At 71.8% G+C, this 49,273-nt stretch carries 43 protein-coding genes and 1 pseudogene; 26 read left to right on the top strand and 18 right to left on the bottom strand.

Annotation, left to right across the window (positions count from 1 at the left end; genetic code table 11):
• Positions 1-706: 706 nt before the first annotated feature.
• From C2L58_RS35210 to C2L58_RS35225, 4 genes are all read left to right on the top strand, one after another.
• Positions 707-1,096, top strand: a complete 390-nt coding sequence (locus tag C2L58_RS35210) for a hypothetical protein (protein ID WP_103341964.1) — start codon at positions 707-709, stop codon at positions 1,094-1,096.
• A 446-nt stretch (positions 1,097-1,542) separates the two neighbouring features.
• Entirely contained in the window at positions 1,543-2,124 is a 582-nt protein-coding gene (locus tag C2L58_RS35215) for a TetR/AcrR family transcriptional regulator (protein WP_103341965.1), read from the top strand.
• Positions 2,125-2,144: 20 nt separating this feature from the next.
• Positions 2,145-3,317 carry a Glu/Leu/Phe/Val dehydrogenase dimerization domain-containing protein gene (locus C2L58_RS35220; RefSeq protein ID WP_103341966.1) on the top strand — a complete coding sequence of 391 codons (1,173 nt, stop codon included), beginning with the start codon at positions 2,145-2,147 and terminating at the stop codon, positions 3,315-3,317.
• 43 nt (positions 3,318-3,360) lie between these two features.
• Positions 3,361-4,383: an LLM class flavin-dependent oxidoreductase gene (locus C2L58_RS35225; RefSeq protein ID WP_103341967.1), complete on the top strand. Its 1,023-nt coding sequence runs from the start codon at positions 3,361-3,363 to the stop codon at positions 4,381-4,383.
• Here C2L58_RS35225 and kstD read toward each other — a convergent pair.
• Both kstD and C2L58_RS35235 read right to left on the bottom strand, forming a co-directional pair.
• The gene (kstD, locus tag C2L58_RS35230; RefSeq protein WP_103341968.1) at positions 4,380-6,104 is read right to left on the bottom strand and encodes a 3-oxosteroid 1-dehydrogenase; all 1,725 of its coding nucleotides are present in this window, start codon (positions 6,102-6,104) and stop codon (positions 4,380-4,382) included. The two genes, C2L58_RS35225 and kstD, sit on opposite strands and share 4 nt — an antisense overlap.
• Before the next feature lie 142 nt (positions 6,105-6,246).
• Complete coding sequence (locus tag C2L58_RS35235; protein ID WP_103341969.1) at positions 6,247-7,437, bottom strand: cytochrome P450; 1,191 nt, start codon at positions 7,435-7,437, stop codon at positions 6,247-6,249.
• A gap of 204 nt (positions 7,438-7,641) precedes the next feature.
• Here C2L58_RS35235 and C2L58_RS35240 point away from each other — a divergent pair, with 204 nt between their 5' ends.
• Positions 7,642-8,343 carry an SDR family NAD(P)-dependent oxidoreductase gene (locus tag C2L58_RS35240; protein WP_233226118.1) on the top strand — a complete coding sequence of 234 codons (702 nt, stop codon included), beginning with the start codon at positions 7,642-7,644 and terminating at the stop codon, positions 8,341-8,343.
• Here C2L58_RS35240 and C2L58_RS35245 read toward each other — a convergent pair.
• Positions 8,340-9,620 (bottom strand): family 4 glycosyl hydrolase, encoded by a 1,281-nt coding sequence (locus C2L58_RS35245; RefSeq protein ID WP_103341971.1) that lies wholly within the window; start codon positions 9,618-9,620, stop codon positions 8,340-8,342. The two genes, C2L58_RS35240 and C2L58_RS35245, sit on opposite strands and share 4 nt — an antisense overlap.
• A gap of 220 nt (positions 9,621-9,840) precedes the next feature.
• Between C2L58_RS35245 and C2L58_RS35250 the strand changes: the two genes are divergently transcribed.
• On the top strand, positions 9,841-10,866 hold the full coding sequence (locus tag C2L58_RS35250) for a carbohydrate kinase family protein (RefSeq protein ID WP_103341972.1): 1,026 nt from the start codon (positions 9,841-9,843) through the stop codon (positions 10,864-10,866).
• Between the two features lie 33 nt (positions 10,867-10,899).
• On the opposite strand, the gene C2L58_RS35255 is transcribed toward C2L58_RS35250, so the two are convergent.
• The 6 genes from C2L58_RS35255 to C2L58_RS35280 form a co-directional block, all read right to left on the bottom strand.
• Positions 10,900-12,960, bottom strand: a complete 2,061-nt coding sequence (locus C2L58_RS35255; RefSeq protein ID WP_103341973.1) for a PQQ-dependent sugar dehydrogenase — start codon at positions 12,958-12,960, stop codon at positions 10,900-10,902.
• 121 nt (positions 12,961-13,081) lie between these two features.
• Positions 13,082-13,837: an SDR family NAD(P)-dependent oxidoreductase gene (locus C2L58_RS35260; RefSeq protein ID WP_103341974.1), complete on the bottom strand. Its 756-nt coding sequence runs from the start codon at positions 13,835-13,837 to the stop codon at positions 13,082-13,084.
• Positions 13,838-13,900: 63 nt separating this feature from the next.
• On the bottom strand, positions 13,901-14,728 hold the full coding sequence (locus C2L58_RS35265) for an SCO6745 family protein (protein ID WP_103341975.1): 828 nt from the start codon (positions 14,726-14,728) through the stop codon (positions 13,901-13,903).
• A 9-nt stretch (positions 14,729-14,737) separates the two neighbouring features.
• The gene (aspS, locus tag C2L58_RS35270; protein ID WP_199191614.1) at positions 14,738-15,952 is read right to left on the bottom strand and encodes an aspartate--tRNA(Asn) ligase; all 1,215 of its coding nucleotides are present in this window, start codon (positions 15,950-15,952) and stop codon (positions 14,738-14,740) included.
• A gap of 298 nt (positions 15,953-16,250) precedes the next feature.
• Positions 16,251-17,450: a cytochrome P450 gene (locus C2L58_RS35275; RefSeq protein WP_103341977.1), complete on the bottom strand. Its 1,200-nt coding sequence runs from the start codon at positions 17,448-17,450 to the stop codon at positions 16,251-16,253.
• A gap of 95 nt (positions 17,451-17,545) precedes the next feature.
• Complete coding sequence (locus C2L58_RS35280) at positions 17,546-18,274, bottom strand: SDR family oxidoreductase (protein ID WP_103341978.1); 729 nt, start codon at positions 18,272-18,274, stop codon at positions 17,546-17,548.
• A 269-nt stretch (positions 18,275-18,543) separates the two neighbouring features.
• On the opposite strand from C2L58_RS35280, the gene C2L58_RS35285 reads away from it, so the two are divergent.
• Positions 18,544-20,124 (top strand): discoidin domain-containing protein, encoded by a 1,581-nt coding sequence (locus C2L58_RS35285; RefSeq protein WP_103341979.1) that lies wholly within the window; start codon positions 18,544-18,546, stop codon positions 20,122-20,124.
• A 77-nt stretch (positions 20,125-20,201) separates the two neighbouring features.
• Entirely contained in the window at positions 20,202-20,825 is a 624-nt protein-coding gene (locus tag C2L58_RS35290; RefSeq protein WP_103341980.1) for an SAM-dependent methyltransferase, read from the top strand.
• Positions 20,826-20,882: 57 nt separating this feature from the next.
• Here C2L58_RS35290 and C2L58_RS35295 read toward each other — a convergent pair whose 3' ends face one another.
• A complete protein-coding gene (locus C2L58_RS35295; protein WP_103341981.1) occupies positions 20,883-21,899 on the bottom strand; it encodes a S1 family peptidase in 1,017 nt (338 codons plus the stop codon).
• Between the two features lie 152 nt (positions 21,900-22,051).
• The gene (locus tag C2L58_RS35300) at positions 22,052-22,348 is read right to left on the bottom strand and encodes a GNAT family N-acetyltransferase (protein ID WP_103341982.1); all 297 of its coding nucleotides are present in this window, start codon (positions 22,346-22,348) and stop codon (positions 22,052-22,054) included.
• A gap of 209 nt (positions 22,349-22,557) precedes the next feature.
• Here C2L58_RS35300 and C2L58_RS35305 point away from each other — a divergent pair, with 209 nt between their 5' ends.
• The 7 genes and pseudogenes from C2L58_RS35305 (at position 22,558) to C2L58_RS35330 (ending at position 29,472) form a co-directional block, all read left to right on the top strand.
• Positions 22,558-24,681, top strand: a complete 2,124-nt coding sequence (locus C2L58_RS35305; protein ID WP_199191615.1) for a terpene synthase family protein — start codon at positions 22,558-22,560, stop codon at positions 24,679-24,681.
• Positions 24,682-24,814: 133 nt separating this feature from the next.
• Positions 24,815-25,606 carry an MBL fold metallo-hydrolase gene (locus C2L58_RS35310; RefSeq protein ID WP_103341983.1) on the top strand — a complete coding sequence of 264 codons (792 nt, stop codon included), beginning with the start codon at positions 24,815-24,817 and terminating at the stop codon, positions 25,604-25,606.
• The gene (locus tag C2L58_RS35315; protein WP_103341984.1) at positions 25,603-26,199 is read left to right on the top strand and encodes a DedA family protein; all 597 of its coding nucleotides are present in this window, start codon (positions 25,603-25,605) and stop codon (positions 26,197-26,199) included. Before C2L58_RS35310 ends, C2L58_RS35315 begins: the two co-directional genes overlap by 4 nt.
• Positions 26,196-28,304, top strand: a complete 2,109-nt coding sequence (locus C2L58_RS35320) for a phage holin family protein (protein ID WP_103341985.1) — start codon at positions 26,196-26,198, stop codon at positions 28,302-28,304. The genes C2L58_RS35315 and C2L58_RS35320 overlap by 4 nt, the downstream gene beginning before the upstream one ends.
• Complete coding sequence (locus tag C2L58_RS35325) at positions 28,301-28,531, top strand: glutaredoxin domain-containing protein (RefSeq protein WP_103341986.1); 231 nt, start codon at positions 28,301-28,303, stop codon at positions 28,529-28,531. The genes C2L58_RS35320 and C2L58_RS35325 overlap by 4 nt, the downstream gene beginning before the upstream one ends.
• A pseudogene (locus C2L58_RS50040) lies at positions 28,528-28,731 on the top strand (putative acetyltransferase); the annotation flags it as partial. The gene C2L58_RS35325 and the pseudogene C2L58_RS50040, both read left to right, overlap by 4 nt.
• A complete protein-coding gene (locus C2L58_RS35330; RefSeq protein WP_103342006.1) occupies positions 28,720-29,472 on the top strand; it encodes a methyltransferase domain-containing protein in 753 nt (250 codons plus the stop codon). The pseudogene C2L58_RS50040 and the gene C2L58_RS35330, both read left to right, overlap by 12 nt.
• On the opposite strand, the gene C2L58_RS35335 is transcribed toward C2L58_RS35330, so the two are convergent.
• Entirely contained in the window at positions 29,450-30,250 is an 801-nt protein-coding gene (locus C2L58_RS35335) for a TetR/AcrR family transcriptional regulator (RefSeq protein ID WP_103341987.1), read from the bottom strand. The two genes, C2L58_RS35330 and C2L58_RS35335, sit on opposite strands and share 23 nt — an antisense overlap.
• 76 nt (positions 30,251-30,326) lie before the next feature.
• On the opposite strand from C2L58_RS35335, the gene C2L58_RS35340 reads away from it, so the two are divergent.
• Genes C2L58_RS35340 through C2L58_RS35350 form a run of 3 tightly spaced genes read left to right on the top strand, consistent with a single transcriptional unit; the run spans position 30,327 to position 34,272 of the window.
• Positions 30,327-32,600 (top strand): ATP-binding cassette domain-containing protein, encoded by a 2,274-nt coding sequence (locus tag C2L58_RS35340; RefSeq protein WP_103341988.1) that lies wholly within the window; start codon positions 30,327-30,329, stop codon positions 32,598-32,600.
• Complete coding sequence (locus C2L58_RS35345) at positions 32,597-33,415, top strand: siderophore-interacting protein (RefSeq protein ID WP_103341989.1); 819 nt, start codon at positions 32,597-32,599, stop codon at positions 33,413-33,415. Before C2L58_RS35340 ends, C2L58_RS35345 begins: the two co-directional genes overlap by 4 nt.
• Complete coding sequence (locus C2L58_RS35350; RefSeq protein WP_103341990.1) at positions 33,400-34,272, top strand: phosphotransferase family protein; 873 nt, start codon at positions 33,400-33,402, stop codon at positions 34,270-34,272. The genes C2L58_RS35345 and C2L58_RS35350 overlap by 16 nt, the downstream gene beginning before the upstream one ends.
• A 27-nt stretch (positions 34,273-34,299) precedes the next feature.
• On the opposite strand, the gene C2L58_RS35355 is transcribed toward C2L58_RS35350, so the two are convergent.
• Both C2L58_RS35355 and C2L58_RS35360 read right to left on the bottom strand, forming a co-directional pair.
• A complete protein-coding gene (locus tag C2L58_RS35355; protein WP_103341991.1) occupies positions 34,300-34,863 on the bottom strand; it encodes a TetR/AcrR family transcriptional regulator in 564 nt (187 codons plus the stop codon).
• Between the two features lie 121 nt (positions 34,864-34,984).
• A complete protein-coding gene (locus C2L58_RS35360) occupies positions 34,985-35,689 on the bottom strand; it encodes an SDR family oxidoreductase (RefSeq protein WP_103341992.1) in 705 nt (234 codons plus the stop codon).
• A gap of 101 nt (positions 35,690-35,790) precedes the next feature.
• On the opposite strand from C2L58_RS35360, the gene C2L58_RS35365 reads away from it, so the two are divergent.
• Entirely contained in the window at positions 35,791-36,282 is a 492-nt protein-coding gene (locus C2L58_RS35365) for a winged helix-turn-helix transcriptional regulator (RefSeq protein ID WP_103341993.1), read from the top strand.
• A gap of 73 nt (positions 36,283-36,355) precedes the next feature.
• Entirely contained in the window at positions 36,356-37,516 is a 1,161-nt protein-coding gene (locus tag C2L58_RS35370) for an AAA family ATPase (protein ID WP_103341994.1), read from the top strand.
• 6 nt (positions 37,517-37,522) lie between these two features.
• On the opposite strand, the gene C2L58_RS35375 is transcribed toward C2L58_RS35370, so the two are convergent.
• Positions 37,523-38,527: a LacI family DNA-binding transcriptional regulator gene (locus C2L58_RS35375; protein WP_103341995.1), complete on the bottom strand. Its 1,005-nt coding sequence runs from the start codon at positions 38,525-38,527 to the stop codon at positions 37,523-37,525.
• Positions 38,528-38,680: 153 nt separating this feature from the next.
• Between C2L58_RS35375 and C2L58_RS35380 the strand changes: the two genes are divergently transcribed.
• From C2L58_RS35380 to C2L58_RS35400, 5 genes are read left to right on the top strand one after another with little or no spacing between them, the layout of a single operon-like run.
• Positions 38,681-39,760 carry an ABC transporter substrate-binding protein gene (locus C2L58_RS35380; protein ID WP_103341996.1) on the top strand — a complete coding sequence of 360 codons (1,080 nt, stop codon included), beginning with the start codon at positions 38,681-38,683 and terminating at the stop codon, positions 39,758-39,760.
• Positions 39,757-41,328 (top strand): sugar ABC transporter ATP-binding protein, encoded by a 1,572-nt coding sequence (locus tag C2L58_RS35385; RefSeq protein WP_103341997.1) that lies wholly within the window; start codon positions 39,757-39,759, stop codon positions 41,326-41,328. The genes C2L58_RS35380 and C2L58_RS35385 overlap by 4 nt, the downstream gene beginning before the upstream one ends.
• The gene (locus C2L58_RS35390; protein WP_103341998.1) at positions 41,321-42,283 is read left to right on the top strand and encodes an ABC transporter permease; all 963 of its coding nucleotides are present in this window, start codon (positions 41,321-41,323) and stop codon (positions 42,281-42,283) included. Before C2L58_RS35385 ends, C2L58_RS35390 begins: the two co-directional genes overlap by 8 nt.
• Positions 42,280-43,254 (top strand): ABC transporter permease, encoded by a 975-nt coding sequence (locus tag C2L58_RS35395; RefSeq protein ID WP_103341999.1) that lies wholly within the window; start codon positions 42,280-42,282, stop codon positions 43,252-43,254. Before C2L58_RS35390 ends, C2L58_RS35395 begins: the two co-directional genes overlap by 4 nt.
• 29 nt (positions 43,255-43,283) lie before the next feature.
• Positions 43,284-45,779 carry a LamG-like jellyroll fold domain-containing protein gene (locus tag C2L58_RS35400; RefSeq protein ID WP_103342000.1) on the top strand — a complete coding sequence of 832 codons (2,496 nt, stop codon included), beginning with the start codon at positions 43,284-43,286 and terminating at the stop codon, positions 45,777-45,779.
• A 120-nt stretch (positions 45,780-45,899) separates the two neighbouring features.
• Here the strand turns inward: C2L58_RS35400 and C2L58_RS35405 are convergent, their stop codons facing one another.
• The 3 genes from C2L58_RS35405 to C2L58_RS35415 are packed head-to-tail and all read right to left on the bottom strand — an operon-like array spanning position 45,900 to position 48,410.
• Positions 45,900-46,547, bottom strand: a complete 648-nt coding sequence (locus tag C2L58_RS35405) for a TetR family transcriptional regulator (protein WP_103342001.1) — start codon at positions 46,545-46,547, stop codon at positions 45,900-45,902.
• A gap of 10 nt (positions 46,548-46,557) precedes the next feature.
• Complete coding sequence (locus tag C2L58_RS35410) at positions 46,558-46,986, bottom strand: PGPGW domain-containing protein (protein ID WP_103342002.1); 429 nt, start codon at positions 46,984-46,986, stop codon at positions 46,558-46,560.
• Positions 46,965-48,410, bottom strand: coding sequence for a serine hydrolase domain-containing protein (locus C2L58_RS35415; RefSeq protein ID WP_233226116.1), 1,446 nt, complete (start codon positions 48,408-48,410; stop codon positions 46,965-46,967). Before C2L58_RS35415 ends, C2L58_RS35410 begins: the two co-directional genes overlap by 22 nt.
• 154 nt (positions 48,411-48,564) lie before the next feature.
• On the opposite strand from C2L58_RS35415, the gene C2L58_RS35420 reads away from it, so the two are divergent.
• Entirely contained in the window at positions 48,565-49,164 is a 600-nt protein-coding gene (locus C2L58_RS35420; RefSeq protein WP_103342004.1) for a dihydrofolate reductase family protein, read from the top strand.
• The last annotated feature ends 109 nt before the right edge of the window (positions 49,165-49,273 follow it).

Below are 49,273 nucleotides of genomic sequence, written 5' to 3' on the forward strand. Positions count from 1 at the left end.
CTGGGGGCGCTAGTCATGCCGGGCCTGGCGACCACAGCTCCCTGGTCGGGAGCCACCAAAAAGGTAACGGGGGCGGGGGTCCGAGGGGGCCCGGGGGGCGGGGGCCGAGGTCCCGGGGGCCAGGGCCTCGGGGGGCGGAGGTCCCGGGGGCCGGGGCCCCGAGGGCGGAGGCGGGAGTGTCGGGAGCCGCGGTCGCGGCCCCGGCACTCCGGTACGCACGCCATCAGCTCCGTTCCAACCTCCAGTAGCGGGCGACTTCGGGCACCGAGCGGCAGGGTTGCCTTCCCGCACGATCACCGCAGGCCGCTCCACCGCCACGCCCCGCCCCTCTTGGCTCGCTGGCCCTCCCCCCAGCGAAACCGCACCCATCCACCTCTTGACCACAGCTCTCCCCACCCTTCGACCGCCCAGCAGCGGGGCGCTGCCCTGGCCTGTTGGCCAACTTGCCCCTTGGCCACTGCTCGCCCTTTGACCACTCGCCAGCTGAGCCCACCCCTGGTCTGCTTGCCAACTCGGCCCCCGGCCACTGCCCACCCGTTGCCGCCCATGAGCCGCCCCTCCTGCCCCGGCCACTCCCCCACAGCGCGGTCTCACCTTCCGGCCCTCCTGCCCTCGGCCCACATTCCTGCCGCCCTGGTCGGCTGTGCGTGTGTCGGGCGTCGCGGGACGGGGACCGGTCCCGGGCGAGACCCGCCACGCTGAGCACATGATGGAACCGGCTCCGCGGCGGCCTCCGGTCCTGATCGCCGCTCTGGTGGTGCTGCCGCTGGCGGCTTTCCTGTTCGGGATGACCGAGGGGGCCGTCGACGGGACAACAACAGGATGGACGTCGTTGGCCGTGCTGAGTTCGCTGCTGGCGATTCGCTTCAACGGGGCTCGGGTGACGTCGCTGATCATTCTCGCCCTGCAGACCCTCTTGTGGCTCCCGGGCGCTCTCAAGCACATGAACGACGCGGCAGCCACCCAGGCAGCGTCCTACGCCTTGATCGGCACAGCCCTGTTCCTGGCGGGCGCCGTCCTCGCCTGTCTGCCCGAGTCGACCCAGTACTACCGACAGGCCGCGCAGTGGCGATCCCGCAGAAAGAGTCTCCGCTGATCCACTCTGCGCTGCCGGCCACGCCCCCGCGTGGCGAGCCCCGACCGGACCGACCCGCCAACCCAGCGCGACCGATCACCCGCCCGCGCCCAGCCACTCACAACAGCCGCGCCCGCGCGCGCGGGCCGCCCCCTAAACCCGCCCGGCCGAGCACCACTTCAGCCCGGCCGCCGACCCCCGCGCGCGGTGAACCCCCACCGGACCGACCGCCAATCCGACCGTCACCGATCACCCGCCGCCTCCCCCGAACCTCGCGCCGCCGCCGAACGCCACCCCAGCCACCGCCCGCGCTCCAAGCGCCCGCCAACCCCACCGCCACCGATCACCGACCGAGCCCCGAGCCCCACCAAGCAACCCCCTCACCTGCGGTCCTGACTATCCGCACAGGCCGAGGACCCCACATTCGGCGCCTCCCGCCCGCCCATTCGCCTCGGTACGGTGGCCGCATGATGCGGAAGGCCGTGGCCGTTCGGCGGGAGGAGATCGTCCGGGCCGCTCTTGCCCAAATTCGCTCGCGGGGCATCGCCGGTGTGCGGGCGGCCGATGTCGCTCACTCGCTCGATGTCAGCACCGCGCTGATCTTCTACCACTTCGGGACCCTCGAGGCGCTCGTCATCGAAGCCTTCCGGCAAGCCGCCGAGGGGGAACTGACCAAGCTGGACGATGAGCTTGGCAAAAGTGGCCCCGCCGACAAGCGGCTTCGTGCCGTTCTCGCTCTGTACGGGCCCTCGCACCACGACAACTGGCAGCTGTGGATCGAAGCCGGTGCCGCGGCCATGCGGGATGCCGCCCTGCGGGCCGTGCTTCAACGCCTCGACCTGCGGTGGCGGGATGCCGTTGTCGCGCTGATCGCGGAAGGTGTCGGGGCCGGGACCTTCCGGTGCGCCGATCCGCACGGCGCCGCGTGGCGGCTGACCGCTCTTCTCGATGGGCTCGCGGTCCAGGTCGTCGCCCGGCAGGGCACCGTCACCGCCGGGGACTGTGACCGGTGGGTCGAGCAGGCGATGGCTTACGAGCTCGGATGTTGACCGGGGGATCAGGAGGGGCGATGACCGGAACAGCCTTGCTCGAAGTGGCCTGGACCGACCCCGTCACCGGGTGCCGCGGGTACCTGGTGATCGACCGGCTGGTGCGCGGCGTCGCCAGCGGCGGCCTGCGGATGCGCCGCGGCTGCTCGCTGTTCGAGGTCCGCGGCCTGGCCAGGGGCATGACGCTCAAGGAAGGCCTCAACTACGACCCCGACGGCCGGTACGTCCCCCTCGGCGGCGCCAAGGGCGGCATCGACTTCGACCCCTACGACGAGCGCGCCCGCGACGTCGTCGCCCGGTACCTGCACGCCATGCGGCCGCTCATCGAGCAGTACTGGACCATGGGCGAGGATCTGGGGCTGCGGCGGGACGTCATCGACGGCGTCATCGCCGAAATCGGCCTGCTGAGCCCGGTGCAGGCGATCTACCCGCTGCTCGAAGACCGCGACGCGGCGACCGCCCGGCTGGCGGAGGCCTTCCGGATCGAGGTCGGCGGGCTGGGGCTCGACGAACTCGTCGGCGGCCTCGGCGTCGCCCAAGCCACGCTCACCGGGCTCGAGATGCTCGGCCTCCACCACCGGCCGAACCGCGTCGTGGTGCAGGGCTTCGGCGCGATGGGCGGGGCCACCGCCCGCTTCCTCGCCGACGCCGGGCTGCGCGTGGTCGGCGTCTCGGACGTCCGCGGGGTCGTCGCCAACCCGGCCGGGCTCGACGTCGAAAACCTGCTCCGGCACCGCGACCGCTTCGGCGGCATCGACCGCGACAACCTCAAGCCCGGCGACGAGCTCCTGCCGCCGGAAGCGTGGCTGGACGTGCCGGCCGAGGTGCTGGTGCCCGCGGCGATCTCCTACTGCGTCGACGCCGACAACCAGGCCAAGATCGGCGCGCAGCTCATCGTCGAGGCCGCGAACCTGCCGGTCACCCCGGACGCCGAAGAGCTCCTCGACGCGCGCGGCATCCGGGTGGTGCCGGACTTCGTCGCCAACTCGGCGACCAACTCGTGGTGGTGGTGGACGCTGTTCGGCGACGTCGGCGCGGACGCCGAGGAAGCCTTCGGCAAGGTCCGCACCCGGATGCGCGCCCTGGTGACCAGCATGTTCGAGGTCGCCACCCTGGACGGCCTGAGCCTGCGCGCCGCCGCGCTGCAGCTGTCGGAGAAGAACCTCGAGGCCATCCAGGCCCGCTTCGGCTGAGACCGAGGGGAACGAATCCGCCCCACAAGTAGTTGAGCGTTGTATGAAACTCGGCATCTACAGCTTCGGCGACCGCGCGCCGGACCCGCGCACCGGCGAACAGCCCTCCGTCGCGCGGACGCTGGCCAACACCCTCGAGCGGATCAAGCTCGCCGACGAGCTGGGCCTCGGCTTCTACGGCCTCGGCGAGCACCACCTCGACCAGTACGCGATCTCCAGCCCGGGCACCGTGCTGGCCGCCGCCTCGAGCGTGACGAACCAGATCACCCTCAGCTCCGCCGTGACCGTGCTGAGCACCGAGGACCCGGTCCGCCTCTACCAGCAGTTCACCACGCTCGACCAGCTCAGCCACGGCCGCGCCGAGCTGCTCGCCGGGCGCGGGTCGTTCACCGAGTCGTTCCCGCTGTTCGGCAACGACCTCGGCGACTACGACGAGCTCTTCGAGGAGAAGCTCGCCCTGCTCCTGCACATCGACCGCGAAGACCCGCTGACCTGGTCCGGCAAGTTCCGCCCGCCGCTGGAGAACGCGCGGATCCTGCCCCGGCCGTACGGCGAGCACCTGCGCATCTCGGTCGGCACCGGCGGCAACCCCGAGTCGTCGATCCGCGCGGGGCTGCTCGGCCTGCCCGTGGTGTACGCGGTGATCGGCGGACAGCCGGAGCGCTTCGCCCCGCTCGTCGACCTCTACCGCCGCGCCGGGGAAGCGGGGGAACAACCGGACCTGCACGTCACCATGAGCGCGATCGGCTTCATCGCCGACAAGTCCCAGGACGCCAAGGAAACCTTCTACCCGTACTGGCTCGAGACGATGAAGTACGGCGCCCGCGCCCGCGGCTGGGCGGTCCCGACCCGCGCCGAGTACGACGAACACACCCGCGACGCGCAGGCGCTGTTCGTCGGCAGCCCCGAGGAGATCGCCGAGCGCCTGATCGCGGTCGGCAAGCTCACCGGCGCGGACCGGTACGCGATGCAGATGGACTGGTCCGGCGTCCCGCACGCCGACGTCATGCGGGCCATCGAGCTCCTCGGCACCGAGGTGCTCCCGCTGGTGGAAAAGGAGTTCTAGACGTCGTTCGCGGCGATGTAGCCGAACGTCATCGCGGGGCCGATGGTCGACCCCGCGCCGGCGTAGCTGTGGCCCATCACCGCCGCGCTCGCGTTGCCGGCCGCGTACAGGCCGGGGATCACCGAGCCGTCCGGGCGGAGCACCCGCGCCCGGGCGTCCGTGCGCATGCCGCCCTTCGTGCCGAGGTCGCCGGGCACGAGCCGCAGCGCGTAGTACGGCGCCGCCCACAGCGGCGCCAGGCAGGAGTTCGGCGACACCGCCGGATCCGTGTAGTAGTGGTCGTACGCGCTCGCGCCGCGGCGGAATTCGGGGTCGGTGCCGGACCGGGCGAAGCCGTTGAAGCGGTCCACAGTGGACTTCAACGCGGCGGACGGGACGCCGATCTTCGCGCCGAGGTCCTGGATCGTCGACGCCTTGAAGACCGCGCCGGCGGCGTACCAGGCGTCGGGGAACGGCAGCAGCGGCGCGATGTCGCGGAAGAGGTACCGGTTGCGGTAGTTCTGGTCGACGATGAGCCACGCCGGGATGTCCGGCGCCGCCGGGTTCTTGTCGTACATCGTGTGCACGACGTCGCTGTAGGGCGCGGCTTCGTTGACGAACCGCTGCCCGGCCTGGTTGACGATCAGCCCGCCGGGCAAGGTTCGTTCGGCCAGGCAGAAGTACGGGTCGCCGGGGGTCGGGATGGCCGGGCCCCACCAAGCGTCTTCCATCAGGTCGAGGGCGGCGCCGGCGCGCTGCCCGGCGCGGTGGCCGTCGCCGGTGTTCTCCTTCGCGCCGACCGTCCAGTCGGTGCCGATCGGCTGCCGCTGGTACTGCGCGCGCATCGCCGCGTTGTGCTCGAACCCGCCCGAGCCGACGATCACACCGCGCCGCGCCCGCACCAGCCCCTGCGGCGTCACCACGCCGGTGACCGCGCCGTTTTCGACGTTCAGGTCGACGAGCGGGGTGTTGAGCAGCACCGGGACGTTCGCCCGGAGCAGGCCGACGCGCAGGCCGGCGGCGAGCGACTGCCCCATGGTGAGCGGCTTCTGCCCGGCCAGCGCGGCGGCCGTGCCGCGGGCGAGGCATTCGGCGGCGACCGCGGCACCCTTGGCGTTCACCAGGGCCAGGTTCAGCCACTTGTAGTCCGCGCTGAAGACGACGAGCCCCGCCGGCGTGGCGAGGTAGGGCGGGTTCAGGTTCGCCAGCTCGGCCCCCAGCAGGCGCCCGTCGAACTGGTCCGGCTCGATCGACCGGCCGTTCGGCAGGCCGCCCGGGAGCTCCGGGTAGTAGTCGCTGTAGCCCTCCATGAACCGGAACCGCAGCGGGCTGTTCGCCAGGACGAAGTCGATCATCGCCGGGCCGTTGCGCAGGAACGCCTCCTGCCGCGCGGCCGGCACGTCCGGCCCGACGACGGCGGCGAGGTACTGCGCGGCCTTCGCGGGCGTGTCCGGCACCCCGGCGGCGAGCAGGACCCGGTTGTTCGGGATCCAGATGCCGGCGCCGGACCGGGCCGCGGAGCCGCCGAACGTCGGCGCCTTCTCGAGCACGACGACGCTCAGCCCGCGTTTGGCGGCGGTCAGCGCCGCGGTCATGCCCGCCGCACCGGAGCCGACCACGACGACGTCGTACTCGCCCACGGGTGCGGCCGCGGCGGGGTTCGCCAGCCCGGCGGTGACGGCGAGGCCCACCCCGGCGGCGCTGCCGCGGAGGAGCTGACGGCGGGTCAGGTCGGCATCCATGGCGTACTCCTCGCTCGCGGAACAGCGAGGGCCATGATCTCGGCCGCGACCCGAAACTGGAACAGGTTCTACACGACTGGAGCAGTCCCGGCCGGCCCGGCTCGGCCGGTGGCGCCAACCGGGCGCGGCATTCGGCGCAGGCTCAAGCCGTCCAGGTCACCGGCACCTCCTCGGGCCCGCGCACCGACAGCGGCGGCCGCCAGGTGATCGTCTCCGGAGGTACCGCCAGCTCCAAGCCGGGCAGCCGGTCCAGCAGCGCCCGCAAGGCGATCTCGCCCTCCAGCCGGGCCAGCGCCGCGCCCAGGCAGAAGTGGATCCCGTGCCCGAAGCCCAGCTGTGGTGCGTCCTTGCGGCGGATGTCGAACTGCGTCGCCATCGGGAACACGTTCTCGTCGCGGTTCGCGGCTCCGACGTGGGCCAGCACCGCCTCGCCGCGCCGCACCAGCACCCCGCCCAGCGACACGTCCTCCAGCGCCACCCGCAGCAGCGACGAGTCGACCGGGCCGTCGTAGCGCATGATCTCCTCGACCGCCCCCGGGGTCAGCGAAGGATCGGCGCGCAACGCCGCCAGCTGCTCCGGGTGCCGGCACAGCAGGACGACCCCGCACCCGATCAGGCTGACCGTCGTCTCGTGCCCGGCGAGCAGCAGCTGGGTGGCCAGGTCGATCAGCTCCGGCTCGGTGAGCCGGTCGCCGTCCTCGTCGCGGGCGTGCACGAGGGCACTCAGGAAGTCGTCCGCGGGGCGTGCGCGTTTCTCCGCCACCAGCGCGGCCATGTCCTCGGCGCCGTCGCGCCGCGCCCGCTCGACGTCGGCGGGGGCGTGCTGCATCGGCGTCACGATCACCCGCGACCACTGCCGGAACCGCTCGCGGCCGGCGAACGGGACGCCCAGCAGCTCGCACATGACGGCGGTCGGCAGCGGGAAGGCGAACGCCTCGACCAGGTCCGCCGGCGGGCCGTGCGCGATCATCGCCGCCAGGAGCCCGTCGGCGATCTCCTGGATCCGGGGCCGCAGCGCGGCGATCCGGCGGACGGTGAACGCCTGCGCCGACAACCGCCGCAGCCGCGTGTGGTCAGGCGGGTCCATGTTTAGGATGCTGTGCTCGCCGGTCGAGAAGTCGCCCGGCTCGATCAGGCACGGCGCGCCCGGGTACCGCAGGCCGCGGCTGAACCGCGGATCGGAGAAGACCGTGCGGACGTCGTCGTAGCGCGTCACCAGCCAGCCTTCGTGGCCGCTGGGGAACGCGATCCGGGACATCGGCGGGTGCCCGGCGTAGATCGCCCCCATCGGGACGGCGGGATGGTCCTTCTCGGCGGGGTAGGCAGCGGTCATGCGGCCGATGGTGAGCGCCGTTCCCGGCGTCCCGGAAGGCGGAGCAACCCGGAAAACCCGTCCGGACGCCGCAAATCGCCCGGACGGCCTCACCCAGGCGATGTCCTATGTGGACGCCGAGGCAGCAAGTTGACGGCACACTCAACCTGAGACTAAGTTGAGGACAGTCTCAATTTCTTCGAGAAGGAGGTTCCCTTGCCGAACGTGCTCGCCGTCCTGGGCGTCGGTCCCGGGCTCGGCCTGTCGGTCGCCCACCGCTTCGGCCGCGAAGGCTTCACGACGGCGCTGGTCTCCCGCACCGACACGCGGCACGCGGGCTACCGCGCGTCGCTGGCCGGGATCACCGCCCCCACCTACACGGCCGATGTCACCGACGAAGCCCAGCTCCGCGACGTGCTCGTGCGCATCACCGCCGACGCCGGCGAGATCGACACGGTGTACTTCGGGCCGGCGGACGCGACGTCCGGTGGGGGCATCACGCCGCTCACCGAGGCCGGCGGCGGCACCCTCCGCGTGGCGTTCGACGCCGTCGTGGTCCCGGCGGCGAACCTCGTCGAAGCGGTGTTGCCCGGCATGCTGGCGCGCGGTTCGGGGTCGCTGCTCTTCGCCGGCGGCCTGAGCGGCAAGTACCCGATGCCGATGCTCGGCAGTCTCGCCCCGGCGTCGGCGGCACTGCGGATGTACGTGCTCACGCTGCACGCGGCCCTGCGGGAGAAGGGCGTCCACGCCGGGATCCTGACCATCGGCGGCCTCATCGAGCGCGGTGACATCCACCGCATGTTCACCGCTCAGGACCCCGGCTTCACCGTGGGAACGCTCGATCCGGACGACATCGCCGACAAGGCGTGGGGGCTCTACACCGAGCGGGAAGCCGAAGCGGAGTTCAACGCGATGGCCGTGGCCTAAGCGAGGTAGGCGAGTTCCGGGTGCGCGGCGACGTAGGCGTCGAGCAGCCGCCGGGCGACCGGCACCGAGCCGACCAGCGGGTGCAGCGCGAACGCCCGCAGCGCCGCCGCCCGCGAACCCGTCGTCGCCGCCTCGATCGCCGCCCGCTCGACCGCCTTGACCGTCGTCACCAGGCCCAGCGCGTGGTCCGCCAGCGGCGCGGCGGCGAGCGGGCGGGCGCCGTCCGCGCCGACCGTGCACGGGACCTCGACGACCGCGTCACCCGGCACCCCCGGGAGCGCGGAACCGTTGCGGACGTTGAGGATCAGCGTCGTGCGCTCGCCGTGCGCGAGGGCGCGCATCAAGGCCAGCGCGACCTTCTCGTAGCCACCGCCCTCGAGGTCGTCACGCTCCCCCTCGCGCGTCTCGGCCATATACGTCGCTTCGCGTTCCAGGCGCGTGCGTTCCCACGACGCCAGCGAAGGTTCCGCGTAGAAACCGCGTTGCTGCTCGAGGAGGAACGCGCCGCGCGACTCCGAGCCGGCGGCCTCGCGGGCGAAGTAGTAATAGTGCAGGTATTCGTTGGGGACCGCGCCCAGCGTGCGCAGCCAGTCCGCACCGAAGAGCCTGCCCTCCTCGAACGACTCGCACGCGGCGGTGTCGGCGAGCAGCCCCGGCAGCACGTTCCGGCCGTCGACGCGGACCGAGCGGAGCCAGCCGAGGTGGTTGAGCCCCGCGTAGTCGAACTTCGCCGACGCCGCGTCGATGCCGAGGGCCCGGGCGACGCGGCGGCACAACCCGGCCGGGGAGTCGCAGATGCCGATCACCCGGCCGCCGAGGTGCGCGGCCATCGCTTCGGTGACCATCCCGGCGGGGTTGGTGAAGTTGATGACCCACGCGCGCGGCGCCAGCTCGCCGATCAGCCGCGCGAGGGCGACCGCGACCGGGACCGTCCGCAGCCCGTAGGCGATCCCGCCCGCGCCGGCCGTTTCCTGCCCCAGCACGCCTTCCGCGTGCGCGATCTGCTCGTCCAGCCGCCGGCCGCGCAGGCCGCCGACGCGGATGGCCGAGAACACGATGTCCACATCGGACACCGCGGCGGCGAGGTCGGTGGTCGTGCGCACCCGCGGCGCGTTCGCCGCGCCGGCGGCCTGCTCGGCCAGGACCCGTTCGATCGCCGCGAGGCGACCGGCGTCGACGTCGTGCAGGACGAGCTCGGTGACCTCGCCACCGGCCAGCAGCGCGCCGTGCACGAGCGGCACGCGGAACCCGCCGCCGCCGAGGATCGCCAGCTTCATCGAGGAGCGCTTTGCTCGATCCGGAGACCCACCACGTTTTCAGGGGGTCCGGGTGGCGGAGCCCCCGGCCCGGAGCGAAGCTCCGAGTCACAGCCATGCCGCATCCGGCGACCATAGCAGCCGGGAGCACGCAATCCGCGGCTCGACCGGCCGAGCTCTTGCGGATCTCGCGCCGCTGACGCAGGCTCGGGCCACCGTTGCCTGATCAGTGGAGGCGCCCGTGCCGGCCGAGCCCGCCCCCGAAGTCGATGTCTTCCTGTCCGGCCTGCTGTTCTTCGACCTCGTCTTCACCGGGCTCGAACACCCGCCGGCGCCGGGCACCGAGGTGTGGACGGGCGGCATGGGCTCGGGGCCGGGCGGGATCGCGAACTTCGCCGTCGCGCTGAGCCGCCTCGGCCTGCGCACGTCGCTGGCGGCGGCGTTCGGCACCGACGTCTACGGGCGCTACTGCTGGGACGTGCTGACCCGGCAGGAGCGCATCGACCTGTCGCGGTCGCGGCGGTTCCCGGAGTGGCACTCGCCGGTGACGGTCTCGCTGGCCTACGCGGGCGACCGCGCGATGGTCACCCACGGCCACCCGCCGCCCGTCCCGGTCGCGGAACTCGCCGGTTCGCCGCCGCCGAGCCTGGCGACGGTGGCGCACATCGGCCTCGACACGGCCGAGTGGGTCCACACCGCGCACCAGTCGGGCAGCCTCGTGTTCGCCGACGTCGGCTGGGACCCGTCCGAAGCCTGGTCGCCGGCGTTGCTGGAGCAGCTGGCGTGCTGCCACGCCTTCCTGCCGAACGAAATCGAGGCGATGCGCTACACCCGCACGGACACCCCCGAAGCGGCGCTGGCCCGGCTGGCGGACCTGGTTCCGATCGCGGTGATCACCCGCGGCGGCGAGGGCGTGCTGGCGGTGGACGGGACGACCGGCGAGACGGCGGCGGTCCCGGCGCTCCCGGTCGACGTGCTGGACGCCACGGGCGCGGGTGACGTGTTCGGCGCCGGTTTCGTGGCCGCGACGCTGACGGGCTGGCCCCTGGTGGAGCGCCTCCGGTTCGCCTGCCTGACGGCGAGCCTGTCGGTGCAGCACTTCGGCGGCGCGCTGGCGGCGCCGGGCTGGCACGAGATCGCCCAGTGGCACGCGCGGACCCGCAGCCCGGACTACGCGTTCCTGGACGAAGTGCTGCCGTCGGAGACGGTGGCGGGGATCCGCCGCGGCCCGGTGACCCTCGGCTTCGGCGACGACGGCTGGCGCTGACCGGGGGCGGGCAGGCCCCCGGTCAGCGCGCCCTCACCCCACCGACACCCGCAGGATCTTGTTGTGACTGTTGTGCGGGGTGCTGTCCTTGTCACCGTCCACACTGGTCGCCAGCCACATCTGCCCGTCCGGGGCGGGCTCGACCGTGCGGAGCCGGCCGTACGTGCCGTTGAAGAACGTCTGGAAGTTCGTCAGCGAGCTGCCGCTGATCACCGCGCGGTAGAGCCGCTGCCCCTTCTGGCACGCGACGTACAGCGCGTCACGGATGATCGTGATGCCGCTGCACGAGCCCTGCCCCACCGGGTACGTCTTCTTCGGCGCGATGAACCCGTCGCACGAACCCGACGTCCCCTCGCAGGAGGGCCAGCCGTAGTTGCCGCCCTTCACGATCAGGTTCGTCTCGTCCATGATGCTGTTGCCGAACTCCTGCTCCCACAGCCGGCCCTGGGAGTCGAACGCCAGGCCCTGGACGTTCCGGTGCCCGTAGCTCCACACCGCGTTGTGGAACGGGTTGTCCGCCGGGATCGAACCGTCCGGGCTGATCCGCAGCACCTTTCCGTTGAGACTGCTGGTGTTCGGGGCGTTGCTGCTGTTCTGCGCGTCACCCGTGCCCGCGAACAGGTACCGGCCGTCGGGGCTGAACCGCAGCCGGCCGCCGTTGTGGAACTTGTTGCGCGCGATGCCCGTCAGCAGGACCTGCTCGGTGCTCGTGGTCAGCGAGTCGCCGGCCGGGTCGTACTTGATCCGGACGATCCGGTTGTCGCTCGGCGAAGTGTGCATGATGTAGAGCCAGTGGTCGGAAGCGAACGACGCCGGGTTGATCTCCAGCCCGGTCAGGCCGCCTTCGCCGTCGGTGCTCTGCACGTTGGGCACGGTCCCGATCGTCTTCTTCGCGCCGGTCTTCGGGTTCAGGTGGACGATCGCGTGCGCGTCACGCTGGTTGTAGAGGATCGTGCCGTCCGGCAGGGTCACCAGCCCCCACACGACGTCGTCGTCCGTGCCGACCTGCGTGGCGCCGCAGACCCCCTGCGACGGCGTGCAGGTCGAGCCGCCGGTGGTGGTGACGTCCAGGACCGGCGTGCTGGGGTCGCTGAGGTTGCCGTTCGCGTCGAAGGCCCGGACCTGCAGGTGGTACGCGGTGTTCGGGGTCAGCCCGCCGAGCGTGGTGCTCGTCGTGTCCGACGTGCCGATCTGCGTGCCGCCGTCGTAGATCCGGTAGCCGGCGACACCCACTTCGTCGGTCGACGCCGTCCACGCCAGGCCGATCGACGTGCTGTTGACCGCGGTGGTGTGCAGGTTCGACGGCGCCGACGGCGGCGTGTGGTCGTCGGACGGCGGCGTCTTCACGATCAGGGTGCCGCTGGCCTGCGAGACGTTCCCGGCCGCGTCCCGCGCGTTGACGTAGAAGCCGTAGCTGACGTTCGGGGCGAGGTTGCCGCAGGTCGCCGTCAGCGCGCCGGTCGTGCTCGCGCAGAGCTGGCCGTCGCGGTAGACGTCATAGCCCGTGACGCCGACATCGTCGGTCGCCGCGGTCCAGGAGATGGTCGCGCTGGTGGGCGTGACCCCGGTGAGCGTCGGCGTGCCGGGCGGTGACGGCGGCCGGACGTCGCCCCCAGAGCCGTAGACGCCGAATTCCTGCAGCGAGTAGCCCTTCGACGCGTCGGTGCGGCACCGTTTCGTGCCGTACACCCGGACGTACCGGCCGGTGCCGTCGAGGGCGGTCAGGTCTTCGACGCCGCCCTTGCCCGCGGTCGTCGCGTAGATCTTGGTCCACGTGACGTGGTCGGCGGACGTGTCGATTTCGTAGGCCGTGGCGCAGGAAGCGTCCCACTGCAGCCGGACGCGGCTGACGTGCACCGCCGCGCCGAGGTCGACGTAAATCCACTGTGGATCGACGCCGGCCGCGCTGGCCCAGCGGGTCGCCGAGTCGCCGTCGACCGCGTTGGCCGCCGGGCAGCACCCGCCCGACGACGACGCCGTCACGGGTTTTCCCTGCGACAGCAACGGGTCGGCGGCCTGCGCCGGCCCCGCCGTGAGCATCGTGCCGGCGACGAGCGCCAGGGCGATCGCCCCCGCCCGAATCCGTCTGTTCATCCCGTCCTCCATGGCTGATGACGACGGCGGAGGTCGGAAAAACCCTACGAGCGCGGCGACCCGGTGGTCAACTGGCGTCCCGGTCAACGGGCAGCAGCCGGCCGGGCCGGTGGCCCTCGCCCTAGTCGGCCAAGGCGCCGCAGCTGACGTTCACCGTCGCCGCCGTCATCGAGGCCGCCCGGTCCGAGGCCACGAACGCCGCCACCGCACCCACGTCGGCCAAGGTCGCCGCGCGGCCGAGCATCGTCTTGCCCGCGATGTTCTCCGCCAGCTCCGACCTGCCCGGGAAGTCCGCCGGGAGGGTCTCCGGGATGCCGCCCGTCCGGAGCGTCACCGTGCGGATCCCGTGCGGGCCCAGCTCGGCCGCGAGCTGGCGGCGCATCGCCTCGACCGCGTGGAACGCCACCTGCAGCCCGCCGACCGCGAACTCGCGCACCGGGTCGGCCGCGCCCCCGAAGAACAAGACCACCCCGGACCGCCGCGCGATCATGTGCCGGGCCGCCGCGCGGGCGGTCAGGAACTGGGTGCGCACGGCCGTCACCACCGGGCGTTCGTAGTCGGCGAGCGCCATGTCCACCAGCGGCGTGCCCTGGACGTCGCCGTGGCCGATCAAGTTGACCGAGACGTCGATGCCACCCTCGGCGGCGACCGCGGCGGCGTGCTCGTCCACCGCTCGCTCGTCGAGGGCGTCGACCTCCGCCGTCCCGGCCTCGCCGCCGGCCGCCCGGATGGCGCCGGCCACCTCGTCGAGGCGGGCCCGGGTCCGGCCGGCGAGGAACACCCGCGCGCCTTCCCCGGCGAACGCGGTGGCGACGGCCGTGCCGATCCGCCCCGCGGCGCCGTAGATGATCGCGTTCTTGCCGGCGAGCGATGTCATGGAGTCCTCCGAGGTCCGGGTGCGTTCACCGGTGCGTCGAACGGCCACGCCCGGAATCGACGCTCAAGGACGCGCGGCACCCATCGGGTTCGGCACCGGGACGACGCCGCTGTCGAACACCGCCCGGGCCAGGGGCACCGCCAGCTCCAGCAGCCGCTCGACGTCGGTGCCCAGGGCCGTCACCGGGGCCGCCGCCAGGCGATCCGTGTCCTCCTCGATCCCGTGGCGCAGCTCGCGGCCCGCGGCGGTCAGGTGGCCGTGCGCGTCGAGGATTCCGCGGGTGCGCAACCGGTCCACCGCCGCGTCCCACTGCGCGTCCGACCAGCCGCGGTGGGGCTGGACGTCCGCGCGGCCGAGCACTCCGTCACCGATGTGGGTGAGCGTCGTCTCCAAGCCGCTCAGCCCGGCGTGGACCGCGGCCAGGACGTGGCCGTCGCCGCGGTGCTCGCGCAGGATCGTCGTCGCCAGCCACAGGCTCGACAGCGGGTCCGCCGGCTTCGGCACCGCCGCCCACGCCGCCGCGAGCGGGCGGCCGCCGAACTCGCACGCGTCCGCCGCCCGCCACAGGAGGGCGCTCAGCTCCGAGACGTCGGCCGTGACCGGCCGCAACGCCGTCCCCACCGCCTCGAGCCGGGAGCCGAGGACGGCCGCGGGCGAGGCGAACGACCACGCGTCGGGCACCGCCCGGGCCACCATCTCCGGCGCGAAGCCGAACAGCACCGCCGCCGCCGGCCCGGGGCCGATCGGGCCCAGGTGCGCCAGCCGCCCCGCGAAGTAGCCCATCCAGTAGCCGCGCAGGCCGGCCGCCTTCGCCGCTTCGGCCGTCTCGGGCGCGAAGTAGACGACGGCGTGCAACGGTTCCACGGCCGCCCAGAGACGACGAGCTGTCACGGGCCCTCCTCACGGGGTCAGCCGGTGCAGGTCGCGCGGGAACAGCGTGACCTCCCGGACGTTCGCGGCGCCGAGCAGCCGCGCCGTCCAGCGTTCCAGACCGATCGCGAAGCCGCCGTGGGGTGGCATGCCGTGCGCGAACGCCTGCAGGTAGTCGGCATACTCCGGCGCGGCGTCGCCCAGGACCGCGAGGTAGTCGGCGTGCCGGTGCAGGCGCTGGCCGCCGGTCACCAGCTCCACCCCGCGGAAGAGCAGGTCGAAGCTGTTCGAGTAGCCGGGCCGCGCCGCGTCGGGGTGCGTGTAGAACGGCCGTTTCGCCATCGGGTAACCGGTCACGAAGAGGAAGTCCGACCCGTGCTCGCGCCGCGCCCACTCCGACAGCGCCCGCTCGTGGGCCGGGGCGAGGTCGCGCTCACCCGTGTCCGCTTCCAGCAGTTCCAGCGCCGCGGCGAAGGGGATCTCCGGGATCTCCCCGGGCACCGTGACCAGCGCCGGGTCCGCCATCCCGGCCAGGACTTCGCGGAGCACGGCCATGACGTCGTGGTGGTCCCGGATGAACCCCAGCTCGACGTCGAGGCTGGTGTACTGCGCGAGGTGCCGGGCGGTGTCGTGCGGCTCGGCGCGGAAGACCGGGCCGACCTCGTAGACGCGTTCGAACACGCCGACCAGTGCCTGCTTGAAGAACTGCGGCGACTGCGCGAGGTAGGCGGGCCGGCCGAAGTAGTCGATGCCGAAGACGTTCGCGCCGGACTCGGTCGCCGACGCCACGATCTTGGGCGTGTGCACCTCGGTGAAGCCCAGGCTGTCCAAAGTGGACCGGAAGCCGCGCACGGCGGCCGCGGCCACCGCGAAGCGCTCCTTCAACGCGGGGTGCCGCAGCGCCACCGGCGCGTGGTCGAGGATCGCCGGCAGCGACGCGGTGACGGCGGGCCGGTAGAGGTCGAACGGCGGCGGCACCGCTTCGGCCAGCGTTTCCACGACCGGCTCGGTCAGCTCGACACCGCCGGGTGCGCGCGGGCTGGCCGACACGGTGGCGTGCACCTCGACGACGGTTTCCTCCGGCGGCGCGGCACCGCGCAGCACGACTTGCGCGAGCCCGGAGCGGTCCCGGACCACGACGAACGTGACGGACTTCAGGCGCCGCCGGCGGTGCACCCAGCCGGCGACCCGGACGCGGGCGCCGACGTACCGGGGCAGGTCGGCGGCCAGAACACGAGAACTCATCACCCTCCCAACAAGATCCCTCGGGAGTGCGGGCGACTAGGGGAATCGCGGTGCCACCGCACTTTCACCGCCGGCGAGGCGGCCTCTTCGCGGCCCGGTGACGGGGGCCGGCCGGCGGGGCATGGGGCGCGGACGCCGTTCCTCCCCGCACTCCGGAGGGTCTTCGCCACCGGGCACGGGACCGCCTTCCCAGCTACCGGCGGCTCTCTTGACCCGTGCGCTCCCGGGACTACTCGGCTCCATCAGCGCGTTGCCGGCCACGGTAGCCACCCGGCCGCGAAGACGCCTCCGATTTTTCTCAGCCCCAGGCGACCGGCAGCTCCCGGACGCCGTACACCAGCGTGTTGTGCTTGTACCCCAGTTCGTCCCGCGGCACGGCCAGCCGCAGATCGGGCACCCGGCGGAACAACCCGGTCAGCGCCTCCTGCAGCTCCACCCGGGCCAACTGCTGCCCGACACACTGGTGGGCCCCGAACCCGAACGCCACGTGCGTCCGCGGCGACTCACGAGCGAAGTCCAGCTCGTCCGCGCCCGGGAACACCGACTCGTCGCGGTTGGCCGAGTTCAGCGCGGCCACGAGCCACTCGCCCGCCCGGACCGGCTGCGACCCGACCTGGACGTCCGAAGTCGCGTACCGGAGCACACCCCACTGCACCACCGAGAGGTACCGCAGCAGCTCTTCGACCGCCCGCTCCGGCGCGGCGAGCGCCGCCTCCCGCTGTCCGGGGTGGTCCAGCAGCACCAGCGTGCTCAACGCGATCATGTTGGCCGTCGTCTCGTGGCCGGCCACCAGCAGGCTCAGCCCGAGCACGACCAGCTCTTCCATCGTCAGCGGGTCGTCGGCGCCGGCGACCGAAAGCCTGCTGAACAGGTCGTCCTGCGGATTCCGCTGCTTTTCGGTGAACAACGCGGCCAGATAACCCGAAAGCGCGTCGTACGCTTCCTCGCCTTCCTCGCGCGTCGCGTCCGTGCTGACCAGCGTCGTGCTCTGCCGCTGGAACTGCGACCGGTCGGCGTACGGGACGCCGAGCAGCTCGCAGATCACCAGCGACGGGATCGGCAACGCGAAGTCCCGCACCAGATCGGCCGGCGCGCCCTGCGCGAGCATCGCGTCGAGGTGGCTCTCCACCAGCTGCCGGACGTAACCGCGCAACGCCTCCACGCGCCGCACGGTGAACTCCGCGATCACCTTCTTCCGCAGCCGCGAATGCGTGGCGCCGTCGAGCTGGATGATCGAGCCCGGGTGGACCTCTTCGTCGAGGTCGGCGTTCGGGTTCACGTGCACCGATGACGCGCCGCGCGAGCTCATCGTGCGGTCGGCGAGCACGGCGCGGACGTCGGCGTAGCGCGTCACCAGCCAGGCGTCCATGCCCGCCGGGCACCGCACCTTCGACGTGGGCGCGGTTTCCCGGCGGGCGGCGTAGCTGCCGGGCGGGTCGAACGGGCAGCCGGCCGGCCGGGTCGTCGGGAGGGCCGGGGTTGCGGGTGCGACCGTCACGGCGGATCCCCTCTCTCTTCCGGTGGTCTTCCCTTCCACCATGGAGAGGACCGCGGCCGCCGTGGGGCGGGCGCCCCACTTGCGACCCGGATGGCCTAGCGAGCGCCGTACGCGCCGCCGTTCACGTGCACGACCTGGCCGGTGAGGTGGGCGGCTTCCGGCGCCGCCAGGAACCGCACGGTGTCCGCGATTTCCTCCGGACGGCCGGCACGCTGGTTGAAGGCGACGGAGATCCGGGAGCTCAGCCATTCGTCGGTCAGCGTGCCGTGGAAGAACTCCGTGTCGAGGATGACACCCGGCGCGACGACGTTGGCCGTTCCGCCGGCGCCCAGCTGCCGCGCGAGATCGGTGTTCCACGCCTCGATCGCCGCCTTCGCCGCGCCGTACGAGCCCGAGCCCTGCTTCGCCGCGATCGAGCCGAGAGTCACGACACGCACGTTGTCCGCGAAGCGCGGCTTCAGGGCCGCGGTGACGAGCACGGCGGAGAGCACGTTGGCCTCGAAGTTCGCCTGCCACGCGTCGGCGAGGCCCTTCAGGTCGCCGGCCGCGGGCGCCTCCCGGACCCGGTCGGTGTTGCCGCCGGCGTTGTTGACCAGGACGTCCACCCGCTCGGGCAGCTCCGCCAGCGCGGCCTGCACGGCCGCCGGATCGCTCGCGTCGAAGGCCACCGCCCGCGCGCCGATCTTCTCCGCCGCCGCTTCGAGGACGTCCTTGCGCCGCCCGGTGACCGTCACCCGCTCGCCCGCCGCCGCGAACCGCGCGGCGATCGCCAGCCCGATGCCGGTGCCGCCGCCGGTGACCACGATTTCCCGCTGTTCGCTCATGGCGCCATCTTCGCCGAGGAAACCGCTTCCCCACCGGATTTTCCCGGCGAGCGGGACACGAAACCCGGTTCGTTAGGAAAGTTTACGAATAGGTCTTGACGCGCCCGCGAACCCCGGCGAACCTGGACGCACGCCGCGGTTGCCAATTCGGCCAGAAGCAGGCCCCCTCGGGCGGCACGTAACCGTTGCCGCGAAGGCATTCGGCCGTGGCTGCGGCCGGATTGGCAACGATCGACACAGCATCTTCCGCCCAGCCCTCCGGAGGCAGCATGACCCGGCGCGCGCTCGTGCTCGTCGTGACCCTGTTCCTCGCCTTGACCGCCGCGCTGACCGGCGCTCCCGCGGCGAGCGCGGCCACGACCCAGCCGACGTTCCTCACCTTCTACGGCTGGTGGGACAACACCCCGCCCGGCGGGGACATCGCCTACCCGCAGATCCACTCCACCGCGGGCGGCAAAGGCACGTACGCCGACCCGATCACCTTCGCCACCAGCAGCGACGAACTCAAGCCCGGCACCAAGGTCTGGGTGCCGCGGGTGAAGAAGTACTTCGTCATGGAGGACGGCTGCGACGAGTGTTCCGACGACTGGAACAGCCACGGCCCGAACGGCGGCCCCGGCCTGCGCCACATCGACCTCTGGCTCGGCGGCAAGGGCGGCAGCGCCTTCGACGCGATCGACTGCGAGGACGCGCTCACGCACTACAACCCCGACAACACGCCGGTCATGGAACCGGTCGTCGTCGACCCGCCCTCGAACGAGGCTTATGACGCCACGCCGATCTTCGACACGAGCACCGGTGAGTGCTGGGGCGGCGCGCAGCCGAACACCACGGTCGGGCAGTACCGCAACACCTCCACCGGGACCTGCCTGGCCGCCCCGGGCAGCGGCACCACGCTGAAGGTGGCCGCCTGCACTTCAGGCGCCGAGCAGCGGTTCACCTTCCACGGCGCCTTCTTCGTCATCAACGACAAGTGCGCGGGCATCTCCGGCAGCTCGATCGTGCTGCAGACCTGCACCGGCGGCCCGGCCCAGCAGTGGTCGATCAACCCGGACGGCACCATCTCGGACATCCAGACGAGCAAGAAGTGCTTCCGCGCCTCGGGCACCACGCTGACCGCGGGCAGCTGCTCCGGCACCGCGGCCCGCTGGACGTTCACCGCGGCCGGGAACACCGCGGGCCTGAGCGTGACGCCGTCGTCGGTGACGGTCGCGCCGGGCGCCTCGGCGACGGCCACCGTGACCTCCACCGACGCCGTCACGCTCTCCGCGAGCGGCGCTCCCGCGGGCGTGACCGTGTCCTTCTCGCCGGAGTCGGTGCCGGCGAACGGGTCCTCGACGGTCACCGTCGCCGCGGCAACGAGCGCATCCCCCGGTTCGGCGACGATCACCATCACCGGCGGCACCAAGACGGCCTCGCTGGGTGTCACGGTGACCGGCACCGGCGGCCCGGAAACGCTGCTGTCGCAGGGCAAGGCCGCGACGGCGTCCTCGACCGAATCGTCGTCGTACCCGGCGGGCGCGGCCGTGGACGGCAACCTGACGAGCACGCGGTGGGCGTCCAAGGAGGGGAGCAACGCGGAGTGGCTGCGCGTCGACCTCGGCGCGGCGAAGTCCGTCACGCACGTCAAGCTGACCTGGGAAGCCGCGTACGGGAAGGCGTACAGCATCCAGACGTCGGCCGACGGCACCACCTGGACGACGATCTACAGCACCACGACCGGCAACGGCGGCACGGACGACCTCACCGGCCTGGCCGGCACCGGCCGGTACGTGCGGATGAACGGCGTCACGCGTGGGACGTCGTACGGCTACTCGCTGTACGAAATGCAGGTGTACGGCACGGCCTGAGTTGCCGGATCGGCAACGAGGTTTGCCTTCTTGGGGACGTCGTCCGCATGCTGGGCGGACGTCCTTGAGGAGGAACCATGCCCCACGACCACCCGATGACCGTCGACGCGATGCTCAAGCAGGACTTCTGGGAAGCGATGTACCAGCGTGACGAGCACCGCATCTGGAGCGGGAACGTCAACGTCAACCTCCGCACCGAGGTCGAGGGCCTGAAACCCGGGCACGCCCTCGACCTCGGCAGCGGCGAAGGCGGCGACGCGATCTGGCTGGCCGAGCGGGGCTGGACGGTCGACGGCGTCGACATCTCGACCACCGCGCTCGCCCGCGCGGCGGAGGCCGGCGCCGAGGCGGGCGTGACGGTGAACTGGCTGCACCGCAACATCCTCGAGTGGCGGCCGGAAGCGCAGTACGACCTGGTCTCGGCGCAGTACATGCACCTCCCGCCGGACCTGCGCCGCGACGTCTTCACGGCGGCCGCGGCGGCGATCCGGCCCGGCGGTTCGCTGCTGGTCGTCGGCCACTCGCCGAAGGCCATGCGGGAGTTCGACGGCCAGAAGCCGCCGGAGGAGCTGTACTTCGAGCCCGAGGAGATCACCGGTTATCTCGGTGACCCGTGGCAGTGGGTGGTCGAGACGTGCGAGACGCGCGGCGAAGGCCACCACACCGACGCCGTCTACCGCGCGCGGCGGCTCGAAGCGTGACGGAACGAGGGCCCGCTCACCTCCCCCGACGGAAAGTGAGCGGGCCCTCGCCCTGGCTCAGGCGAGCTGGAGGCCGTAGGCCTGCAGCTCGAGGGTGAGCGGGTAGAAGTAGCTGGTCACGGTGTCGCCGCCGGACAGCGTGCCCAGGCCCGTGGAGCCGTCGTAGGCCGGGCCACCGGAGTCGCCGTGGTCAGTGTGCGCGGTGGTGCCGAACTCGTGGTTGAGCACGCCGACGTCGAAGTTGACCGACTCGTCGACCGAGGTCACTTCACCGCTGCCGCCGCCGGTGGTCGAGCCCTGCTTCTGCATCTGCTCGCCGACGGTCGGGGTGGCCGCACCGGTGATCTGCTGGCCGGTGTTGATCCGGCCGGGCCCGGTGCCGTTCGGGCGGGTCAGCAGGCCGGAGTCGGCGCCGGGGCAGTCGCTTTCGACGACCTGCGCGCCCGAGACGTCGCCGCCGGCCCAGGTGCCGCCGAGGTTGGTGCAGTGGCCCGCGGTGAGCAGGAACGGCGAGCCGCCGCGCGTCACGTTGAAGCCGAGGGAGCAGCGGCCCTGGCTGTTCTGGATCGCGTCGCCGTCGGCGATGTACAGAGACAGCTTGCCGGTGCGGTGCTCGACGCGGACGCTGTCGCCGTACTTGGCGGCGGCCGCGGCGACCTTGTCCGCGGTCTCCTTGCTGGCCGCGTCGTAGACCTTCACCACGACCTGGTTGGTCTTCGTGTCGATGCCCCAGGCGGTCTGCGGCACGTTCTTCACCGCGTCCAGCTGGTTCTTGACACCCGTGAGCGCGGCGAAGGTGTGCTTGACCTTCTTCGCCGTGAAGCCGGCAGCCCGCACCTGCTGCACCGCCGCGTCGTCGACGACGTTCACGACAGCCTGGCCGTTTTCGAGGTAGACGCCGCCCGAAGCGGCACCCAGCGCGTCCGCCACCTGGGTGGCGCCGGTGATCGCCCGCGCCTGCAATCCGGCGAAGGCCAGCGGGGACGCGGTGGCCGCCGAGGCGCAAACGCCGCTGGTCAGCGCGGCGGCCGACAAGACGGCGAGGGTCTTGAGGGCGGTCTTCCGGGGAGTCATCAACTTCCTCCAGGGTTGCCGTTCGAAGCCTGTGCCGACACTTTCGTTGCCAGGCAACCAACGCACTACCGACGAAGGTTGGTTAATAACCAAGGGAACCGGACATACCGCTCAGATCACCCGGACGGCCCAACGTTCGTAGCGCTTCCGGCCTACTCGCGCGGCCAGCGGACGTGGTCCTCGTAACCCGGGTTCTTCTTCAGGTACCCGGCGATGAACGGGCAGACCGGCACGATGGTCCGGCCCTGGGCGACGACGTCGTCGAGCGCCCCGGCGGCCAGCACCTTGCCCAGGCCCTGGCCGGAGAACGCGTCGTCGATCTCGGTGTGGGTGAACACCGTGAGGTCGCCGCGGCGGTCGTACTGCGCGATCCCCGCCAGCTTCTCGCCCACCCACAGCTCGTAGCGGTCTTCGTCCGGGTTGTCGACCACCCGGGTTTCGTCGGTCATCTGCTCTCCTCGTTCGCCGGAGACACCGGAGACACCATCGTGCGACGGCCCGCCACCGCGTGCCGATCAGGCCGGAACGCCGCTGGGCCGGCCGGGGGACGCGCTCGGCCCGTTCGTGTGCTTCCCGGCTGTTCCCCTTGGCGGACACCGCGGCCGGCTGGTTGCCTCGCGGTGTGCCTGAACAGCCGTTCGTCCTCCCCGAGTTCTACATGCCCTACCCGGCGCGCCTGAACCCGCACCTGGATCGCGCGCGCGAGCACAGCAAGGCCTGGGCGCGCGAGCTCGACATGATCGACGTGCCGCAGCACGGCACGGTGATCTGGACCGAGCGGGACCTCGACTCCCACGACTACGCGCTGCTCTGCGCGTACACCCACCCCGACGCCGGCGCCGAAGAGCTCGACCTGATCACCGACTGGTACGTCTGGGTGTTCTACTTCGACGACCACTTCCTCGAGCTCTACAAGCGCACCGGTGACATCGGCAGCGCACGCGCCTACCTCGACCGGCTCGAACAGTTCATGCCGGTCGACGGGGAAATCACCGCGACCCCGGAAAACCCGGTCGAGCGCGGCCTCACCGACCTGTGGAACCGGACGGTCCCGCACCGGTCGGCCGGCTGGCGGCGCCGGTTCGCCGAGAGCACGAAGGCGCTGCTCGACGAGTCGCTCTGGGAACTGGCCAACATCAACGAGGGCCGGCTCGCCAACCCGATCGAGTACGTCGAGATGCGGCGGAAGGTCGGCGGCGCGCCGTGGTCGGCGAACCTGGTCGAGCACTCGGTGCACGCCGAGGTGCCGGCCGCGATCGCCGCGTCCCGGCCGATGGAAGTCCTGCGCGACTGCTTCGCCGACAGCGTCCACCTGCGCAACGACCTGTTCTCCTACCAGCGCGAAGTGCAGGACGAGGGCGAGCTGTCCAACGGCGTGCTGGTGTTCGAGAAGTTCCTCGGGCTGGGCACCCAGGAGGCGGCCGACGCGGTCAACGACCTGATCACCTCCCGGCTGCACCAGTTCGAGCACACCGCGCTCACCGAGGTGCCCGCGCTGCTCGACGACCACTGCGTCGACCCGGCCGCGCGCGCGGCGACGTTCGCCTACGTCAAGGGCCTGCAGGACTGGCAGTCCGGCGGGCACGAATGGCACCTGCGGTCCAGCCGGTACATGAACGAAGGCGCCCTGGCCGGCCGCGGCGGCCCGGACCTCGGCACGTCCGCGGCCCGCATCTTCGCGTCGGTGCTCGCCACCGCACCGCAACGGCAGCGGGCGTACGGCTCGACGCCGTTCCGCGCGGCCGGCGTCCCGCGGCCGTCGCTCGACCTGCCGCTGCCGCCGCGGTTCAGCCCGCACCTGGCTGCCTGCCGGGTCCGCAACGTCGACTGGGCGCGGCGCACGGGCTTCCTCGACGGCGTGGTGTGGGACGAGCGGAAGCTGCGGGCCGCCGACCTGCCGCTGTGCGCGGCGGGCATCCACCCGGACGCGACGGCCGGCGCCCTCGACGTCACGAGCGACTGGCTGACCTGGCGCACCTACGCCGACGACTACTACCCCCTGGTGTTCGGCGCGACTCGCGACCTCGCGGGCGCGAAGGCGGCCAACTTCCGCTTGCCGGCCTTCATGCCGGCGGCCGGCGCGCCGATGCCGGCGCCGACGACACCGCTGGAGGCGGGCTTGGCCGATCTCTGGCCGCGGACCCCGGCGGAGAGCCGGCCCGCTGTGCGCCGGGCGGTCGAGTCGATGACGTCGAGCTGGCTCTGGGAGCTGGCGAACCAGGCCCAGAACCGCATCCCGGACCCGATCGACTACGTCGAGATGCGGCGCCGGACGTTCGGCGCGGACCTCACGATGAGCCTCTCGCGTGACAGCGCGATGCCGCCGGCGCTGCACCGGACGCGCCCGGTGCAGACGCTCGAGCACGCGGCGGCGGACGTGGCCGGCCTGGCCAACGACCTGTACTCCTACCGCAAGGAGATCCAGTACGAAGGCGAGCTGCACAACGCGGTGCTGGTGGTGCGCAACTTCCTGGACTGCCCGGAGGAGCGCGCGGTCGAGGTGGTGACCGACCTGATCCACGCCCGCTTGGCGGAGTTCGACCACGCGGCGGCGACCGAGCTGCCGGCCCTGTACCGCGACGACACCACCGAGGAGACGCTGCTCGGGTTCGTCCAGGAGCTGCGCGACTGGATGGCCGGGATCGTGCACTGGCACCAGAACTCGGCCCGCTACACGGAGCCGGAGCTGGGCTACCACCCGGCAACGGTCCCGGTCTTCAGCGGCCCGACCGGCATCGGCACCTCCGCACTGCGCATCTCGTCCCTGCTTCCGACCCCCTGAGTACGCAAACCGACCCTCCAGGCACGCGAGCCGACCCTCCGAGTACGCGAGCCGACCCTCCGGGGTCACTGGACGGCGTTGCCCTGACCACTCCGCCGGGCGTCCGGCGGCGGCGAAGGTGATACTCGGGGACGTGAGCGGCTTCAGCCTGCGATTCCTCGGCCATTCGACCGTCCGCGTCGAACTCGGTGGCCGGGTCGTGCTGACCGATCCGGTGCTCACCGCGCGCGTCGGCGGGCTGGTCCGGGTCGTGCCCGTGCCGGCGCCCGAAAGCTACGCCGGCGTCGACCTCGTCCTGCTGTCCCACCTCCACGGCGACCACCTGCACCTGCCGTCCCTGCGGCTGCTCGGCCGAGAGACCCGGATCGTCGTCCCCCGCGGCGCCGGGACGTGGTTGCGCAAGAAGGGCTTCGAGCGCGTCGAGGAGATCGCGCCCGGGGAGACGCTCACCGACGGCGGCCTGACCGTCACCGCCACCGAAGCCGTCCATTCCGGACACCGGTGGGGCCCGCGGCTGACCCACGGGCCGCAGAGTCCCGCGCTCGGGCACCTCCTGGAAAGCGACGGCAAGAAGATCTACGTCGCCGGCGACACCGACCTCTTCGACGGCATGCGCGGCCTCGGCCCGGTCGACGTCGCCCTGATGCCCGTCTGGGGCTGGGGCCCGAACCTCGGCCCCGGCCACCTCGATCCGGCCCGCGCCGCGCGGGCCGCCGGGCTCGTCGGGGCCCGGGCCGCCGTCCCGGTGCACTGGGGCACGCTCGCCCTCCCCGGCCTGCGGCGCACCGCCCGGATGCGGCGGCTGCTGGCCGATCCGCCGCGGGTGTTCGCCGCCGAGGTGAAGGCCGCCGGCGGAACCGCCGACGTCCTGTTCACCGAGCCCGGCGCCGACATCGCCCTGCCCTCGCCGAAGGACCGCGCGTGAACTGGACCGACCCGGCCGCCATCGGCTACCCCGCGGTGTTCGGCGGCGTGCTGCTCGGCTCGATCATCCCGATCGTGCCCACCGGCGCGGTCGTCGGCGCCGCGGCCGCCGTCGCGATGACGACCGGCCACCTGTCCCTGCCGCTGGTGATCGTCCTCGCCACCCTCGGCGCCTACCTCGGCGACGTCGTGACGTTCGGGATCCCGCGCCTGGGCAGCGAAGCCGCGTTCCGCTGGATCAGCCGCCGCCAGCCCGCCGAACGGCTCGAGAAGGCCCGCGAGCAGTTCGCCCGCCGCGGCTGGCAGCTCGTGGTGATCGGCCGGCTCGTCCCGGCCGGCCGCATCCCGGTGCTGCTCGCCGCGGCCGCGCTGGGCTACCCGTGGCGGCGCCTGCTGCCCGCCGCGCTCGGCGCGTGCGTGCTCTGGGCGAGCGCGTACGCGGTGCTCGGCATCGTGAGCGGGGGCATCTTCGACTCACCCGTCGTCGCGACGCTGCTGGCGACGGTGCTCGTCCTGCTGGTCACCGTGCTGGCCAACCTGGTCGCCCGGTGGCGGCGCAAGGCCCAGGCGGGCAAGACCAAGGAGCCGGTGTGACGTCGGCCGCGCCGAAGGGCCGGCTGCTGCGCGGCGGCCGGCCCGTGGCCCGCGCGGTCGGCGTGTGGATCGCGGTGACCGGCGCGCTGCGCCTGCTCGACGTGCTCCTGCCCGGGTTCCGGATGACGCACTGGTGGCAGCCGGCGGTCTGCGCGCTGCTGTTCGGCCTGCTCGCCGCCGTGGTCTGGCCGCTGGTCATGCGGATCGCCTACCCGCTGGCGTTCCTCACCTTCGGCGTCTTCGGGTTCCTGCTGCTCGGGGCCGGGACCCTGGCCGTGTTCCGGACCGTGCCCGGCGTCGAGGTCGCCGGGTTCCGGACCGCGGTGATCGTCACGCTCGGCATGGCCGCCGTCGGCGCGCTCATCTCGAGCTTGCTCGCCGTCGACGAGGACGAGATCTTCTTCCGCCGCGCCGCCCGGCGCCGCCGTCGGCACACCCCCGCCGCCGGGGCCGCGGACCAGCCGCCCGGGGTGCTGTTCCTGCAGATCGACGGCCTCGGGTACGACACCGTCCGCCGCGCGATCCGCGACGGTGACATGCCGACGTTCGCCGCGTGGCTCGCCGAGGACAGCCACGCGTTCACCCGGTGGCACACCGACTGGAGCTCGCAGACCGGGGCGAGCGTCTGCGGCATCCTGCACGGCTCCAACCACGACATCCTCGGCTTCCGCTGGTACGAAAAGGACCGCGACCACGTGATGGCGTGCGCGCACCCGGCCGACGCGGCCGAGATCGAGCGGCGGCACTCCGACGGGCGCGGCCTCCTGTCCGGCGACGGCGCGAGCCGCGGCAACCTGTTCTCCGGCGACGCCGCCCACGTCAGCCTCACGATGAGCTCGATCCCGGTGCTGGTCCCGAAAAAGCTGCTGCGCCGGCACCGGGATCGGCTCGGCGCGGGCTATTACGCCTACTTCGCGAACCCGGTCAACGCGCTGCGCACGTTCGCCGTCGCGCTCGTCGACGTCTTCCGCGAAATCAGCGCGTCGGTGCGCCAGCGCCGCGCCGGCGTGGTGCCGCGGATCCCGCGCGGCGGCTGGTACCCGCTGGCCCGGCCGGGCACGACGGTGATCGCGCGGGACATCGTCGTCTCCGCGATCCTCGGCGACATGCTCGCCGGGCGGCCGGTCGTGTACGCGGACTTCCTCGGCTACGACGAGGTCGCGCACCACTCCGGCATCGAGCGGTTCGACACGCTGTCGGTGCTGCGCTCGATCGACCAGCAGATCGCGCGGCTGCACCGGGCGAGCCGGCTGGCGCCGCGCCGCTACCACGTCGTGGCGCTGTCGGATCACGGCCAAACCCAGGGCCAGGCGTTCTCGCAGCGGTTCGGCGAGACGATCGAGGCGTACGTCGGCCGGCTGTGCGGGGGTTCGCCGTCAACGGCGTCTTCGGGGAAGCGGCGGCAGGCCGAGAGCTGGCAGATCAACGCGGCCCTGGCCGAGGCGACGACGAGCGGCGGCCTGATCGCACGCCGGCTGCGCGCCCGGGTGGAGGACGCGGAGTGCGCCGAGGACCGCCCGCGCACGACGTCGGGCTCGCCGGGCGCGGTCACCCGGGTGGCGCCCGGCGTGGTGGTGGTCGTGTCCGGGCACCTCGCGATGGTGTCGTTCACCGAGCACGAAGGCCGCGTCGAGCTGGAGACGATCGAGCGGGAGTTCCCGGACCTGCTGCCGACCCTGGTGGACCACGCCGGCGTCGGCTTCCTGCTGGTGCGCAGCCGCGAGTTCGGCCCGGTGGTCCTGGGCCGCGACGGCCTGCACCGGCTGGGGACGGGGGTCGTCGTCGGCGAGGATCCACTGCCGCCGTACGGCCCGCACGCGGCGGACCTGATCCGCCGGGTGGACACGTTCCCGCACTGTGCGGACGTGATGATCAACAGCCGCTACGACCCGGATTCGGACCAGGCGTCCCCGTTCGAGACGCACGTGGGCTCGCACGGCGGCCTCGGCGGCCCGCAGCAGCGCGGGTTCGTGGTGCACCCGCGTGAGCTGCGGTTCCCGGGCGAGGTCGTCGGGGCGGAGGCCCTGCACCGGGTGTTCCGCGGCTGGCTGGCAGAGTTGGGGCACGTCCCGGTGGAAAACCCGGTCAGGGAGGTAGTTTCGTGAAGCTGACGGTCTACGGCGCGAGCTGGTGCCCGGACGTGAAGCGCAGCCGCGCGCTGCTCGACCGCGAAGGCGTCGAATACTCCTATGTGGACGTCGAGGCGGACGCCGGCGCCGAGCGCCGCGTCCGCGAGCTGCAGGACGGCGCCCGCCGCATCCCGACGATCGTCTGGGAAGACGGTTCGTTCCTGGTCGAGCCGTCGGACGAGGAGCTGAGCGGCCGGCTGTGAAACTGCTTCGAGAACTGCCGCTGGGTACGCGGGTCGTGGTGCGCTACCGGATCGAGGGTGGGCTCACCGACGCGCTCGGGAACCTGGTGGCGCGCGACGAGAACACGTGCACGGTGGAAACCCGGCGAGGTCCGGTGGTGGTGAACTTGGCCGCGGTCACGCTCGCCAAGCCGGTGCCACCGCCACCGGTGCGGAAATCGCGGTTCGACGCGCTGGTCGCGGAGGCGGAAGCGGAATCCGTCGACGGCTGGGACTTCTCCTGGCTCGACGGCCGCGCCACCGAGGAGCGTCCGTCCTGGGGTTACCAGCGGCTGCTGGGCTCACGGCTCGCCCAGGTCGAAGCCGCACTCGACGTGGAAACCGGCGGCGGCGAAGTCATCGACGGCTGCCCGCACCTCCCGCCGCTGACGGCCGCGACCGAGTCGTGGCCGCCGAACGTGGCTCGTGCATCGGCCCGCCTTCGCCCGCGCGGGGTGGTCGTCGTGGCCACCGAGGGCCTCCCGTTCGGCGACAACGTGTTCGACCTCGTCTCCAGCCGCCACCCGGTGCGGACGAACTGGCCCGAAATCGCCCGCGTCCTGCGCCCCGGCGGGAGCTACTTCTCCCAGCAGGTCGGCCCGGCGAGCGTGTTCGAGCTGGTGGAGTTCTTCCTCGGCCCGCAGCCTGAGGAAGCGCGCAACAGTCGCCACCCCGACCGGGCGGTGCAGGAAGCCGAGGCGGCGGGCCTCGAGGTGGTCGACGTGCGCTCGGAGTCGCTGCGTACGGAGTTCCTCGACATCGGCGCGGTGGTGTACTTCCTGCGCAAGGTGATCTGGATGGTCCCCGGGTTCACGGTGGAGCAGTACCGGGACAAGCTGCGGGAGCTGCACGAGAGGATCGAGCGCGACGGCCCGTTCGTCGCCCACACGGCCCGGTTCCTCATCGAGGCCCGGAAGCCTTGACGATCGCCGCCTCGACGCCGTCCAGCAGCAGCTCCAGGCCCGCCTCGAACGACAGCCGCGCCTCCCGCTCGAGATAAGGCTCCTCCGACCCCGCAGCCTCGTACTCGCCCGCCTCCCCCAACCGAGCCACCGTCGGGAACCGGGCCGGAAGGTCCGGCGCCAGCTCCCCCAGCAACGCCGACCGCGCGTACCACCAGTCCTCTTCGGACTGTCCCGTCTCGCGGGCCGCCTGCCGCGATTCCGCCGCCGCCTGCACCGAGCCGCGCACGATGTTGAACAACGCCGCCACCACCCAGCGGACCCGGGACAGCGGCAGCCCGGTCGACGCCAGAACGGACAGCAGCGTCTCCTGCACGTGGAACTCCCCTGGCCCCAGCACCGGGCGCGCCGGCGAGACCTGCAGCAGCCACGGGTGCCGCAGGTGCAGGTCCCACAGCGCGTCGGCCAGCGAAAAAGCCGCCGCGCGCCACCCCGAAGTCACCGGGAACGACGACGGCAATTCCCCCAGGGTCCGGTCGTACATCAGGTCGACCAGCTCGGTCTTGCCCGGCACGTACGTGTACAGCGCCATCGCCGTGCGGCCGAGGCGCTCGCCGACCGCGCGCATCGACAGCGCCGCCATGCCCTCGGCGTCCGCGATGTCGATCGCCGCCGCGACGATCGCCTCGACCGACAGGCCCGGCTTGGGCCCCGGGCCCGTGCGCGGCGCCACCACGCGCGGCCCCCACAGCAGTTCCATGGACCGGCGGGCGTCGCCCTGACCCGCGAAGACGACCACCTTGCCGACTCCTTACACCATAAAGTATTGTACGATCGGTAATCACTTTACAGCCTAAACTATCGAGAAGGACGGTATGACCTCACCCAGGCGGGCCGCCGACACCCACGACGTGATCGAGGTCCGGGGAGCCCGGGAGAACAACCTGACCGGCATCGACCTGGACATCCCGAAGCGCCGGCTCACGGTGTTCACCGGCGTCTCCGGCTCCGGCAAGTCGTCCCTGGTCTTCGGCACCATCGCGGCCGAGTCCCAGCGGCTGATCAACGAGACCTACAGCGCCTTCCTCCAGTCCTTCATGCCGAGCCTGTCCCGCCCGGACGTCGACCTGCTGGAGAACCTGAGCGCGGCCATCGTCGTCGACCAGGAGCGGATGGGCGCCAACTCGCGCTCCACGGTCGGCACCGCGACCGACGCCTACGCGATGCTGCGGATCGCCTTCTCGCGGCTCGGCGAACCGCACGTCGGCACGTCCGGCGCGTTCAGCTTCAACCTGCCCGAGGGCATGTGCCCGGCCTGCGAGGGCCTCGGCCGGGTGTCCGACCTCGACGTCCACGCCCTGCTCGACTTCGACCGCTCACTGCACGACGGCGCGATCCAGGTGCCCGGCTTCACGCCGGACAACTGGTACGTGCAGACCTACCTCTCGTGCGGCTTCTTCGACCCGGACACGCCGATCCGCGACTTCACGCCGCAGCAGCTCGACGACCTGCTGCACAAGGGCCCGTGCAAGGTGAAGGTCGGCAAGACCAACATCACCTACGAGGGCCTCGCGGTGAAGGTCCGGCGGCTCTACCTGCAGAAGGACACCGAGTCGCTGCAACCGCGGCTGCGCGCGTTCATCGAGAAGGCCGCCACGTTCAAGACCTGCGGCGAGTGCGGCGGCGCCCGGCTCAACCAGGCCGCGCTGTCGGCGAAGATCGAGGGCCGGAACATCGCCGACTGCGCCGCGATGCAGATCAGCGACCTCGCCGAGTTCGTCCGGAGCCTCGACGCGCCGTCGATCCGGCCGCTGCTGGGCAACCTGCGCGACACCCTCGACTCGCTCGTCGAGATCGGCCTCGGCTACCTCTCGCTCGACCGCGAATCCGCGACGCTCTCGGGCGGCGAGGCCCAGCGCGTGAAGATGGTGCGCCACCTCGGGTCCAGCCTCACCGACGTCACCTACGTCTTCGACGAGCCGACCGTCGGGCTGCACCCGCACGACATCGAGCGGATGAACAACCTGCTGCTCTGCCTGCGGGACAAGGGGAACACGATCCTGGTCGTCGAGCACAAGCCGGAGACGATCCGGATCGCCGACCACGTCGTCGACCTCGGTCCCGGCGCGGGCACCGCGGGCGGGCGGCTCTGCTACACCGGGAGCGTCGACGGCCTGCGCGCGTCCGGCACGCTCACCGGCCGCCACCTCGACCACCGCGTCACGCTCCGCTCGGAGGTGCGAAAGCCTTCGAGTCACCTGCGTATCACCGGGGCGAAGCTGCACAACCTGCGTGACGTCAGCGTCGACGTCCCGCTCGGCGTGCTGACCGTGGTCACCGGCGTGGCCGGGTCCGGGAAGTCGTCGCTGATCCACGGCTCCCTGGCGAACCACGACGGCGTCGTCGTGGTCGACCAGTCGGCGATCCGCGGGTCCCGCCGGTCCAACCCGGCGACCTACACCGGCCTGCTCGACCCGATCCGGACAGCGTTCGCCAAGGCCAACGGCGTCAAGGCGAGCCTGTTCAGCGCCAACTCCGAGGGCGCCTGCCCGCGCTGCAAGGGCCTCGGCGTGATCTACACGGACCTGGCGATGATGGCCGGGGTCGCGTCGGTTTGCGAAGAGTGCGAGGGCAAGCGGTTCACGCCCAAGGTGCTCACGTTCGAGCTGCGCGGCAAGAACATCAGCGAGGTCCTGGCGATGTCCGTCGCCGAAGCACGGGAGTTCTTCGCCACGGGCAACGCGCGGACGGTCCTCGACCGGCTCGCCGACGTCGGCCTCGGCTACCTGACGCTCGGGCAGCCGCTGACCACGCTTTCCGGCGGCGAGCGGCAGCGGCTCAAGCTGGCGATCCGGATGGCGGAGAAGGGCTCGACGTACATCCTCGACGAGCCGACGACCGGGCTGCACCTCGCCGACGTCGACCAGCTGCTGGCGTTGCTCGACCGGATCGTCGACGCGGGCAACACGGTGATCGTCATCGAGCACCACCAGGCCGTGATGGCCCACGCCGACTGGCTGATCGACCTCGGCCCCGGCGCCGGCCACGACGGCGGCCGCGTCGTCTTCGAAGGCACGCCGGCCGCGCTCGTGGCCGACGCTTCCACCCTCACCGCCCGCCACCTGCGCGAATACCTGGGGAAGCCGTGAAGCCGACCGGTCTGCTCGAGGTGACGGCGGTGCGGCCGGTGACCCCGCGCACCGTGCGCGTCACGTTCACCGGCCCCGGGTTGGACGCACTGGAGCCGTGGCCGGACCAGCAGCTCAAGCTCCTGTTCCCGCCACCGGGCCGCCCGGTGCGGCTGCCGCCGGCCGGCGACAACGTCATGCGCTGGTACCAGGCGTACCTGGCGATCCCTTCCGAGGAACGCCCGGTGATGCGCAGCTACACGGTGCGCTCGCGGGATCGCGACACGATCGACGTGGACTTCGTGCTGCACTCCGGCTCGGCCGGACCGGCCACGGCGTGGGCGCGCCGAGCCGCGCCGGGCGACGTCCTCGGCCGCTACGGCCCGGACGCGGCCTACCGCCGCCCACTGTCCACAGCGGACACCCTGCTGTGCGCGGGCGACGAGACGGCGATCCCCGCCATCGCGACCATTCTGTCCGAAGTGGACAACGCGGTGGTGTTCGTCGAGGTCGCGGACGCGGCCGAGGAGCAGCCGCTGCCCGGCGAGGTGCACTGGCTGCACCGGGACGGCGCCGGGCACGGCCGCAAGCTGGTCGAGGCGGTTCGCGAGGCGGCGTTGCCGGAGGGTTCGGTGGCGGCGTGGCTGGCCGGGGAGGCTTCGACGGTCCGTGCGCTGCGCCGCCACCTCGTGGGCGAGCGCGGCTGGGCCAGGAACGTCATCGAGTTCACCGGCTACTGGCGGCGCAGCCTGACCCAGGACGACGCCCCGACCCCGGAGGACCTGGCCGACGCGGCGGAAAAGCTGGCAGACTCGGCCGGGTGGAAGGGGAACTGACGGCATCGGGCCTCGACCCGGCTTCGGTCGTGGCGGCCGAGGAGATCGGCGGCGGAACGTACAACCGGGCGGTCCGGGTGCGGCTCACGGACGGGCGCCGGCTGGTCCTCAAGATCGCGCCGGCGGCCCCCGGCCTGACCTACGAACACGACCTGCTCGCGACGGAAGCGGAGTACTACCGCCGGGTGCCGGGTCCGGTGCCGTCGGTGGTGGGCGCCGGGCCGGGGTTCCTGCTGATGACGGAGGTGCCGGGCGTCCCGTGGTCCCAGGTGGCCGGCACCGGCCCGCACCTGCGCACCGAGCTGGGCGCGATCGTGGCCGGCCTGCACGAAGTGACCGGCGACGGCTTCGGCTACCCCCAGGACCCGCTGCACCCGACGTGGCCGGCGGCGTTCGCGGCGATGGTGGACGCGGTCCTCGCGGACGCCGTCCGGTACGGCGTGCGCCTCCCCCGCCCGGCGGCGGAGATCGCCCACCTGGTCCGCCGCCACGAGCCGCTGCTGGAGCTGGTCACGACCCCGGTGCTGGTCCACTTCGACCTGTGGAAGGGCAACATCCTGCTCGACGGCGACCGGGTGTCGGGCATCATCGACGCGGAACGCGCGTTCTGGGGCGACCCGGTGGCGGAATTCGTGTCACTGACGTTGTTCCACGACCTGGACGCCCCCCTGCTGGCGGGGTACGGCACGACCAGCTTCGACGCCCCGGCCCGCCGCCGGCTGACGGTGTACCGCGTCTACCTGGGCTTGATCATGCTGGTGGAGATGGTGCCGCGGAAGGACACGAACGCGGACCGGGAGCGGTTCGTCTCGGCCTGGCTGGCGGAGAACCTGGACGCGGCCCAGCGGGCGTTGTGATGACGTCGCGCGCACGGCCACCGGCCGTCACGCGAACACCAGCGACACCAGCTCGTCCACGAACGGCTCCACCAGCTCCGCCCCCGTCCGGTGGAGCACGCTGTGGAACAACGCCACCCGCCCGTGCGCGCCCACGAACACCACCGCCGCCGCGCGGCCTGGTGTTACCCGTAGTGGGTGACCTGCCTCGATGCAGCGCTCGAAGCCCGCGGCCAGCCGGTCGATCACGTCCAGCAGCGGGCCTTCCGCGCGGGCGTCGGGGTCCGGCCGGGAGGCTCCGTTGGCCAGCATCAGGCGGTAATGGCCCGGATTCTCCATGGCGAACGCGCAGTAGGCGTGAATCTGGGCGCGGACCCGGCCGACGACGTCGGTTTCGCCGATTGACTCCTCCGCCGCGCGCATCGAATCCCGCAGCCGGGCGTATTCGTGGTCGAGCAATCCGCGGACCAATTCCGCTCGGTCGGAGAAATGCTGGTAGATGCTCGCCGGGGCGATGCCGACGGCACGGGCGACGCCGCGGATCGTCAGCCCGTCCTCGCCGCCGAGCTCGGCGAGCAACCGGCCGGCCGCGGCCAGGATCTCGCCGCGCAACCGTTCGCCTTCGCCCCAGCGGTTTCTCGTTCGGCCTATTCCGGCTTCGACGTGTTCCGGCACCCGCCTATTCATACGCCCGCGGCGGGGACCACCGTATTCCGGGGTCGGAAAAACGCCTTCAGGAAACCAGTGCGGGGTACAGCCCGGCGAGATCGCCGGAGAGCCCGGCCCGCACGTTCCGGCTGACGTCGTCGGCGAGCACCTCGAAGCGGCCTTCCTCGACGCCGTCCAAGGCGAGGCCCGCCACGACCGCCGGGTCGATCTTCGGGCCGTCGACGTTCTTGGCCATGTCGGTGTCCATGTACCCGACGTGCAGCGCCGTCACCTGCGTCTTCTGGGCCGCCAGTTCCAGGCGCAGCGCGTTGGTCAGCGACCAGGCCGCGGACTTCGCCGCGGAGTACGCCGCCACCTGCGGTGCGGTGAACCAGGAAAGCACCGACAGCACGTTGAGCACCGCGCCGCCGCCGTTGCGCTCGAGGACCGGCGCGAACTCGCGCGTCACGGCCAGCGTGCCGAAGTAGTGCGTGTCCATCTCCAGCCGGATGTCCTCGATGGACCCGCCCAGCAGGGACGACCCGGTCGACGAGCCGGCGTTGTTTACCAGCAGCGTGACGTCGCCCGCCAGCGCGGCGGCTTCCCGGATGGACTCCGGGTCGGTCACATCGAGGCGAAGCGGGATCACACCCGGCAGGTCGACCGACTCCGGATTCCGAGCGGCGGCGTACACCTTGGCCGCGCCACGCTCGAGCAGCGCCGCCGCGAACCGGCGCCCGAGTCCCCGGTTGGCTCCGGTGACCAGCGCCACCGCACCCGTGATGTCCATGACGAACTCCTCTCGCACCTGGCTTGCTCATTGCAAGCTAGCTGAGTCCGACGGTACGGGGTAAACTTGCTCCCAGCAAGTCAGGTCGAAGGGATCACACGATGAGCCGTCGCATCACCTGGGCGGACGCCGCCTGCCCGATCGCGCGCGCCGCCGACGTCCTCGGCGAGCCCTGGACGTTGCTGATCCTGCGCAACGCCACCGCGGGCACCACCCGGTTCGAGGACTTCCGCGCCCAGCTCGGCATCGCCGACAACGTGCTGACCACCCGGCTGGCCAAGCTCGTCGACCGCGGCCTGCTCACGAAGCTCCCCTACCGCGACGGTGGCCGCACCCGCCACGAGTACCGCCTCACCCAGGCCGGCTCGGACGCGCTGCCGGTCCTGCACGCCCTCGGCGCCTGGGGTGACGCCCACGCGCCGTCGGAGCACCCACCCGGCCCGATGACGCTGATCCACGCCCGCTGCGGGCAGCCCACCCGGCCGGGCGCGAAGTGCGACGCCTGCGGGAAACCCGTGACCAGGGGCGACCTGGCCTGGCGCGGATCCTCGCTCGGCGAGGACGAGATCCCCTTGGCCGATCCGGTCGGTTGAGCCGATTCGATCACGCATGACGCCCCGCTGATCACGAGTGATGCCCGTCGGCACTTCGGCTAGGTTCGGGGGCATGCTCACCACGCTGGCCGTCGAGAACTACCGCTCGCTGCGTGACCTGGTGCTGCCGCTGTCCGGCCTGACCGTCGTCACCGGGCCGAACGGCAGCGGCAAGTCGAGCCTGTACCGGGCGCTGCGGCTCCTGGCCGACGCGTCGCGCAACGGCGCCGTGGCGGCGCTGGCCCGCGAGGGCGGGCTGCCGTCGACGCTGTGGGCCGGCCCGGAGAACGGCGTGCGACGAGGGACCACGCGGGTCGAGGGCAAGGTGCACACCAAGGCCGTCGGGCTGCGGCTCGGCTTCGCGGGCGACGAGTTCGGTTACGCCCTCGACCTGGGGTTGCCGGTGCCGGGCAAGCGGACGTTGTTCAACCTCGACCCGGAGTTCAAGCGGGAAGCGGTCTGGTCGGGGCCGTACCTGCGGCCGTCGGCGTTGCTGGCGGACCGGGCGGGCCCGTCGGTGCGCACGCGCGTCGCGTCCGGGGCCTGGGGCGACGACCGGTTCAAGATCCGGCTCACGGACAGCATGCTGAGCGAGTTCTCGGACCCGCGGGCCTGCCCGGAACTGGTGGTGCTGCGGGAACGCATCCGGTCGTGGCGCTTCTACGACCACTTCCGCGCGGACGCCGACGCCCCGGCACGCCAGTCCCGCATCGGCACCCGCACGCCGGTGCTGTCCCACGACGGCGCCGACCTCGCGGCGGCCCTGCAGACGATCATCGAGGTGGGCCGCGAAGCGGACCTCGCGGAAGTGCTCGACGCGGCCTTCCCGGGCTCGACCGTGGAAGTGCGGCGCTCCGAGGACGGCCTGCTGTCGGTCGAGTTCCGCCAGCACGGGTTGCTGCGTGCGTTGTCGGCGGCGGAGCTGTCGGACGGAACGCTGCGGTTCCTCCTGTGGGTGGCGGCCCTGCTGACCCCGCGCCCGCCGGAGCTGCTGGTGCTGAACGAGCCCGAGACGAGCCTCCACCCGGACCTCCTGCCGGCCTTGGCGACCTTGATCGCGACGGCGGCGAAGGAGACCCAGCTCGTGGTGGTGTCCCACGCCCAGTCCCTGATCCGCGCGCTGGCGGAGGCGGCCGAGGTGAGCACGGTCGAGCTGGAGAAGGAGTACGGCGAGACGAAGGTGGCCGGCCAGGGCCGGCTGGACCGTCCGTCGTGGCACTGGCCGGCCCGCTGAGAAGCGTCAGCGGCCGCGGGTGCTTTCGCGGATCTCCAGCGCGAACGGCGTCTGGATGTCCTGCGGCGGGGACGTCTTGTCGCCGGTGATGCGGCGGTGCACGAGGTCCACCGCCGCCTCGGCCAGCGCGGTCTTGTCCGGCGCGATCGTCGTCAGCGACGGCAGCGAGAATGCGCTCTCTTCGTTGTTGTCGAACCCCACGATCGCCACGTCCTCGGGCACCCGCAGCCCCAGCTCGGCCACCGCGCGCAGCGCGCCGACGGCCAGCAGGTCGTTGAAGCAGAACACCGCGTCCGGCGGCGAAGGCAGTGCCAGCAACGACTTCATCGCCGCCGATCCCACCGACCGGTGCCACTTCTCCGCCGGGGCCACCAGAGCGTCCGAATAGGACAAACCGGCCTCCGCGAGCGCCGAGCGGTAGCCGGCCAGCCGCTGCGACGACGTCCCGCGCTCGGGGTTGCGCCCGATCGCCGCGATGCGCTTGCGGCCCAGCGCGGCCAGGTGCGAAACCGCCGTGCGCGCGGCCAGGACGTTGTCGATCGCCACGTGGTCGATGGGCACGTCCACCGCGTGCTCACCCAGCATGACCAGGGGGATCCCGCCCGGATCGGCCGGGAAGTCCGGCGCCTCCAGGGCTTCCGGGTGCACCAGGGCTCCGTCGACCAGGTGGGGCCCCAGCGACGAAAGCGTCTCCCGCTCCCGTGACCGCGTGCCCTGCGTCTGTTCGATCAGGACGCTCCAGCCGCGCTTCTGCGCCGCCGTGATCACCAGGCCGGCCAGCTCGCCGAAGTACGGAATCGACAGCTCCGGCACCATCAGCGCCAGGAAGCCGGTGCGGCCGCGGCGGAGGTTGCGGGCCCCGACGTTGGGCCGGTACCCGGTCGTCGCCAGGGCTTCCTCGACCCGCCGGCGGTTCTCCGGTTTGACGAAGGCGTAGCCGTTCACGACGTTCGACACCGTCTTCACCGAAACTCCGGCAAGCGTGGCGACGTCCTTGAGCGTCACGGTCACGGGCGGTCCCTTCAGAGAGTGAGCACGAAGTGTAGCGAGCCGCCGCCGGTTTACAACGTTGTTCCAACGATGTAAAAAGTACCTCAAGGCTCCCGCGGTGACCCCGATCACCCCGGCGAGCGGGCCACCAACGACGCTGCCCGAGGAGTCGCCGTGCTCTTGTCCTCCCGTCCCCGACTGGTTCTGGTCACCGCAGCCGCCGCCGCGCTGACCCTCACCTCCTGCACCAGCAGGGAAGATTCCCCCGCGGCCCCGTCGAGCGGCGGTGGGCCGGCCGCCAGCGCCCAGTCCGCCGCGCCGTCCGCCGACGGCTGCACGCTCGAGAAGACCGGTTACCCCAAGGTCGACCTGAAGACGGCGGTGGTCGGTTTCTCACAGTCCGAAAAGGAGGCCAATCCCTTCCGGATCACCGAGACGCAGTCCATCCGCGACGAAGCCGCGAAGCTCGGCATCGCGAGCGACAAGCTGCTCGTCACCAACGCCCAAAGCGACCTGAACCGGCAGATCAGCGACATCAAGTCGATGCTCGACCGCGGCGCCCAGCTGCTGGTCGTCGCCCCGCTGAACTCCGACGGCCTCCAGCCGGCCCTCGACGCGGCGAAGGCCAAGAAGGTCCCGGTCATCACCATCGACCGCAAGGTGACGTCGCAGGCCTGCACCGACTACCTGACCTTCATCGGCTCGAACTTCGTCGAGCAGGGCCAGCGCGCCGCCCAGGCGATGGTGAAGTCGACCGGCGGCACCGGCAAGGTCGCGATCCTGCTCGGCTCGTCCGGCAACAACGTCACCACCGACCGCACCAAGGGCTTCAAGGACGAGCTGGCGAAGACGCCTGGCCTGTCCGTGGTCGCCGAGCAGACCGGCGAGTTCGACCGGTCCAAGGGCCAGTCCGTGATGGAGCAGCTCATCCAGAGCCACCCGGACATCACCGCCGTCTACGCCGAGAACGACGAAATGGGCGTCGGCGCGGTCAACGCGCTGAAGACGGCCGGCAAGACGCCGGGCAAGGACGTCAAGATCATCTCCATCGACGGCACCCGCAACGCCGTGCAGCTCATCGTCGACGGCAGCTACAACGCCGTGATCGAGTCCAACCCGCGCTTCGGCCCGCTGGCCTTCCAGACGCTGCAGAAGTTCGAGAGCGGCGAGCCGATCCCGGCGAGCATCGTGATCACCGACGACCAGTACGACGAGACCAACGCCGCGCAGAAGGTCGGGAACTCCTACAAATGACGGCCGCCACCGAGGAGGACGCTGCTGAAGAGGACGCCGCCATGACGACCGCACCGGTGCTCGAGGTGGCCGGGGTGACCAAGCGGTTCCCCGGCACCCTCGCCCTCGACGACGTCAGCTTCGCGCTGAAGCCGGGCGAGGTGCACGCGCTGGTCGGCGAGAACGGCGCCGGCAAGTCCACGCTGATCAAGGTGCTCACCGGCGTCTACCAGCCCGACGAGGGCGAGGTGCGCCACCTCGGCGAGCCGGTGGCGTTCAAGCGGCCGATCGACGCGCAGCGCGCCGGGATCTCCACGATCTACCAGGAGGTCAACCTCGTCCCGCTGATGAGCATCGCCGGCAACGTCTTCCTCGGCCGCGAGCCGCGCACCCGCACGGGGCTGGTCGACTGGTCCAAGATGTACGCCGACGCCCGTGAGCTGCTCAAGGGCTACGGCATCGTCGACGACGTCAAGCGCCCGCTGCACACCCTCGGTGTCGGCGCGCAGCAGATGGTCGCGCTCGCCCGCGCGGTCTCGACCGACGCCAAGGTCGTCATCATGGACGAACCGACGTCGTCGCTCGAGCCGCGCGAGGTCGAGACGCTCTTCGAGGTGCTGAACCGGCTGCACGCCGAAGGCATCGCGATCGTCTACGTCAGCCACCGGATGGACGAGCTGTACCGGGTGTGCGACAGCGTCACCGTCCTGCGCGACGGCCGGGTCGTCCACAGTGGACCATTGAAGGACCTGCCGCGCATCGAGCTCGTGTCCAAGATGCTCGGCCGGGAGATCAAGCAGATCCGCGAAGAGGGCGTCACAGCGTTCGGCGAGGAACACGACGTCGAACGCGAGCCGCTGCTCAAGGCCGAGAACCTCAGCGGCATGCGGAAGCTGCACGACGTCTCGGTGAGCATCCGGCCCGGCGAGGTCGTCGGCCTCGCCGGCCTGCTCGGTTCCGGCCGCAGCGAGACGGCGAGGGCCATCGTCGGCGCGTTCCCCCTCGACGGCGGCAGCGTGCTGCTGGCCGGGAAACCGCTGAAGAAGGGCAAGATCAAGGCCGCCATGCGGGCCGGGATCGCGCTGCTGGCCGAGGACCGCAAGACCGACGGGATCATCCCGAACCTGTCGGTCCGCGAGAACATCGTGCTCGCCGCGCTGCCGGCGCTCTCGCCGTTCGGCCTGGTCAGCAAGGCCAAGCAGGACAAGATCGTGAAGATCTTCATGGAACGCCTGCGGATCAAGGCGGCCAGTCCCGAGCAGAAGGTGTCGGAGCTGTCCGGCGGCAACCAGCAGAAGGTGCTGCTCGCCCGCTGGCTGGCCACCGGCCCGAAGATCCTGCTCCTCGACGAGCCGACGCGCGGCATCGACGTCGGCGCGAAGGCCGAGGTGCAGGCGCTGATCGACGAACTCGCGCAGGAAGGGCTCGGCGTGCTGCTCATCTCGTCCGAACTGGAAGAGCTGATCGACGGTTCCGACCGCGTGGTCGTGCTGCGCGACGGCTCGGTCGTCGGCGAGCTGACCGGCGACCGGATCACCGAGGAGAACGTCCTGACCGCCATCGCAGCCGAGGGTGACAACGATGTCTAGCGCCACCCTGACGAAAGCACCCGACCGCGCGAAAGTCACCGCGTGGCTGCAGAACTACGGCGTCTACCTGGCCGTCGTGGTGCTGCTGCTGTTCAACGTCGTGTTCACCGAGAACTTCCTGTCCGCGGCCAACTTCCGCACCCAGCTGGTGCAGGCGGCGCCGGTCTGCATCGTCGCGCTCGGCATGGCGCTGGTGATCGGCACCGAGGGCATCGACCTGTCGGTCGGCTCGGTGATGGCGATCGCCGCCGCGCTCATCCCGCTCTACCTGGGCGCGGGCCCGCTGATGGCGATCATCGTCGCCGTCATCGCCGGCGTGGTCTCCGGCCTGTTCAGCGGCTACCTGGTGGCCTACCTGGGCATCCAGCCGATCATCGCGACGCTGGCGCTGCTCGTCGGCGGGCGCGGGCTCGCCCTGGTCATCGCCCACGGCCAGCTCGTCCAGCTGCACAACCGGGAGTTCCTGGAGCTGGGTACCGGCGACTTCCTGGGCGTGCCGATCATGGTCATCGTCGCGGGCGTGCTCGCGGTGCTGGCCGGGCTGGTCGTCCAGCGCACGACGTTCGGGCGGCACCTGGTCGCGGTCGGCGGCAACCGTGCCGCGAGCACCCTGGCCGGCCTGCCGGTGAAGCGCGTGCTCATCAGCGTCTACGTCATCTCCGGGGCACTGGCCGCGATCGCCGGCGTGCTGGCGACCTCGCGACTGGCCGCCAGCGACCCGAGCGACGTCGGCCTGCTCATGGAGCTGTCCGCGATCACCGCGGTCGTCGTCGGCGGCACGCCGCTGACCGGCGGCCGGGTCCGCGTGCTCGGCACCGTGTTCGGCGCGCTGCTCATGCAGCTCGTCCAGGCGACCCTGATCAAGCACAACCTGCCGGACTCGACCGCGCAGATGGTCCAGGCGGCCATCATCGTCGTCGCGGTCTACGTCGCGCGCGAGCGGAGCAGCCGATGACCGCCACCCAGACCACCGCTCGCAACGCCGCGTTCGCCGGCGTCTTGCAGCGCCAGGGCGCGGCCGTCGTGCTCGTGCTCGGCATCTTCGCTTCGTGGTTCGCCTTCCCGCACTTCGGCACCGCGGACAACCTGCGCAGCCTCGTGCTGCAGGGCTCGTTCCTCGCGGTGATCGCGCTCGGCATGACGTTCGTGATCATCTCCGGCGGCATCGACCTCTCGGTCGGCTCGAACTACGCGCTCGGCGGCGTCCTCGCCGCGTACGGCGCCCAGTACGGGCTGGTCGTGGCGATCCTGCTGCCGCTGGCGGTGTGTTCGCTGATCGGGTTCGTCAACGGCGTGCTCATCGCCCGCACCGGGATGGCGCCGTTCATCGTCACCCTGGCGTCGCTGCTGTTCGCCAGGGGACTCCTGCTCGCGCTGACCTCCGAGGGCGCGACGACGTACAAGGTGGACGCCGGCTCGGCGTTCCTCTGGCTCGGCCAGGGCACGATCTTCGGCATCGGCGTCCCGGTCTACCTGACGCTCGTCCTGTTCGCGCTCGGCGGGCTGCTGCTGCGCCGCACCCGGTTCGGGCAGTCGGTGTTCGCCATCGGGGGCGCCGAGCAGTCGGCGCTGCTGATGGGGCTTCCGGTGGCGCGCACCAAGATCAGCCTCTACACGCTCAGCGGCGCGCTCGCCGGCGTCGCGGGCATCCTCACCGCCGCGTACCTGCAATCCGGCGTCACGGTGATCGGCGTCGGCACCGAACTGGACGCGATCTCCGTCGTCGTCATCGGCGGCACGCTGCTCACCGGCGGCGCCGGGACGATCGTCGGCACGCTCGTCGGCGTCCTGCTGCGCACGCTGATCCAGAACGTCATCAACCAGATCGGCACCCTCGACTCCAACTACCAGACCGTGGTGAGCGGGGCCTTCCTGCTCGTCGTCGTGGTGATCCAGCGCCTGCTCGCGCGCTCCCGTACCCGCTGAACCCGCGTCCCTACCAGGAGGTTCAACGCATGTTCCGCCCCGCCCGAAAATCCCGGAGATGGCTCACCGCGGCCGCCGCGTTCGCGGTCGCGGTGGCCGGCCTCGGCACCGTGCCGGCCGCGGCCTCGGCCGCCGAACCGCAGTGGCAGCGGCTCACCCCGCCGCTGTCCACGCCGTGGACCAAGGACGTCTCCCCCGCCAACGCCCTCCCCGACTACCCCCGGCCCCAGCTGACCCGCGACAAGTGGCAGAACCTCAACGGCGTCTGGGAGTTCTCTTCGGCCAAGCCCGGCGAGGCCGCCCCGATCGGCCGTTCGCTGGGAGAGCGCATCCTCGTGCCCTACCCGGTCGAGTCCGCGCTGTCCGGGATCATGCGCCACGAGACGAACATGTGGTACCGGCGCACGTTCGAGGTCCCGAAGGACTGGCAGGTCGGCAAGGGACAACGGCTGCTGCTGCACTTCCAGGCCGTCGACTACGACGCCACGGTCATCGTCAACGGCAAGACCGTCGGCCGCCACACCGGCGGGTACGACGCGTGGTCGGTGGACGTCACCGATGCACTGACCACCCGGAAGACCCAGGAGGTCGTCGTCGGCGTCGCCGACCCGAACGACCAGGGCGGGCAGCCGATCGGCAAGCAGCGCCAGCCCGGTGACGGCATCTTCTACACACCGTCGTCGGGCATCTGGCAGACCGTCTGGATGGAGCCGGTGGCGGCCACGCGCATCGACCGCCTGGACGTGACGCCCGACGTCGCGAGCGGGTCGGTCACGGTGAACGCGGTGGTCGGCGGCCCGGTGAAGCAGCGCGTCGAAGCCGTCGCCTACGACCACGGCCGCCCGGTGGGGCGCGTGTCCGGCGACGCGAACAAGCCGTTGAAGCTCAAGGTGGACCGGCCGCACCTGTGGTCGCCGGACGACCCGTTCCTCTACGACCTGCGGGTGAAGCTCTCCGGCGGTGACGAGGTCGGCTCGTACTTCGGCCTCCGGTCGATCAGCGTCGGCAAGACCGCCGACGGCAAGCAGCGGATGCTGCTCAACGGCAAGTTCGTCATGCAGGTCGGCCCGCTCGACCAGGGTTTCTGGCCGGACGGCATCTACACCGCGCCGACCGACGCGGCGCTGAAGTTCGACCTGGAGCAGGAGAAGGCGCTCGGCTTCAACATGGTGCGCAAGCACATCAAGGTCGAGCCGGACCGCTGGTACTACTACGCCGACAAGCTCGGCTTGCTGGTGTGGCAGGACATGCCGGCGATGAAGGACGACGTCGAGCCGTCCGCGGCTTCGCGCGTCAACTTCGAATCCGAGCTGCACCGGATGATCGACCAGCACCGCAGCTTCCCGTCGATCGTCAGCTGGGTGCCGTTCAACGAGGGCTGGGGCGACTACGAAGTCGGCCGCATCGCCGATCTCGTCAAGTCCTGGGACCCGACGCGGCTGGTGAACGCCGAGTCCGGCGTCAACTGCTGCCGGTCCGAACCGGACAGCGGCAAGGGTGACATCTACGACGACCACACCTACACGGGCCCGGGCACGCCGATCCAGACCGGCCCGCGCGCGGCGGTCGACGGCGAGTACGGCGGCCTCGGCCTCAAGGTCGCCGGCCACGAGTTCGACGCGACGGGCAGCTTCGCCTACGAAATGGAGCCCGACAGCGCGACGCTGACCAGGCGCTACGGCGAGCTCCAGCAGCGCCTGCTGCTGGTCGCCCAGCGCTGCGGGGTGTCCGCGGGGGTCTACACGCAGACCACCGACGTCGAGAAGGAGGTCAACGGCTTCTTCACCTACGACCGGCAGGTGAAGAAGATGGACTTCGCGGCGGTCCGCGCGGCGAACCTCGCGGTGATCAAGGGCGCCACCGGCACACCGGTTTCCGGTCCGTCGGTGCCGGCCGGAACGCCCGGGATCGACGGCATCGCGGCGTACCCCTTCGACGAGAACACCGGCACGGTGGCTTCGGACGCGGTCGGCGGCCACGACGCCACGCTCGCCGGCGGCGCGTCCTGGACCGCGGGCAAGAGCGGTTCGGCGCTGGCGGTGAACGGGTCGGGCCAGTACGCCGACACGGGCGCCGCGCTGGTGAACACCGAAGGCAGCTACAGCGCGGCGGCGTGGGTGAAGTTCAACGCCGTGGGTGACGGCTTCCAGACGATCGTGAGCCAGGACGGCGCCGGCAACAGCGCGTTCTTCCTGCAGTACTCGGGCGCGGACCACCGGCTGGCGATGAGCTTCGTCGGCACGCGGGCCCTGGCCCCCGCGGCCCCGGAGCCGAACCGCTGGTACCACGTGGTCGGCGTCCGCGACGCGGCTGCGGGCACGCTGAAGCTGTACGTCGACGGCCAGCTGGCGGCGACGAAGAGCGTCTGCCTCGGCGAAGCATCGACGGGCCACACGGTGATCGGCCGCGGCAAGTACGGCGGCGGCCCGGTCGACTACCTCAACGGAGCGGTCGACCAGGTCCACGTCTACGACCGGGCACTGTCCGACGCGGACGTGAGCGCGTTGTACAGCAGCGGCAAGTAGCGATTCGCGCGGAGTGGCCGCATCGGGATTTCCGGTGCGGCCATTCCGCTTTCCACCGGCCTCCAGCCCCGCGGGGAATCCAGGGCTGCACGCGGCCCGGCGACCGCTGACGGGTGGCCGTCACTGCCGTGCGACCAGCCCCACCAGCAGGTTCGTCAGGCCCTCGGCCAGCCCGAACACCGGCGGCTCGTCCCGCTCGACCGCCGCCACGGCCGCCGTCGGGTGGGTCGCGGGCCACGCGCCCGACACCAGGACCACTACCCCCTGGGCGAAGTGCCGGGCCGCTTCCACCGGCAGCTCCGGCACCCGGACCCGCACCAGCTCGCCCAGCCGCCCGGTGTTCGCGGCGGCCCGGCGCTTGAAGCTGCGGGCGAACTCCACCGGGATGTTGCGCTCCAGCACCGGCGCCATGGAACTGAGCAGCTCGCACAGCACCGGCCGCCCGGCGAGCGTCGCCGCGATCGTGGCGGCGATCCGCTCCTCGCGGGCGAACCCGGGCTCCGCCGGGCCCGGCTCGCCGAGCGCCTCGGCCAGGTCGTCGAGCCAAGCCGTCCACGCGCTGTCGAGGACTTCCAGGAAGATCGCTTCGCGGCTGTCGAAGTACCTGAGCACATTGGATTTCGCCAGCCCCACCCGGCAGCTGAGCTCCCGCAGGCTGATTTCGGCGACCGGCCGCTCGGCGAGCAGCTCCCGCGCGACGGCGAGGATGACCCGCCGGCGCGCCTCGATCTGTTCGGGACGGCGGGCGCGCTGGAATCCGGCGCTCATGGCGCCGAGGCTACCGATCGGTGGAAGCCTTCGTCCCGCTCTCCCGGCGCGACTTGACCCGGTGGTAGCTCCAGCCCAGCAGCGCGAACAGGATCACCGACGACAGGATCAGGCTCGACCCGGTGCTCCAGCCGCTGAACGGCAGCGACTTCACCGTGCCCCAGACGATCCCCGCCGCCAGCAGCGCCAGCCCGGCCAGCACCGAGCCGGCGATGCGCAGCGGCGACGACACGCTGTCCTCGGCCGCCTTCATCGCGCGGTCGCGCACCGGGTCGACGTACCGCTCGAGCGCCGGGAACTCCGAGGCCAGCAGCAGCAACCCGGCGAGCACGAGCAGCAGCCCGGGGCCGGGCAGCACGAGCAGCAGCACCCCGACCACCAGCAGGATGGCACCGGCCACCACGACCAGGACCCGCTTCATCCGCTTTCCGAGCCCCACGCGACCACTCCTGTCGTTTCGACCGATTCTTCCCGTCGCGGCCGCTGTCTGCCACTCACGACAGCCCGTACCCGCGCGGCGGCCACCACTAACGCGCAGAGCGTCGCCGATCCCAGCCAGCCGACGACGCCGGGCCAGACGTACAGGAGCTGCCCGAACGTGCCCTGCCGTCCGGCGAAGACGACCCCCATCAGCTCCGGCAGCAGCACCAGGGCCACGCCGGGCACCAGGCAGGGCAGCAGCCGCAGGCCCGCCCGCCACGGGCTCGTCCGCCGCGCGGCCCACCGGCGCGCGTGGCGGACGCCGAGGGCGGCGAGCAGCACGGAAAGCAGGATCAGCCCGGCGAGCACCCGGTCCGCGACCACCCCGGCGGGCAGCGCGAGCTCCGGCGAACCACCCCGGACCAGGGTGGCCAGGCCCTGCGCCAGCGTCTCGGCGTCGTTGTCCAGCGCCAGGCCGGTGGTCGCGATCACGGCGATGCCGTGGCCGTCCGGCAGGAGGATCTGGGCGGCGGTGTGGCTGAACCAGTCGCCGGAGTGGGACAGCTGTCCCGGCGGATAGGCACGCCAGCCGAAGGCGTAGTCGCGCCCGGGTGCCGGGGTGTGCGCCAGCGCGACCGACGACGGCGACAGGACACCACCGCCGTCACGCTGCGCGACCAGCCACCGCGCCAGGTCCTCGGCAGTGGTCAGCACGCCGTGGCTGCCACCGGTGAACCAGTCACGTTCAGCAACCGGGATCTCGAACCCGAACGCCCGCACGTACCCCGGCGAGAGGTCCGCGGGCGGCTCGTCCACGGTCGTGCTCGACGCCATCCCGAGCGGCTGGAACAGCCGCGTCCGCAGGTAGACGTCGAACGGCTGCCCCGCGACGACCTCGACGATCCGGGCGGCGACCTCGTAGTTCGGGTTGTGGTAGTGGAACCGCGCGCCCGGCTCGTCGGCGAGTTCGGCGTCCTCCAGCCGGGTGACGGCCTCGGCGAGGGTGTGCGGCTGCGGCAGCTTCAGGTCGGGGAACGCCGAGTCGGCCATCCCGGACGTCTGGTCCAGCAGCATCCGGACGGTGATCTTCGCGCCGCGCGGGTCGGCGAGCCGGAAGCCCGCCAGGTACCGCGTCACCGGCTCGTCCAGCCCCAACCGGCCCGCTTCGGCGAGCTGCAGGACCGCGAAGGCCGTCATGGACTTGCTCACCGACGCGATCGGCAGCCGGGTCGACGCCGTGAGCGGCGTGCCGGCGGCGTCGTGCCCGTAGCCGGCGACGCGGACGACGTCCTTGCCGTGGGTGACCGCGACCGTGGCGCCGGGCAGGCCGGTGTGGTCCAGGTAAGCGCGCACGTAGCTGTCGATGTCCCGGGGCGCGGCCGCGGCCGCCGGGGTGACGGTGGCCAGCAGGAGGGCCGCCAGCACGAGGAGGAGCCTTGTCATGGCGGTGAAGGTAGGCAGCGCGGGGCGGCGGTCGCTGCTGCCGGACGATCGGGTGGGCCCCCTACTTTCGGTACCTCCTTGACGAGCCGTCGCGGCCCTCTTATATTCAACTAATCGGTTGATAAACCGTTTGGTTGATCAGGAGGTGCGGCTCATGCCGGACGTGGTGGCGAGCTTCTGCATGTCGCTCGACGGGTTCGTGGCCCGGCCCGACGACAGCGTCGGACCGCTCTTCGACTGGTACCAGGCCGGCGACGTCGAGGTCCCGATGGTCGGCTACCCGATGACGTTCCGCGTCGCCCCCGCCAGCGCGGAGTACCTGAGCACGTTCCTCGATTCGGTGCGCCACAGCGCCTTCGTCTGCGGCCGCCGGGTGTTCGAGCACACCCACGGCTGGGGCGGCCGTCCCCCGGGCGGCGGCGCGGCGTTCGTCGTGACCCACCGCCCACCACCGGCCGACTGGCCCGCGGACCACTTGGCGCCCTTCACGTTTTGCGCGGACATCACGAGCGCGATCGAGAAAGCCAAGGCGGCCGGCGACGGAACGGTGGGCGTTTCCGGCCCGTCGATCGCCCAGCAGTGCTTGAACCTCGGCTTGCTCGACGAGGTGCGGATCGACCTGGTTCCGGTGCTGCTCGGCGCCGGCGTGCGGTACTTCGAGGACTCCGGCACCGGGAACGCCGAGCTGGAGCAGGTGGAAGTCGTTGCGGGGCAGGGGGTTACGCATCTGCGGTATCGGGTTCACTACCGCTGATCCCGTTTGGACACCACCCGATCGTGTGATGAACTTGTGTTCGATGCTCGGTAATCTTGAGCTATGTCCGACAACGCGACTCTCTCACCCGACGCGGTGGCCATCGCCG

Source organism: Amycolatopsis sp. CA-126428 (assembly GCF_002904335.1).
Classification (GTDB): domain Bacteria; phylum Actinomycetota; class Actinomycetes; order Mycobacteriales; family Pseudonocardiaceae; genus Amycolatopsis.

Excerpts from the sequence above, each read along its gene's own strand:
- C2L58_RS35210 (WP_103341964.1), top strand. The coding sequence starts at position 707 with ATGATGGAACCGGCTCCGCGGCGGCCTCCGGTCCTGATCGCCGCTCTG.
- C2L58_RS35215 (WP_103341965.1), top strand. The coding sequence starts at position 1,543 with ATGATGCGGAAGGCCGTGGCCGTTCGGCGGGAGGAGATCGTCCGGGCC.
- C2L58_RS35220 (WP_103341966.1), top strand. The coding sequence starts at position 2,145 with ATGACCGGAACAGCCTTGCTCGAAGTGGCCTGGACCGACCCCGTCACC.
- C2L58_RS35225 (WP_103341967.1), top strand. The coding sequence starts at position 3,361 with ATGAAACTCGGCATCTACAGCTTCGGCGACCGCGCGCCGGACCCGCGC.
- kstD (WP_103341968.1), bottom strand. The coding sequence starts at position 6,104 with ATGGATGCCGACCTGACCCGCCGTCAGCTCCTCCGCGGCAGCGCCGCC.
- C2L58_RS35235 (WP_103341969.1), bottom strand. The coding sequence starts at position 7,437 with ATGACCGCTGCCTACCCCGCCGAGAAGGACCATCCCGCCGTCCCGATG.
- C2L58_RS35245 (WP_103341971.1), bottom strand. The coding sequence starts at position 9,620 with ATGAAGCTGGCGATCCTCGGCGGCGGCGGGTTCCGCGTGCCGCTCGTG.
- C2L58_RS35255 (WP_103341973.1), bottom strand. The coding sequence starts at position 12,960 with ATGAACAGACGGATTCGGGCGGGGGCGATCGCCCTGGCGCTCGTCGCC.
- C2L58_RS35260 (WP_103341974.1), bottom strand. The coding sequence starts at position 13,837 with ATGACATCGCTCGCCGGCAAGAACGCGATCATCTACGGCGCCGCGGGG.
- aspS (WP_199191614.1), bottom strand. The coding sequence starts at position 15,952 with ATGAGTTCTCGTGTTCTGGCCGCCGACCTGCCCCGGTACGTCGGCGCC.
- C2L58_RS35280 (WP_103341978.1), bottom strand. The coding sequence starts at position 18,274 with ATGAGCGAACAGCGGGAAATCGTGGTCACCGGCGGCGGCACCGGCATC.
- C2L58_RS35285 (WP_103341979.1), top strand. The coding sequence starts at position 18,544 with ATGACCCGGCGCGCGCTCGTGCTCGTCGTGACCCTGTTCCTCGCCTTG.
- C2L58_RS35290 (WP_103341980.1), top strand. The coding sequence starts at position 20,202 with ATGCCCCACGACCACCCGATGACCGTCGACGCGATGCTCAAGCAGGAC.
- C2L58_RS35295 (WP_103341981.1), bottom strand. The coding sequence starts at position 21,899 with ATGACTCCCCGGAAGACCGCCCTCAAGACCCTCGCCGTCTTGTCGGCC.
- C2L58_RS35300 (WP_103341982.1), bottom strand. The coding sequence starts at position 22,348 with ATGACCGACGAAACCCGGGTGGTCGACAACCCGGACGAAGACCGCTAC.
- C2L58_RS35305 (WP_199191615.1), top strand. The coding sequence starts at position 22,558 with ATGCCCTACCCGGCGCGCCTGAACCCGCACCTGGATCGCGCGCGCGAG.
- C2L58_RS35340 (WP_103341988.1), top strand. The coding sequence starts at position 30,327 with ATGACCTCACCCAGGCGGGCCGCCGACACCCACGACGTGATCGAGGTC.
- C2L58_RS35360 (WP_103341992.1), bottom strand. The coding sequence starts at position 35,689 with ATGGACATCACGGGTGCGGTGGCGCTGGTCACCGGAGCCAACCGGGGA.
- C2L58_RS35365 (WP_103341993.1), top strand. The coding sequence starts at position 35,791 with ATGAGCCGTCGCATCACCTGGGCGGACGCCGCCTGCCCGATCGCGCGC.
- C2L58_RS35370 (WP_103341994.1), top strand. The coding sequence starts at position 36,356 with ATGCTCACCACGCTGGCCGTCGAGAACTACCGCTCGCTGCGTGACCTG.
- C2L58_RS35385 (WP_103341997.1), top strand. The coding sequence starts at position 39,757 with ATGACGGCCGCCACCGAGGAGGACGCTGCTGAAGAGGACGCCGCCATG.
- C2L58_RS35390 (WP_103341998.1), top strand. The coding sequence starts at position 41,321 with ATGTCTAGCGCCACCCTGACGAAAGCACCCGACCGCGCGAAAGTCACC.
- C2L58_RS35395 (WP_103341999.1), top strand. The coding sequence starts at position 42,280 with ATGACCGCCACCCAGACCACCGCTCGCAACGCCGCGTTCGCCGGCGTC.
- C2L58_RS35400 (WP_103342000.1), top strand. The coding sequence starts at position 43,284 with ATGTTCCGCCCCGCCCGAAAATCCCGGAGATGGCTCACCGCGGCCGCC.
- C2L58_RS35405 (WP_103342001.1), bottom strand. The coding sequence starts at position 46,547 with ATGAGCGCCGGATTCCAGCGCGCCCGCCGTCCCGAACAGATCGAGGCG.
- C2L58_RS35415 (WP_233226116.1), bottom strand. The coding sequence starts at position 48,410 with ATGACAAGGCTCCTCCTCGTGCTGGCGGCCCTCCTGCTGGCCACCGTC.
- C2L58_RS35420 (WP_103342004.1), top strand. The coding sequence starts at position 48,565 with ATGCCGGACGTGGTGGCGAGCTTCTGCATGTCGCTCGACGGGTTCGTG.